This window comes from Vibrio sp. 2-2(8) (assembly GCF_963888495.1).
Taxonomy (GTDB): domain Bacteria; phylum Pseudomonadota; class Gammaproteobacteria; order Enterobacterales; family Vibrionaceae; genus Vibrio; species Vibrio anguillarum.
In genome coordinates this window covers 57,672-115,342 of the sequence record NZ_CAWPJM010000055.1, presented here as the reverse complement: position 1 = coordinate 115,342, position 57,671 = coordinate 57,672, and the positions used below count along the sequence as shown (strand labels likewise).

46 protein-coding genes and 2 tRNA genes (2 of these 48 cut by a window edge) are annotated in these 57,671 nt (G+C 44.7%); 28 read left to right on the top strand and 20 right to left on the bottom strand.

The features are described 5' to 3' along the window. From AACV12_RS17950 to hemL, 12 genes are all read right to left on the bottom strand, one after another. Positions 1 to 371 carry the 5' end (the start) of a beta-N-acetylhexosaminidase gene (locus tag AACV12_RS17950; protein ID WP_019283250.1) on the bottom strand. It extends 1,543 nt beyond the left edge of the window, so only the first 371 of its 1,914 coding nucleotides appear in the window; it begins with the start codon at positions 369 to 371; its stop codon lies off the left edge, out of view. A 9-nt stretch (positions 372 to 380) separates the two neighbouring features. Further along, on the bottom strand, positions 381 to 1,256 hold the full coding sequence (locus AACV12_RS17945; protein WP_170901146.1) for a BadF/BadG/BcrA/BcrD ATPase family protein: 876 nt from the start codon (positions 1,254 to 1,256) through the stop codon (positions 381 to 383). Then, a complete protein-coding gene (locus AACV12_RS17940; protein WP_017049769.1) occupies positions 1,253 to 2,980 on the bottom strand; it encodes a glycoside hydrolase family 9 protein in 1,728 nt (575 codons plus the stop codon). The genes AACV12_RS17945 and AACV12_RS17940 overlap by 4 nt, the downstream gene beginning before the upstream one ends. A gap of 147 nt (positions 2,981 to 3,127) precedes the next feature. Continuing rightward, positions 3,128 to 4,120 carry an ABC transporter ATP-binding protein gene (locus AACV12_RS17935; protein ID WP_170901144.1) on the bottom strand — a complete coding sequence of 331 codons (993 nt, stop codon included), beginning with the start codon at positions 4,118 to 4,120 and terminating at the stop codon, positions 3,128 to 3,130. Positions 4,121 to 4,157: 37 nt separating this feature from the next. After that, positions 4,158 to 5,141, bottom strand: a complete 984-nt coding sequence (locus AACV12_RS17930) for an ABC transporter ATP-binding protein (RefSeq protein ID WP_013857642.1) — start codon at positions 5,139 to 5,141, stop codon at positions 4,158 to 4,160. A gap of 2 nt (positions 5,142 to 5,143) precedes the next feature. After that, complete coding sequence (locus AACV12_RS17925; protein ID WP_013857641.1) at positions 5,144 to 6,169, bottom strand: ABC transporter permease; 1,026 nt, start codon at positions 6,167 to 6,169, stop codon at positions 5,144 to 5,146. Positions 6,170 to 6,171: 2 nt separating this feature from the next. Next, complete coding sequence (locus AACV12_RS17920) at positions 6,172 to 7,158, bottom strand: ABC transporter permease (RefSeq protein WP_013857640.1); 987 nt, start codon at positions 7,156 to 7,158, stop codon at positions 6,172 to 6,174. Between the two features lie 166 nt (positions 7,159 to 7,324). Further along, positions 7,325 to 8,995 carry an ABC transporter substrate-binding protein gene (locus AACV12_RS17915; RefSeq protein WP_013857639.1) on the bottom strand — a complete coding sequence of 557 codons (1,671 nt, stop codon included), beginning with the start codon at positions 8,993 to 8,995 and terminating at the stop codon, positions 7,325 to 7,327. A 744-nt stretch (positions 8,996 to 9,739) separates the two neighbouring features. Then, on the bottom strand, positions 9,740 to 13,132 hold the full coding sequence (locus AACV12_RS17910; protein ID WP_026028236.1) for a response regulator: 3,393 nt from the start codon (positions 13,130 to 13,132) through the stop codon (positions 9,740 to 9,742). A 199-nt stretch (positions 13,133 to 13,331) separates the two neighbouring features. Beyond that, on the bottom strand, positions 13,332 to 14,375 hold the full coding sequence (rsmC, locus tag AACV12_RS17905; RefSeq protein ID WP_170901142.1) for a 16S rRNA (guanine(1207)-N(2))-methyltransferase RsmC: 1,044 nt from the start codon (positions 14,373 to 14,375) through the stop codon (positions 13,332 to 13,334). A gap of 84 nt (positions 14,376 to 14,459) precedes the next feature. Then, positions 14,460 to 15,545, bottom strand: a complete 1,086-nt coding sequence (locus AACV12_RS17900) for an AI-2E family transporter (protein WP_170901140.1) — start codon at positions 15,543 to 15,545, stop codon at positions 14,460 to 14,462. Positions 15,546 to 15,822: 277 nt separating this feature from the next. Then, on the bottom strand, positions 15,823 to 17,118 hold the full coding sequence (gene hemL, locus AACV12_RS17895; RefSeq protein WP_026028237.1) for a glutamate-1-semialdehyde 2,1-aminomutase: 1,296 nt from the start codon (positions 17,116 to 17,118) through the stop codon (positions 15,823 to 15,825). Positions 17,119 to 17,440: 322 nt separating this feature from the next. Between hemL and erpA the strand changes: the two genes are divergently transcribed. The 3 genes from erpA (at position 17,441) to AACV12_RS17880 (ending at position 22,121) form a co-directional block, all read left to right on the top strand. Further along, a complete protein-coding gene (gene erpA / locus AACV12_RS17890) occupies positions 17,441 to 17,782 on the top strand; it encodes an iron-sulfur cluster insertion protein ErpA (protein WP_026027518.1) in 342 nt (113 codons plus the stop codon). A 125-nt stretch (positions 17,783 to 17,907) separates the two neighbouring features. Next, complete coding sequence (locus AACV12_RS17885) at positions 17,908 to 19,014, top strand: efflux RND transporter periplasmic adaptor subunit (RefSeq protein WP_170901138.1); 1,107 nt, start codon at positions 17,908 to 17,910, stop codon at positions 19,012 to 19,014. Between the two features lie 8 nt (positions 19,015 to 19,022). Then, positions 19,023 to 22,121 (top strand): efflux RND transporter permease subunit, encoded by a 3,099-nt coding sequence (locus AACV12_RS17880; RefSeq protein WP_088728621.1) that lies wholly within the window; start codon positions 19,023 to 19,025, stop codon positions 22,119 to 22,121. Between the two features lie 51 nt (positions 22,122 to 22,172). On the opposite strand, the gene AACV12_RS17875 is transcribed toward AACV12_RS17880, so the two are convergent. After that, the gene (locus tag AACV12_RS17875) at positions 22,173 to 23,465 is read right to left on the bottom strand and encodes a peptidoglycan DD-metalloendopeptidase family protein (protein WP_017048386.1); all 1,293 of its coding nucleotides are present in this window, start codon (positions 23,463 to 23,465) and stop codon (positions 22,173 to 22,175) included. Between the two features lie 129 nt (positions 23,466 to 23,594). Here AACV12_RS17875 and tyrS point away from each other — a divergent pair, with 129 nt between their 5' ends. Continuing rightward, entirely contained in the window at positions 23,595 to 24,782 is a 1,188-nt protein-coding gene (tyrS, locus tag AACV12_RS17870; protein WP_013857629.1) for a tyrosine--tRNA ligase, read from the top strand. Positions 24,783 to 25,253: 471 nt separating this feature from the next. Beyond that, on the top strand, positions 25,254 to 26,099 hold the full coding sequence (locus AACV12_RS17865) for a magnesium transporter (protein ID WP_026027515.1): 846 nt from the start codon (positions 25,254 to 25,256) through the stop codon (positions 26,097 to 26,099). Here the strand turns inward: AACV12_RS17865 and dacB are convergent. Together dacB and ompU are read right to left on the bottom strand one after the other, a co-directional pair. Then, positions 26,078 to 27,520: a serine-type D-Ala-D-Ala carboxypeptidase gene (dacB, locus tag AACV12_RS17860; protein WP_170901136.1), complete on the bottom strand. Its 1,443-nt coding sequence runs from the start codon at positions 27,518 to 27,520 to the stop codon at positions 26,078 to 26,080. The genes AACV12_RS17865 and dacB overlap by 22 nt on opposite strands. A gap of 99 nt (positions 27,521 to 27,619) precedes the next feature. Beyond that, complete coding sequence (gene ompU, locus AACV12_RS17855) at positions 27,620 to 28,615, bottom strand: porin OmpU (protein WP_170901134.1); 996 nt, start codon at positions 28,613 to 28,615, stop codon at positions 27,620 to 27,622. Positions 28,616 to 29,168: 553 nt separating this feature from the next. Between ompU and greA the strand changes: the two genes are divergently transcribed. After that, positions 29,169 to 29,642: a transcription elongation factor GreA gene (gene greA / locus AACV12_RS17850; RefSeq protein WP_013857625.1), complete on the top strand. Its 474-nt coding sequence runs from the start codon at positions 29,169 to 29,171 to the stop codon at positions 29,640 to 29,642. An 88-nt stretch (positions 29,643 to 29,730) separates the two neighbouring features. Here the strand turns inward: greA and yhbY are convergent, their stop codons facing one another. Then, positions 29,731 to 30,027 carry a ribosome assembly RNA-binding protein YhbY gene (yhbY, locus tag AACV12_RS17845; RefSeq protein WP_010318529.1) on the bottom strand — a complete coding sequence of 99 codons (297 nt, stop codon included), beginning with the start codon at positions 30,025 to 30,027 and terminating at the stop codon, positions 29,731 to 29,733. A 119-nt stretch (positions 30,028 to 30,146) separates the two neighbouring features. Here yhbY and rlmE point away from each other — a divergent pair, with 119 nt between their 5' ends. The 17 genes from rlmE (at position 30,147) to AACV12_RS17760 (ending at position 48,124) form a co-directional block, all read left to right on the top strand. Beyond that, on the top strand, positions 30,147 to 30,776 hold the full coding sequence (gene rlmE, locus AACV12_RS17840) for a 23S rRNA (uridine(2552)-2'-O)-methyltransferase RlmE (protein WP_010318530.1): 630 nt from the start codon (positions 30,147 to 30,149) through the stop codon (positions 30,774 to 30,776). 98 nt (positions 30,777 to 30,874) lie between these two features. Next, on the top strand, positions 30,875 to 32,824 hold the full coding sequence (gene ftsH, locus AACV12_RS17835) for an ATP-dependent zinc metalloprotease FtsH (RefSeq protein ID WP_017049783.1): 1,950 nt from the start codon (positions 30,875 to 30,877) through the stop codon (positions 32,822 to 32,824). A 58-nt stretch (positions 32,825 to 32,882) separates the two neighbouring features. Continuing rightward, on the top strand, positions 32,883 to 33,713 hold the full coding sequence (gene folP / locus AACV12_RS17830) for a dihydropteroate synthase (RefSeq protein WP_170901132.1): 831 nt from the start codon (positions 32,883 to 32,885) through the stop codon (positions 33,711 to 33,713). Between the two features lie 22 nt (positions 33,714 to 33,735). Further along, positions 33,736 to 35,076 carry a phosphoglucosamine mutase gene (gene glmM, locus AACV12_RS17825; RefSeq protein ID WP_017045391.1) on the top strand — a complete coding sequence of 447 codons (1,341 nt, stop codon included), beginning with the start codon at positions 33,736 to 33,738 and terminating at the stop codon, positions 35,074 to 35,076. A gap of 263 nt (positions 35,077 to 35,339) precedes the next feature. Next, the gene (secG, locus tag AACV12_RS17820; RefSeq protein WP_010318534.1) at positions 35,340 to 35,675 is read left to right on the top strand and encodes a preprotein translocase subunit SecG; all 336 of its coding nucleotides are present in this window, start codon (positions 35,340 to 35,342) and stop codon (positions 35,673 to 35,675) included. Positions 35,676 to 35,701: 26 nt separating this feature from the next. Beyond that, positions 35,702 to 35,785 (top strand) — tRNA-Leu (locus AACV12_RS17815). 54 nt (positions 35,786 to 35,839) lie between these two features. After that, positions 35,840 to 35,916 (top strand) — tRNA-Met (locus tag AACV12_RS17810). Between the two features lie 210 nt (positions 35,917 to 36,126). Beyond that, positions 36,127 to 36,582: a ribosome maturation factor RimP gene (gene rimP / locus AACV12_RS17805; protein WP_013857619.1), complete on the top strand. Its 456-nt coding sequence runs from the start codon at positions 36,127 to 36,129 to the stop codon at positions 36,580 to 36,582. A 36-nt stretch (positions 36,583 to 36,618) separates the two neighbouring features. Next, entirely contained in the window at positions 36,619 to 38,106 is a 1,488-nt protein-coding gene (nusA, locus tag AACV12_RS17800; protein WP_013857618.1) for a transcription termination factor NusA, read from the top strand. A 24-nt stretch (positions 38,107 to 38,130) separates the two neighbouring features. Next, a complete protein-coding gene (infB, locus tag AACV12_RS17795; RefSeq protein ID WP_017043248.1) occupies positions 38,131 to 40,845 on the top strand; it encodes a translation initiation factor IF-2 in 2,715 nt (904 codons plus the stop codon). Between the two features lie 105 nt (positions 40,846 to 40,950). Continuing rightward, a complete protein-coding gene (gene rbfA / locus AACV12_RS17790) occupies positions 40,951 to 41,367 on the top strand; it encodes a 30S ribosome-binding factor RbfA (protein ID WP_026028089.1) in 417 nt (138 codons plus the stop codon). Further along, the gene (gene truB / locus AACV12_RS17785; RefSeq protein ID WP_013857615.1) at positions 41,368 to 42,318 is read left to right on the top strand and encodes a tRNA pseudouridine(55) synthase TruB; all 951 of its coding nucleotides are present in this window, start codon (positions 41,368 to 41,370) and stop codon (positions 42,316 to 42,318) included. It begins immediately after the preceding gene. Between the two features lie 109 nt (positions 42,319 to 42,427). Beyond that, the gene (gene rpsO, locus AACV12_RS17780) at positions 42,428 to 42,697 is read left to right on the top strand and encodes a 30S ribosomal protein S15 (RefSeq protein WP_010318921.1); all 270 of its coding nucleotides are present in this window, start codon (positions 42,428 to 42,430) and stop codon (positions 42,695 to 42,697) included. Positions 42,698 to 43,013: 316 nt separating this feature from the next. Further along, entirely contained in the window at positions 43,014 to 45,140 is a 2,127-nt protein-coding gene (pnp, locus tag AACV12_RS17775) for a polyribonucleotide nucleotidyltransferase (protein WP_010318920.1), read from the top strand. Positions 45,141 to 45,292: 152 nt separating this feature from the next. After that, the gene (gene nlpI, locus AACV12_RS17770; RefSeq protein WP_170901130.1) at positions 45,293 to 46,213 is read left to right on the top strand and encodes a lipoprotein NlpI; all 921 of its coding nucleotides are present in this window, start codon (positions 45,293 to 45,295) and stop codon (positions 46,211 to 46,213) included. A 119-nt stretch (positions 46,214 to 46,332) separates the two neighbouring features. Further along, on the top strand, positions 46,333 to 46,743 hold the full coding sequence (locus AACV12_RS17765) for a MarR family winged helix-turn-helix transcriptional regulator (RefSeq protein ID WP_010318918.1): 411 nt from the start codon (positions 46,333 to 46,335) through the stop codon (positions 46,741 to 46,743). Between the two features lie 40 nt (positions 46,744 to 46,783). After that, positions 46,784 to 48,124, top strand: coding sequence for an MATE family efflux transporter (locus AACV12_RS17760; protein ID WP_170901128.1), 1,341 nt, complete (start codon positions 46,784 to 46,786; stop codon positions 48,122 to 48,124). Between the two features lie 37 nt (positions 48,125 to 48,161). Here AACV12_RS17760 and AACV12_RS17755 read toward each other — a convergent pair whose 3' ends face one another. From AACV12_RS17755 to AACV12_RS17745, 3 genes are all read right to left on the bottom strand, one after another. Next, positions 48,162 to 49,040, bottom strand: a complete 879-nt coding sequence (locus AACV12_RS17755) for a U32 family peptidase (protein WP_170901126.1) — start codon at positions 49,038 to 49,040, stop codon at positions 48,162 to 48,164. A 16-nt stretch (positions 49,041 to 49,056) separates the two neighbouring features. Further along, positions 49,057 to 50,070: a ubiquinone anaerobic biosynthesis protein UbiU gene (ubiU, locus tag AACV12_RS17750; protein ID WP_170901124.1), complete on the bottom strand. Its 1,014-nt coding sequence runs from the start codon at positions 50,068 to 50,070 to the stop codon at positions 49,057 to 49,059. A gap of 101 nt (positions 50,071 to 50,171) precedes the next feature. Next, the gene (locus tag AACV12_RS17745) at positions 50,172 to 52,220 is read right to left on the bottom strand and encodes a bifunctional diguanylate cyclase/phosphodiesterase (RefSeq protein WP_026027438.1); all 2,049 of its coding nucleotides are present in this window, start codon (positions 52,218 to 52,220) and stop codon (positions 50,172 to 50,174) included. Positions 52,221 to 52,416: 196 nt separating this feature from the next. On the opposite strand from AACV12_RS17745, the gene ubiT reads away from it, so the two are divergent. From ubiT to rimI, 4 genes are all read left to right on the top strand, one after another. Next, complete coding sequence (gene ubiT, locus AACV12_RS17740; RefSeq protein WP_010318913.1) at positions 52,417 to 52,944, top strand: ubiquinone anaerobic biosynthesis accessory factor UbiT; 528 nt, start codon at positions 52,417 to 52,419, stop codon at positions 52,942 to 52,944. Then, a complete protein-coding gene (locus tag AACV12_RS17735; protein WP_094132022.1) occupies positions 52,928 to 53,431 on the top strand; it encodes a GNAT family N-acetyltransferase in 504 nt (167 codons plus the stop codon). The genes ubiT and AACV12_RS17735 overlap by 17 nt, the downstream gene beginning before the upstream one ends. Before the next feature lie 261 nt (positions 53,432 to 53,692). After that, positions 53,693 to 54,097: a DNA polymerase III subunit psi gene (locus tag AACV12_RS17730; protein ID WP_017046310.1), complete on the top strand. Its 405-nt coding sequence runs from the start codon at positions 53,693 to 53,695 to the stop codon at positions 54,095 to 54,097. A 4-nt stretch (positions 54,098 to 54,101) separates the two neighbouring features. Further along, positions 54,102 to 54,548: a ribosomal protein S18-alanine N-acetyltransferase gene (rimI, locus tag AACV12_RS17725; protein ID WP_170901122.1), complete on the top strand. Its 447-nt coding sequence runs from the start codon at positions 54,102 to 54,104 to the stop codon at positions 54,546 to 54,548. 63 nt (positions 54,549 to 54,611) lie between these two features. On the opposite strand, the gene AACV12_RS17720 is transcribed toward rimI, so the two are convergent. After that, positions 54,612 to 56,663 (bottom strand): putative bifunctional diguanylate cyclase/phosphodiesterase, encoded by a 2,052-nt coding sequence (locus AACV12_RS17720; protein ID WP_170901120.1) that lies wholly within the window; start codon positions 56,661 to 56,663, stop codon positions 54,612 to 54,614. Between the two features lie 222 nt (positions 56,664 to 56,885). Here AACV12_RS17720 and prfC point away from each other — a divergent pair, with 222 nt between their 5' ends. Next, positions 56,886 to 57,671, top strand: partial view of a peptide chain release factor 3 gene (gene prfC, locus AACV12_RS17715; protein WP_170901117.1) — the 5' portion only. The gene runs 804 nt beyond the window's last position; only the first 786 of its 1,590 coding nucleotides appear in the window; its start codon is at positions 56,886 to 56,888; its stop codon lies off the right edge, out of view.

The following is a 57,671-nucleotide window of genomic DNA, read 5'->3' as shown; positions in this document are numbered from 1 at the left end:
CGATAAGGCGAGGCGAGAGCAATCGGAGTTACGATCACATCATGACGTTCGAGCGGTTGCTCACCATTGCATTGAACAAAAGCGTGCTTTACGCCATCAGTGTAAAAATGGAAAGGGGCGGTTTTGATGCTAAATTCACAGTAAAAATGCGAGTTTGCAGCAAGCACGGTCATATCTGGCGTTAATGAGCAGAAACTGCCTATTTGCACTACGTTGCCATGGGTGATGCTGTCTGGCTGAATGAAGCGATCAATCACAAAATGTAACGACCAGTCTTTTAGGTCTTGATCGCTTAAGTTATGGAACGTTAAACCAAAACGGCAAAATTGCTTCTGTTCTGAGAGTACCGCAAAGTCAATTCGATAGCTCATAGTGATTCCTTAATACAAATTATGCTCGGCTTTGCCGGCAAACATAATCGCGCCTTCGATAGCGTCGAATTGAGGTTGAACAATCCACTGCTGTACCGGTGGAGAAAGCCAATACAAGATACGCTCTGCAATGCTACCCATGAGGCAGATCCGCTTGGCTCCTTTGTTATGAAGAGCGACAAGAAATATTTCGATGTCTGCCGCGGTTTGTTTGAGAAGCTCTATCGCCAGCGCATCACCTTGTTGCGCTAGAGAAAAAATAACGGGAGAGAACTGGCCATAGTCTCGTGGGAGTGCGTTTTTTGACCATTCGACAATCTGATCAACATCGTGGTTAAAATGTTGCATCACATGAGCGCTTAATAATGAAGGCTCGCCGATGCCATCTGCAATGAGCAGCACGCGCTGGATTAGGCGTAAACCCATGATGGCACCACTGCCTTGATCGGATATGGGAAACTCACGTCCACCGACCACATGCTGCTGCCCTGCGTGTAAAAATAGGCCACAAGAGCCCGTTCCCGCGATCATAATTGCGCCATCTTCACCATTATGAGCACCAATACAGGCACCGTAAGCATCTGTGTTGAGCGTTAGTGAAGCAAAAGGATGTGTCTGAGACATAAACGCATGCCATGCGGATTTTTGTTCTGCGCCAGCCAGAGCAAGACCCACGTGCATCTGAGCAAAATTCTCTTTCGTCAGCCCGCTTTGGTGCGCCGCTTGAGTAATTGCATCAATGATTGCCTGCATGGCAAGTTCCACACCCAATAAAATATTGGCGCTACCGCTTTTCGCTTCACCTAACAGCGCGCCTTGCTCGTTGCGGATGCGTGCGCGACATGATGTGCCGCCTCCATCAATACCGACATAATAAAAAGTCATGATTGCCTCTCTAAGTCTGGTGTTGAGAAGTGGCAAAACTGGGTTGTGATGGCCAGCAGATACCAAGCACCATGAGGAATCCATTGCTCAGCCCAACGCCAGTTTTGTAGCATGTCATCCTTCTGTTTCGCTGGGTTAAAAGCGATATCTTCTTCATCTTCAAAACCGCCTGTAATGCCATTACACACTCCCCCTTTGGCATTAAAAAAGCCTAGGTGGGGGAGGTAGTCTGGATTGTTGCGACCGTGCCCATCGAGCATGCACATATCGTATGGATTTAATCCGATAATCCAGTTCAATGCATTTTGTGCAAAGGTGGTTAAAGGGGCATGCAGATCTGCGTTGACGAAGGCTTGGGCGCGATAAGCCATACACGCGAGCGATCCTAAACGCGCATTTTCGCCTTGCCACCAGTAGCCGGATTCATTGTCGTGAGCGACAAAAAATGCGCAGCGTTTGTCGCCATTCACTGGTTTTACATATTGGCGTGGGTAGCCAAATGGGTTACTGACTTGATGAGTGATGGTGAGCTCAAAGCGGCAAGCATTCTCAATCACTTGAACGACCGATTGTTTGCGGTGTTCTTCTGTTTCAATCTCGAGATATTCGCACAGTGCAATCACTGGTAGCCCAGCTTCGGCGGCGTGATAATAAGGACGAGTGGCATCACTATTGGCTGCCCAATAATGAGCGATGTTAGCGTCGCTGTGTTGATAAGCGCATAACCTTTGTGCCCAAAGACGACACTCAACCAGATAATTTGCTTGATGAGTTGAGCGGTAGAGCTCAACCGATGCAAGCAGAGCGCAATAGGCATCAATGATGTTCTCTTGGCCATCGTCGAGATAGCGCGTGTTATTTTCTTTTAAATGCCAGTAACCATGCTCTGCCGCTGTTAAATAGTGTTCTGAGGTGAAATCACCGTGAACATCTAAACGTGCTGCCACCGCAAGAGCGGCAATCGCAATGCCTCCCCCTTGACGAAATCCGGCTTGATAATCGTCAGACTTGTGGCCAGATTGAGTGGCATAGGCGCAGATCTCTCGCTGCTTAATGTCCTTGCTCCATTTGTCAAAGACCGTTGTATAAAAGAACCCCTCGGAGTTTTGCATGCGGATCAGAAAATCAGCACCAAATAACGCCTCTTCCTTAAGGCGAGTGCGAGAAAATGCAGCAAAACTCGAGTGGTGTTCTAGTTGTGCCAATCCCTTTAGCATATTCCAAACCACCATTGGGGTTTGTTGAGGGTTTAAATAGTTGGCGTAAGAAAGGTGACTCAGATACTTACTGACGTCACCGGAAGCGTCGTACCAGCCACCGTGTACATCGGCAGTGGTTGATGTACCAAGCAGTGGTACGAGCTTATCTTGCTGGTCGAAAATGCCACCACAACGTTGTGATTTGAAGTAGTGCAATACATCAGAAAACGTTTTTTTCATCAGTATCCCTTCACCAATTTCAAAAATAGGGGAGTGGGTATTTTCAAAACGCAGGTAATACTGCCCTGAAGTGGTGTATTGAGAAAAGTCGATCGTATAAAAGCTACCTAAATGCCAATGTGCGACTTTAGCTTGTGGTTCAACAACGAAAGTCGACACCGTTTGATGGCTGTTTGCACAAACAAGCAGGGCTATATCGGAAGAAACACGGAGCGTGTTACTCATTAGTATCGCCTGTTTTGGCCCTTGTGGCTCATAACCAATATGGTTAATCAGTAGCAGCATTAAACATCTCCAAGCCAGATCTTTGATTTCTCGCCAGCACTTAACCAGTTGAGGCATGTGCTGACTTTGTTTTATAGGTTTACCTAAGGTATTGAAGCCGATGAGGTTATGTCAGCGGCTTCAATCGCTTAAGGTGTGCGTTAGTGATTATTCAAATAAGTAACAACGAACAAAGTGGTTATCAGACAACTGAGTCACCGCTGGAAGTTGTTCACGACATTTGTCACTTGCCTGCATGCATCGACCAGCAAAAGGGCAGCCTGTTGATACTGGAGTCCAAAGTGGAATTTCGCCTTTGTTCCCTTTGAGCTTCTCGTGTATCGATTTACTAGGATCGGGTACTGCGGAAACCAATAGTTGAGTATATGGGTGCTGAGGATCGTGAATGATCTCTTCGGTATCGCCCCATTCCACCATATGTCCGACGTACATGACGGCTAAGTCTTCGGCGATGTAGCGTGCGGTGGCGATGTCGTGCGTGATATAAAGCAGCGACATCTGCTTTTCAAACTTCATCTCTTCCATCAGGTTGAGAACACCCGCACGAATCGACACATCCAACATGGAGGTTGGTTCATCAGCCAGTACCACTTCGGCACCAACCGCGATATTACGCGCTAAGTTGACACGTTGGCGCTGTCCACCAGACAACTGGTGCGGATATTTCGCGGCTGTTTCTTTTGGTGGAATAAGGCCGACTTGTTCCAGTAAATCGTGAACGCGTTCTTCTAACTCTCTCTTATTACCTGACGTCACTTTTTTATGGATAAGCAGTGGACGAGCAATATGATGAAAAATGGTATGAGTTGGGTTGAGTGAGCCAAACGGATCTTGCCATACCATCTGGACGCCTTCGCGATAGCGCATCAGGTCATTGCGTGAAGTGATGTCTAAAATATCGCGTCCTTTGTATTCAATTACACCGGATGTTGGGGCGTACATTTTGGCAATCATTTTAGCGGTTGTTGATTTGCCAGAGCCTGATTCACCCACGACAGCCAAGCCGCGGCTTTTGAACATTTTGAACGATACGTCGTTGATCGCTCGCATCATAGGTTGTTTTAGGGTGTTACTGTTGATTGGAAAATCTTTAACTAGATTTTTCCCCTCAACCAGTAATTCACCGAAATTTTTGCTCATAATTGTCTCCAGAAATTTTTGTAATACAGCTTGTGCTCTACAGTTTCACTTGAGCAATTGGGTCACCGTAAAGGTGGCAACTGGAGAAGCGTCCAAGCTCTATTTGGCGCAAACTCGTTGGAATTTTGGTGCAAGCTTCATGCACGCGATCGCAACGAGCTTGGAAGCGACAACCTTGAGGTATATCCAATAAGTTCAACGGGTTACCTGGTATTCCAGTTAACTTCGTTTTAGGGCCTGTCAGTGGAGGGAAAGAACTACCCAGCCCTTTGGTATAAGGGTGGAAAGGGCTTTCCAGAATCTGTTTAGAAGGAGCCACTTCAATTAATTCACCGGAATACATGATGCCAATTCGATCGGAGAACTCGACCATCAACGACAAATCATGGGTGATGAACAAGATAGAGAAGCCAAACTCTTCTTTCAGCGCATAGATTTTTTGCAATATTTCACGTTGGACAACCACATCAAGTGCCGTAGTCGGCTCATCCATAATGATCATTTTAGGATTGAGCGCGAGAGCAATTGCAATCACCAAGCGCTGACGCATACCCCCTGAGAATTGGTGTGGGTAATCGTTTAAGCGACTTGGGTGAATATCGACAATTTCTAACAAACCTTCAGCACGGCGTTTAGCTTGTTCACGAGTCATGTTGGTATGGCGCATGATCACGTCACAAAATTGCTCTTCCATCGTCAATACTGGGTTCAAAGCGTTCATCGCACTTTGAAACACCATCGACATTTGGCTCCAGCGAAAGGATTGCATGCGTTCATCGCTGTATTTAATGATATTTTCACCATTAAAAATTACTTCTCCGCCAGTAATAAACGCGGGCGGCTTATGCAGACGCATCAGTGAAAACGCGATAGTTGATTTACCACAGCCAGATTCACCAGCAAGGCCAAATACTTCGCCAGGTGCAATGTCAAAACTGACGTTGCTGCATGCTCGAACATCACCTGCGTCGGTGATGTAGTCAACGCATAGGTTACGGATTGAAATAAGTGGGTTTGTCATGATTATTTATCTCCGCTCCAAAGTGCATTTTGTGGTGGCAGGTCAGGCTGACGCTCTTTCTTGTCTTGCTCTGCGAGTTTTTTCCAACGCTTCATTCCTTTGTGTGAACGCAGTTGTGGGTTGGCAATTTCATCGACCGCAAAGTTCAGTAAAGCCAAACCAGTAACGAGTAGAGTCAAAGCAATACAAGGAGCAAGCAGTTCCCACCAAGCGCCAATCAGCATAGAAGAGGACGTTTGAACGTTGTACAACATGATGCCCCAACTGATGGTGTTTGGATCGCCAAGACCAAGGAAGGAGATAGTGGCTTCCATCATGATGGCGTACATCACTGAACCGATGAAGCTAGCGCCAACGATGGAGATGAGGTTAGGTAGAATCTCAACGAAAATGATGCGCCATGATGATTCACCCAAGACTTCCGCCGCTCTGACAAATTCTTTCTCACGCAGTGCGAGCGTTTGTGAGCGTACGACCCTAGCGCCCCAAGCCCAGGAGGTGCAGCCAATGATGAGTGCAATGGTTAATGGGCCGGCCTCTCCAATAAATGCCGCGACCACGAATAAAAGAGGATATTGCGGTATCACCAGCATGATATTCATAGCGGCGGTTAGAATGTCATCGACCTTACCGCCAAAGTAACCGGCAGAAACACCAATCACAGTCGCAAGAAAACAGACGGTCATTCCTGCGCCAAAACCCACGGCGAGTGAGACTCGTGCGCCATACACCACTTGTGACCAAACATCGCGTCCCATACGAGAGGTGCCTAACACATGGTCTTCACCTTTTGAGAGTAGTAAGGTGCGGCGGTCAGTCGCCAAGTTTTCAGCAATCCAGCCATTCGGATCTGCTTTAGCGGCTTTGACGACGAACGATGGGTACTCGTGTGGATTTCCGGTACGTTTATCTGGCGCATGTTTGGTGATCAGTGGCGCAGCAAGGGCGATGAATAAAAATAGGCCCAAAATAATGACACCGACCATGGCAACGGTATTGCCGCGAATGAGTTTAATGAGATCTTTCATGATTATTTACCTCCCTTGCGTAGGCGAGGGTCTAGTACGACATAAAGCATGTCCGCCAACAGGTTAAAGAACAGCATAAAGAGCGTCATAATCAGTAGCTGCCCTTGCAGAACTTGGTAATCACGAGCGTTGATCGCATTAAATAAAACGGTACCAAGGCCAGGATAGTTAAAGATAATTTCAATGATGAGCTGACCACCGATAGCCATACCCAAAGACATCGATAGAGCGGTGACACTTGGCAATAAAGCATTACGAGCGGCGTACTGGAAAACCACACGGTTTTCGCTGAGCCCTTTCCCTTTCGCCATCGTTATGTAGTCTTCAGCGAGCAGGTTAATCATGTTGTTACGCATGTTGACGAGAAACCCACCGATTTGTACTAGAGACGCACAGACAAGAGGCAAGAAAGCGTGGTAGGCCACATCTTTAATGAATGTCCAACTTGTCCAATCTGGCATCGTACCAGCAGTGTAGGCATAACCCGTAGGGAACCATTGCAAGCCGATAGCAAAAGTAAACATAGCGATCATCGCAATAACCACTTGCGGAACGGCTTGTATAACCAACATCCCTGGAGTAATAAACGTATCGTAACGACTGCCTCGTTTCCATGCGGCAAAAATGCCCAGTAGAGAACCGATTGAGAACGAGATCACAACCGCAGTACCCGCTAGAAATAACGACCAACCAAATGCACTACCCAGTAATTCATTGACACTTAACGGATAGAACTTAATCGACGTGCCTAATTCCCAACTTAGAATGCTTTTTAAATAGGTCAAATATTGTACGGGTAACGGACCATCAACGAAACCGAGAAGCTGTTTCATTGCTTCGATTCGTTCTGGCGTTACTTGCGTTGTTGCGTTTGCGAACATCATGGTCACTGGGTCTCCAGGCATGGCTCGCGGAATGATGAAGTTCAATGTTGCTGCAACCAGCAACGCGATAAAATAAAATGACAAACGTCTTAAAAAATAACCCATAACTCACACCTTACTCACCCAGTTTTATCCTGTACCTGGTTTCAGGTCGCTCCTAGCGAAATTTAGAGCGAAAAATCCCCTAACGACGAGCGTTATACATTTGCTAGGTATTTAGGGGATTTTATTTAGCGGCGCACGAAGTACGCCGCAAGGAATGAACTTCTACTTACTTAACTGGTTTTAGGTCCAGTACGTGTAATAGACGCTCAGGGATACCAGCCCAAATGTTTGGACGACCCTTAGGATTTTCTTCGTTCCACCAGCCGCTAAAGCGTGCTGTGTTGTATTGGTACATGTAAGCACCTGACATTACAGGGATGGTCACTTGGTTTTCAGCAATGATTTTCTGAATTCCGTGAGCGATTTCTAGCTGCTCATTTTTATCCGCTGTTTTGTAGAAGCTGTCTAGCAAAGTATCTAGCTTATCGTTTTTGTAGAAGTGCATAGCAAAACGAGGCATACCTTCACCTTTCTGTAGTGCAGAGTTGTATGCACTGTTCCAGTATAGATGTGGGTCCGCACCGTGGAAGTAGTTGGTGTAAGCGACGTCATAAGTACCTTCAAGCATTGCTTGGTTATAAACCGCAAACTCTGGAGTACGAGCACGTGCTTTGATGCCTACTTCGGCAAGCTGTTCAACAGCAAGTTGTACTGTGTTGTTGAAGTCAGTCCAGCCATTTGGTGATTGAACAAGTAGCTCAAAAGATTTACCTGATGGAGTATCAACAAAACCGTCTTTGTTCACGTCTTTGAAGCCCGCTTTAGCAAGCAGTTTTTTCGCGCCTTCAACGTTGTACGTGTTGTAGCCTTTGTACTTATTGTGGATGTTTTCATCAGACCAAGCTTGGAATGCATAACCTAAGCCTGAAGCGAAGTCATTAACGGTACCGCCGCCATAGAAAGCGATATCGATAATAGTTTGACGGTCAAGAGCCATAGAGAATGCGCGACGGAAATCAACGTTGCTTAGCGCTTCATTTTTTACTGCATCTGGGTTTTTGAAGTTAACCATAAATGCTTGTGTGCCTGATGGCGGATACCAGTAGTGGTGGCTAGGGCTTGCAGCGGCATAAGTACGGTCAATATCCGGAACGAATGAAGAGGTCCAATCGAGTTCAGAGTTAACAATTTTACCTAGCAATTGGTCATTGTTTGCAATTTGAGGTACACGCAAACAGTCAACCTCAAGGTTTGCAGCATCCCAGTAATTCGGGTTACGGCATTGGATGTATAGCTGTGGAGTGAAGGTGTCGATTTCAGTAAACGGACCAGTACCTACAGGGTTCTCGTTGGTGAAAGTCGCTGGATCTTTCACATCTTTCCATACATGCTCAGCAACGATAGGAACTAACGAGATTTCATAAGGTACGTTTGAGTTAGCTTCACTTAAACGGAAACGGATTTGGTAGTCGTTCAGTTTTTCTACGCTCGTTACCCACTTGTTGATACCGCGTTGGTCGAGTTCAGGTTTATTTTTCAATAAGCCATAAGAGAACACGACATCATCCGCTGTAAATGCTTGACCATCTGACCATTTAACACCTTTACGGATATCAAAAGTAACACTCATTAGGTCATCAGACATTTTAAAGCCTTCAGCCAAACGCATTACGGGTGTATTACCATGCATTTCGTTGAATATAACCAGTGGTTCATAGATGAAATCAGTGGTCGTACGTAGGTTTGTTGCTAGATACGGGTTAAAGTTACGTACCATTGTAGGGTAGAAATCAGGTACGATCGTTAGCTCACTGCGTGCGGCTGCTGGAGCTGAAAGGCTCGCTGCGGCGGCGATTACTGCAGCGGCTAGCGCTGTTTTTTTAATATTGGCAAGCATAGCTGTTCCTTACTATTTGCTTTCATTTCACTAATGGATATGAATGTCATCAATTGATAAACACTCTCCAAGGCCTACCTCATTGCGTGTTAACAAACCGGAGGAGTTGGTCAACATGAGTGGCCTGTAGACCTTTGGCAGGAGTAAGAAGACACCTTGGAGAGAAAATTATCAATTTGAATTCCCGTTAAAAACGTCAATTTGTAGAAAGTGATCGTTATAAACGTCAATTTACCATCTTTGGTTTGATTTTTACTCTCATTTAGGTCAGTGATCTGCCTCTCATACTCAATTCGATTAACTTATAGTTGTAAGCGCTCGCTATCTTTTTATCCCTTTATTTTTAATGTTTTTTTGTTTTTTTTGTATCATGAGATCTTGCTCACTTATAGTTTTATCGTTAATTTTTTTACTTAAATTAATTCTGCCGAATTGTTGTGATTCGGTTCGCAATCTGGATCTTTATTCATCTTCAATTGAAAATCTGCTGGTGAAATTGCCTAGAAATCAGTTTTTACTTCCAATTTTCATCATCATTTCTCCTCTTTTTTTCTATTGAGAAGTAAGGTTTATAATACCCAATAAATAAGGCGCACCAGAGTAATGGATGCTTGAGGTTAACATTGATTAAATTTAACTAGTCATAACTCTGGATGCATCAATGGGGTGGTTGTTCCGTTGATGGTCATGGAAATATAGTGATAAAAAAGCCTGCAGAGTGCAGGCTTAATGGTGTTGATGTACTTAGAGTGATGAGGTCAGTAGCTTTTGCAATTTATCGCGCTGCGCTTCGATGTGAGAGCGTTCAGGGCCGTGCTCCTGACAATGATCAAGAATGTAATCTAACGAATTAAGAACGGTACGCCAGCGAGGTGTTTTAGGCAGTGTCTCGATACGTAAGTACTTGTCTAGTGTCCGAGTCTGTAATGTGCTTCTATCGAGATACACTCGCCATAGCCCACTCTGCTCTGCAAAGGTAAACTTGCTTTGGTTACTGACCCGTTCCCAGTAATCTAAAGCACTGGTCATTGCTTCAACCAGTACTTCGCGCATTAAATCTTGCTTAGATTGACTCTCTCCCGATACTTTGTCGGCGATACGAGTGAACTCGCCACCGAGTTCTTTGAGCTGTTGCAGTTTTTCTTTATCGCCTTCAAATGCGTAACTGGATAGCGCTTCAATAGCGGTTTCAAGGTTATTGATGCGCGCTGCATTGATGTTTCCACCTACGTTAAAGATGTACATAGCCTGCAACCCAGAGCCATCCGGTAGTCGTAACACATCAGCAGACATATGTTGACGTGTATCTTCGACATAGATATCGATATTACCGCAGTAATGCTCTTGCTCGACGACTAAGTATTTGGGGGCGATGAGTTCTTCCGCATTTGAGCGCTTTAGTTGTTCTTGGCTGCGCTTAAATAACCGAGCAGCCGCTTCGTTCGCAAAGCGGATTTTATGATCGTCTCGAATGCAAATAATGGCCTCAGGAGCGGATTCAAGCTGCTCTAGTAGACGGCCTTGGGTTTCCAATAAACTGGCCTCTACCATTGCTCTATGCTTCAGCTCTTGTTGCAGTTGGTTGTTCTCAATACGTCTTTGTTCAGCTTTGCTGGCCGTTAAATGCGCCGTAATACGTGCAGCGAGCTCTTGCTTATTAAAAGGTTTCGATAAGTAATCGTTCGCTCCCGCTGCAAAACCACGAACTCTATCGTCAGTTTGATTTAATGCCGTCAACATAATGATAGGTAGCTCGGCATGATCGTATGTTTCTCTTAACTTTTCACAGACTTGGTAGCCGCTTAATCCTGGCATCATAATGTCGAGCAGTAGAAGTTCCGGTTTTTCTTTTTCGACCGCGCTAATGACTTCATTGCCATCTTTAGCGGTGCGGACTTGATAGCCTTCTAAACGTAGGAAGCTGTCTAGGACACGCAGATTGACGGGTTCATCATCTGCTATCAGTAGCACTGGGCCTTCTTTATTTTCAGGTAGTGAATGCATTTCAGGCAGTTCAATGTCTGAAATGGTCGGAGATTGGAAATGGCCAGCTTCCATATAGCTTGTCGATTCAATTTCCGCTTTTGATGCTAATGGTAAGGTAAAGCTGAATGTCGTACCGACCATAGGTTGGCTACTGACATAAAGCGTTCCTTGCATTAATTCGATCAATTGACGGCTGATCGAAAGGCCCAAGCCTGCGCCTTGTCGATAACGACTAGCATCTTGCCCTGCTTGAATCAGTGGCTCGAAGATGTGTTCAAGTTGTTCAGCAGGAATGCCTTGCCCCGTATCGACAACTTGGACACGAATCTTGTCATCAACCACATTGGCTGAAATGACAATTTTCCCTTCAGTCGTATATTTAATGGCGTTTCCTACAAGGTTATAAAGCACTTGCTCTAATCGTTGTGGATCGGCAGAGACCCAAATGCATTCATCAGGGATTTGGTTTATTACGCGAATGGGCTTTTTGTTGAGTAGATGGTTAGACAGCTCTAACACTAAGCGTGTTGCGCCGGATAGATCAACAGCACACTGTTTGATATCCAAGCTGCCATAGCGCATCTTATGGTAATCGAGTAAGTCATCGACCAAGTTTGTCAGCCGTTGTCCACTGCTGATGATTATGCCCAATTGATAACGGTGATCGGCGGTGATAGTTCCACTTGACCCAGAGATCAGTGCTTCTGCAATACCGACCATACCGTGCAGCGGTGTTCTTAATTCATGTGACGTTGTGGCTAGGAATTCATCTTTTAGTTTGTTAGCGAGATGCAACTCATCGTTCTGTTTGCGGATTAATTGAATGTTGCTTTCGAGCTCTTTATTTTGCGCTTTAATCAGCTGCATTTTTTCTCGGATTGAACGCTGCATACGCTCAAAACTCACTGCGAGTCGACCAATCTCATCTTTACGATCGGTATTGATAACATTTTCATCTAAATCCCCAGCTGAGACTTTTTCTGCCGCCCAAGTGAGCTTCAGTAGGGGAGAGGTAATAAAATTAGAGAGATAATGTGAAGCGATGACGACTAAAATAATCGCGGTTAGCATGGCGAAAATAAATAACTTCTCAAGCTGATGAACTCGCGCATAAGCCTCTTTTTCTGGTATCTCTACGACCAAGGCCCAATTGATGTTTTTGTTTGCAACAGGTGCATAGGCGGCAATGGTTTTCTCATTCAATGTATTAGTGTAAGTACCAACGGCACTCAATCCAGAAAGCGCAAGATTGATCACTTTTTGACTAGTCTCGATTTCTTGCTGCGTGTAAGAGAGTATTCGAGAATGATGATCTTGCCCGACGAGTAAAGTTCTTATTTGCGATGTCGCATTGGTGTCAGCAACGAGCTTTGTAATGCCATTGTTTGGTAGGCGGAACATGGCGTAGCTGTGCAGGTAGCCCTGTTGAATAATGGGCGCGCCAAGCCAAGCAACTGATTGCCCTTCTTGTTGTGAAAAATCAGAAATAATGACTGGTGTATATTCTTCATTGATTTTTCGTTGTTCGCCAACTTGCTGCTCTAACTGACGGAATGTTTTACCCAGATTGCTATCTTTGTATTTTCCGGTCAGTAAATTCGTCCCATAGTTGTCGTGCTTATAAACGGAATAAACGACATCACCATCGAGATCCACCAGTAAAATATCGTCAAAATCAGAACGTTTAAGCAGTTCTAAATACGCCCAATGATAGCGTTTGTGCAGTAGGCGATACCGTTCACTGCCTACATAGCTGCTCGATTGTGGCAATATTGACGTTTTTATCTGATCACCAGAACCAGGAATATAACGCTGCTGGGCATGCTCACGAGCTTGATCAATATCCAGACCAAGTCTTTGGAACGCATTGACTAAGCCGTAAAAGCGCCCTCCACTAGCATAAGCTAACTCTGAACGGACAAACCCCATCACTTCTGATTCTTTGGCCGTGAGGTAATCGAGAACTTGCTGTTGCTTAGTGTCTCTGACTGACAATAAGTGAGACGTGCTTTGTTCTTGAAGATCTTTAGTGTGTGATTGCAGAAAAAAAATGGCAGTCACAGTTAAAGGCGTGATGCTCAAAACGAGAAAAGCCAGCATAAGAGTATTTTGCAGGCGCTTAAATTTTTGCTTACGAGAGAACCTAAACATAGAAAAAGGCATTACTTTCCGTGAGTCTTTAACGGCATGAGGTAGTCGTTAAAGTGAATGAAAAAAACAAAGAAAACCTAAAGTGACGAAATTAACGAGTTTTTTTACTTTGACAAGTAAGTCCTGTGGAAAGCGTGGTCACTAACGCAAAATTCGTAAAAATCATCCAGTTTAGTGACCAATTGAGAGTGGATTACACTTATTGTTGCGACTTTTGTAATGTTTTTTTTGCGTGGTAAATGATGAATTTGTTAGTCTTATTTAACACCTCGCAATGACCATAAGCCTGTTCAATCAGCGGGGTATATTTAAGAAAACTGTTGGCCACAATAAAAAGTTCGCCTTTCACGGCTTGATGGCTTGGTGCGTTAGCCAGTAAGGCTTCTGTCGCACTATAGCTGGTCTCTAATCCGGAGTGGAAAGGGGGGTTTGAGACGATAAATTGATAATCTTTAGCGGTATCTGAGTAGACATCAGAGGCAAATACATTCCCTGATATGTTATTTGCTATCAAGGTTGCTTTGGTTGATTCAATCGCAAGCGCGCTGATATCGCACAGTTCAATCTCGATATCTGGGTTTAATGTGGCCATTACTGTACCCAGTACACCAGCACCACAACCAAAGTCGAGAACTTTTCCTCTCAGTTTAGGCAGTGTATCGAGTAACAGTTGGCTGCCGAGGTCAAACTCGCCATGACTAAATACGCCAGGTAAACTTTTTACAATCAGTGCGTGTTGCTGATACTGCACCTGATAAGTTTTGAACCAGCCTGCAATTTGGAAGCTTGGTGGCTGCTGAGTGCATTGCCCCCAATAGAACGAACAGCGTCGAGCTGAATCATACTTTTTAACCACCCCATAAGCTGCAAACATTTTTTCAATGCTTTTTATGCCCGAGCGGTTTTCACCCACGACCACAATCTCAGTCTCTTTGCCCAGTTTGGCCAACAGCATCGCAAGCAGATATTCAGCTTCCTGCTTCGCTTTGGGCCAGTAAAGCAGAATCATGTCAGCATCGGTTTCTTGCTCAAATTGAGCGCCAAAATGACATGTAATTTGCGAATAGGATTCAAGTTGGCGGTAGTAACCATAATGAGTGGTGAACACCGAAACAGAGCGACAATGATTAGCTAACTCTACAGGAAATAAATCCTCCGCTTCTCCAGCCACTAAAAGATGTTTTCCTTCGAAATAAGCAAGCTGACGCTGGGCAATTTGACTTGGTGCGGTGTAACTGGACATAGTGGGCTCTGCGCTAAAAAAAGAGGGGCAGATTCTCGCACAGTCTGCCCCTTGCTTCTAGCTTGATCGTCAGTAAGTCAAAAGTTAGCTATTATCTTGTTGATTGAGAAAACCTTTAAACTCTTCCTCATAAATATTAAACAGCACCATAGTGATGGCAAAAATGAGTGGGCCGTAAATTAACCCAATCAGGCCAAACAGCTGAATACCACCGAGCAGAGAAAAGAAGATCATTAAGGTGTTCATGCCCGCGCTCCCTTGCATTAAAAAGGGCCGCAATAAATTATCAATTGAGCCAACAACTATAACGCTCCAGAGGGCCAAGAATATGCCCCATGTGCTATCTCCGGTTAGAAAGAGATAAATAGTGGCTGGAATCCATATCAGAGCAGTGCCGACAACCGGAATAAACGAAGCAAACCCCATCATAGTGCCCCAAAATAACCCAGGAAAACCGGCGAGCCACATACCAAACCCGCCCGCAAAGCCTTGCGCTATTGCGGTTAAAAATGACCCCATGACAGCCGATTTGGAGACTTGCTCAATTTCGCAGAGCAACCTGTCTTCTTGACTACGCGACAACGGCAAGATGTGCCTAAGAGCGCTGATGAGCTTATCGTGATCACGGAGTAGGAAAAACAACACGAACAGCATTAAGAAGAAATCCATCAAAAAACTGGTCGCATCACCCAGCACTTTTGCGCTAATACTGACCAAGTTGGTACCAAATGAACTGGCAAATTGCCCCACTTTTTGTGCGACTTGTTGTGGCTGAATTTCATCAAAGGGCAAATATTGATTCGCAATGGCGAGTCCTTTGACAATCCAAGGATGAGCAAAGGCGGTTTGAATGCCACCATGAGTGACCCATTGGTACATGTTCTGAGAAAATACCGACCCTTGCTGCACAATAGCAGCAAAGACAAACAGCAGTGGAATCACAATAATAAACGTCAAAATAATACACGAGAGAAACGAGGCGGTATTTTTGTATTTGGGGATTTTTCGTTCGAGCCATTCATGAATGGGAAACATCAATAACGAGATGATGAAAGCCATGACAATCGAGTTGATATAAGGTGCAATCAACAGATAACAAGCAATAGCCGCAGCGACAAGTGCCGCAATGAGCACCCAGTGGCTAGAGGTGATTTTCACTTTTTCTGACACGTTGTTAATCCAACCTTGTAAAGTAATAGGGTTATAATGACTGCAAATCAGCGTGTTATCAATGAGGAACTGATGAGATGGGATGTTGTGATAATGAAAAAGGGTGTCAAAACCAGCATAAAAAAAAGTTGAAGCTACCGTGGTTTGCCATCAGCATGATGGCGTTGGTCGTTTTAGTGATTTATTACTGGCAATGATAGCTTGCTTATTGAGTCTGAAATGAATAAAGGGCTGATTTACAGCCCTTTATAATTATGATGAGTCAGCCTAATGGTACTTATTCCGCTTGAGCTGCCATCATCGCAAAGCAGCGATCGGCCGCTTCTAATGTCGCTTCAATTTCTTTGGAGCCGTGCGCCAAAGAAGTAAAACTTGCTTCAAAAGCTGAAGGCGCTAAATAGACACCATGATCGAGCATCAAATGGAAGAAGCGCTTGAAACGTTCAACATCACATTTTGCGACTTCTTCATAACAGGTGACGCGTTCTTGATCGGTAAAAAAGAAGCCGAACATGCCACCAACTTGGCTGACCAGCAAAGGAATACCGTGTTTGTCTGCGAGTTCTTTGAATCCATCAGCCAATTGCTTTGTTTTGGCCGCGAGACGTTTTTCATTGCCTTCTTCTTTTAGAAGCGTCAAGCAGGCATAACCCGCAGCCATAGCCACAGGGTTACCTGATAGCGTACCAGCTTGGTACACCGGGCCCGTTGGAGCGATGTATTGCATCACATCACGGCGTCCACCAAAAGCGCCAACAGGCATACCACCGCCAATCACTTTCCCTAGCGTTGTTAAGTCTGGTTTGATGTTGTAGTAAGCCTGTGCACCACCTAGTGCAACACGAAAACCTGTCATTACTTCATCAAAGATCAGCAGAGCGCCTTCTTGGTCACAAATCTCACGTAAGCCTTCATGGAACCCTTCTACTGGTGGAATGCAGTTCATATTGCCCGCGACTGGTTCGACGATAATGCAGGCTATTTGGTCTTTATTGGCCGCGAACAATTCACGTACAGATTCTAAATCATTAAAAGTGGCGGTCAGTGTATGTTTAGCAAAATCAGCAGGCACACCAGGAGAGCTTGGTTGGCCTAATGTTAAGGCGCCAGAGCCTGCTTTTACTAGCAAACTGTCCGCATGACCGTGATAGCAGCCTTCAAATTTTAAAATTTTATCGCGTCCAGTGAATCCACGAGCTAAACGAATGGCGCTCATCGTCGCTTCGGTACCGGAACTGACCATACGCAACTGTTCCATCGATGGAACCAGCTCAGAAACTAATTCTGCCATATCGATTTCCATCTCGGTCGGCGCACCAAAACTGAGACCGCGCTGCGCTGCGCCTATCACGGCTTCACGAATGACCGCATGGTTGTGGCCTAGTATCATTGGCCCCCAAGAGCCGACATAATCAATATAAGCTTTGCCATCAGCATCAAAAATCAACGGGCCGTCTGCGCGGTCGATAAAAATCGGCGAGCCACCAACTCCGTTAAAAGCACGTACAGGAGAGTTAACTCCACCGGGGATTGCACGTTGTGCCTTTTGATAAAGCTCTGCTGATTTGGTCATGGATTTATCCTCTTCTGCTTGTTCGGACCAGTTGGTGTCGCATTGTATACCCAAACTCACCAAAGACACTTTTTTTCACTCATTTTCTGAGCTCATTCACAGCCAAATAAGCGCCGTATAGTGTACAACTCACGCGACAGTGAGTGTTTTTTCAGTGCATAATGCCTCGATAGTTGGAGTTTTAGCTTAAGTGACGGTGAATACTTGAACGAATAGGTCAGGTATTAGATAATCATTGCATTATTAAAAAAGAATCACCTTTACAGGCATAAGTTAAGCATAATAAGTCTGACAGGTATTAACACGAGTGAGAGAGGCCATCGTGAGTGAAGTAAATGTACCATTGTCATTTTCTGATACTGCAGCACAACGCGTAAAAATGTTGATTGCTGAAGAAGAGAATCCAGCGCTAAAACTGCGCGTTTATATTACTGGTGGTGGTTGTAGCGGTTTTCAATATGGGTTTACCTTTGATGAAAATGTAAACGATGGCGATACCACAATAGTTAATAGTGGCGTGACATTAGTGGTTGACCCGATGAGCTTACAATATTTGATAGGTGGCATTGTCGATTACACAGAAGGCCTAGAAGGCTCTCGTTTTTTTGTCAATAATCCTAATGCAACAACAACATGCGGTTGTGGTGCATCATTTAGTGTTTAACTAAAAAAGTTCGATGCACAATTAATCTACTGTAGCTAATTAAGCTTAATAGCCCTACGTATTTGGATGTTATGTAGGGCTTTGCCTTAACCTTAAGAAGGCAAGAACATAATAAAGGATTATTTATGCCTGATACCAAAATCAGCCGTTCATCTATTGGCCGCTTTTTTTCGCAACGACCTTGGCTACTCTCGACGATTTTTATTTTACTTCTCTGTTTTTGGTTAGGTTTTGGGGCATTGAAAGCGGAAGAGCCCCGGCAAACTGCCAATGACACCATTCCTCTTGCGAAAGTTATTTACCAATCTTTTGAGGCTGAATCGACCGATAAGCATATCGATCTTTACGGTCGGACCGCACCTAATCGTCAAGCTAAAATTGGTGCTGAAATCGCAGGGAAAATTACTCAGATATCGATAGCAAAAGGACAGCCTGTCAATAAAGGACAACAGATCGTCTTAATCGATCAAGCTGATCTAGCAGCTCAATTAGAGAGTGCGCAAGCCTTGTTCAAACTCAAACAAAAAGAATTCAGTGCCGCTGAGTCGTTAAAAAATCGAGGCTTACAAGGCGAAGTGGCCTTTGCTTCGGCGCAAGCCGCTTTGGCGGAAGCCAGCGCTGTGCAAAGTCGTGCTCAATTGGCTTTGCGTAATACATCAGTTGTGGCTCCCTTCGATGGCATTGTTGAAGACATCTTGATAGAAAAAGGCGATTTTGTCGGAGTAGGTGACCCGATGGTCACCTTTATTGATCTCAGCAAATTAGTGATAGAAGCGGATGTCAGCGAACGACACATCCAAAAAATCAAACAAAACCAAACCGCTCGTGTACGTTTTATCGATGGTTCTACTGTCGATGGCAAGGTTCGTTATATTTCTCGCGTCTCATCGCCTACCACCAACACGTTTGCTATCGAAGTGGAATTAGACAATCCCAATCAAACGATCCCCGCGGGTGTGAGCGCTGAAGTGGAGATGAGTTTGGAAACACAACTGGCGGTGAAAATCACGCCTGCCATGCTTGCGCTGGATGATCAAGGAAATTTAGGTGTTAAAACTCTGCAGCAAGATCGTGTTCGCTTCATCCCCATTCAATTGGTAAAAGCGGAGCAAGATGGTGTGTGGCTAACTGGGCTAGGGGAGACGGTGGATATTATCACCGTTGGGCAAGGTTTTGTTCGAGATGGTGATCAAGTGATTGCGGTCAAGAAACCTAACCACTCAGCGCAGTAGGGGGCGCCATGTTTTCTATTATTGATGCGGCGCTCTCTCGCTCGCGCACTATGTTATCGCTGCTGATTTTTATCTTGATCGCTGGCGTGGCGACCTATTTTTCGATCCCTAAAGAATCGAGCCCTGACATTACTATTCCTATTATTTATGTCTCCGTAAGTCATCAAGGCATATCACCGAGTGATGCTGAGCGCCTTATCGTGCGGCCCCTAGAGCAAGAAATGCGCTCTATTGAAGGCGTAAAAGAGATGACGTCGAATGCTTCCGAAGGGCATGCTTCTGTAGTTTTGGAATTTAACGTTGGCGTTAACCTTGATAAAGCGATGGCGGATGTGAGAGATGCGGTCAATTTGGCCGAGCCGAAGCTACCAGCAGACAGCGATGAGCCGACCGTGAACGAAGTAACATTGGCATCAGAGCAACCGGTATTATCAGTGGTGCTTTATGGCACTTTACCAGAGCGAGCTATCGTACAAATTGCAAGGCAGTTGAGAGACAAATTAGAAAGCTACCGACAAGTATTAGAAGTTGATATCGCTGGCGATCGCGAAGATATTGTTGAGATCATTGTCGATCCCCTATTGATGGAAAGTTACGGACTCGATCAAGGCGATATCTATAACTTAATCGCACTGAATAATAAAGTCGTTGCGGCGGGTTTCGTCGATACGGGCTACGGACGTTTTTCCGTAAAGGTTCCTTCAGTTTTTGAATCCTTGAAAGATGTGTTAGAGCTTCCGGTGAAGGTTGATGGTAAGCAAGTAATCACCTTTGGCGATATCGCGACCGTCAGACGAGCATTTCGGGACCCCGAAAGCTTTGCTCGTTTAGATGGCAAATCGGCGGTGGTGTTGGACGTTAAAAAGCGTGCTGGTGAAAATATCATCGAAACCGTTGAGCTGGTAAAAACGGTAATGGGAGAGGCGCAAAAACGGGAAGATTGGCCAAGTAATTTGTTGGTGAAATACACGTGGGATGAGTCGAAAGACGTTGAAATCATGCTCAACGATCTACAAAACAATATTCTGTCGGCCATTATTTTAGTCGTGATCGTGATTATCGCTATTTTGGGAATGAGGACGGCGCTGCTGGTTGGTATCTCAATACCAGGCTCATTTTTGACCGGATTATTAGTCTTGTCGGTGTTTGGACTAACCGTCAATATTGTCGTGTTATTTGCATTAATTATGGCGGTTGGCATGCTGGTTGATGGAGCCATAGTGGTAACTGAGTTTGCTGATCGGCGCATGCAAGAAGGTGTGCCGCGTAAAGAAGCGTATCGAGATGCCGCAAAACGGATGGCATGGCCGATTACCGCATCAACTGCTACTACTTTAGCCGCTTTTGCCCCTCTGCTTTTTTGGCCAGATATCACGGGTGAGTTCATGAAATACTTGCCTCTCACGCTTATCGCTACACTGGCTGCTTCATTGATTATGGCACTGCTTTTTGTTCCTGTGCTGGGAGGCTTAATTGGCCGACCGCAACATGCTTCGGCTGCCAGTCAAGCACGGATGATTGCTTTACATGAAGGTGATTTTGCCCAAGCGACGGGCATCACCAAGCTCTATTATCACACGTTGGCCATTGCGATTCGTCACCCACTTAAAATACTGTTCAGTGCGATAGTGCTCGCGATTGTGATTGGTTTTGCTTATGCCAAAGCAGGGCTCGGTGCCGAATTCTTCCCAGAGGTGGATCCGCCTTATTTCACCGTTAAAGTTCGTTCTTATGGCGATCTTTCCATCCAAGAAAAAGACACCTTAATGCGAGAAATTGAGCAGGTGATGCTTGGCCATGAGGAATTTGAGAGCGTCTATACTCGAACGGGGGGAGAGGATGAAATTGGCCAGATTCAAATTACCCCTGTTGATTGGCAATATCGCCGCACCGTCAAAGCGATTATTGAAGAGCTCAAAAGCACCACGGATCAGTTTTCAGGGGTGGAAATCGAGTATAAATTTCCAGATGCAGGGCCACCCGTTGAGCATGATCTGGTGATTGAAATGTCGGCGCGTACTCCTGAAAATCTTAATGAGGCCGCTAAAATGGTCAGAAAGTGGGCTGATAACAATCCCGCGTTGACTAATATCAGTGACACCTCAAATAAAGAAGGGATTGACTGGCGAATTGATATTCGACGTGATGATGCTTCTCGATTTTCAGCCGATGCGACATTGGTAGGTAACACAGTGCAATTTGTGACTAATGGACTAAAAATTGGTGACTACTTGCCTGATGATGCAAACGAAGAGGTCGATATTCTGGTTCGGTACCCAGAGGATAAACGAGATATTGGTCGATTTGATCAGTTGCGGGTCAACACACCCGCAGGTCTGGTGCCGATAACCAATTTTGCGCAGATAAAACCGGATCACAAACAAGATACGATCAAACGGATTGATGGCCGACGGGTTATCGATATTATGGCGGATCTAAAGGAAGGGTATAATCTGGCCCTTGAATTGCCGAAAGTTACTCAAGCATTGTCGGAACTGAATTTACCTAATGGGGTGGAGTTTAAATTACGAGGGCAAAATGAAGAGCAGGAACATTCCTCAGAATTTCTAAAAAATGCATTTTTGATTGCGCTGGTGGTTATGGGGTTAATTCTGGTTACGCAATTTAATAGTTTTTACCAAGCATTCCTCATTTTAAGTGCAGTACTGTTTTCAACGGTCGGAGTATTTGCGGGTCTGCTGATTTTCCAAAAACCTTTCGGCATTATTATGTCAGGTATTGGGGTCATCGCCTTGGCCGGCATCGTGGTGAATAACAATATCGTATTGATAGATACTTATAACCAACTGATACGCAGAGGCTTGTCAAAACAAGAGGCAATTTTACGCACTGGTGTTCAGCGTTTAAGGCCCGTTTTATTGACCACAGTGACGACTATTTTAGGGTTATTGCCAATGGTACTGGAGATGAACATCGACTTGATTAACCAGAAAATTGAGTTTGGTGCTCCCAGCACGCAATGGTGGTCACAACTCGCCACGGCCGTTGCGGGAGGCCTTGCTTTTGCCACTGTCTTAACGTTAGTACTGACGCCTTGCTTGTTGATGTTGGGGCGTAAGGAACCACCACCTACTCTCGAAGAGTAACCTGCTCAATCTTACACAATGAGGCCCACATTATTGGTGGGCCTTTTCTTATTATTTATTGGCATAGAGTAATTGGCTATAGCGTTCTAGCTTCCCAAGCCTAATTTGAGCATTGGCGATAAAGGTGGTTTTTGCTTGGCCCGTTAGGGATTTAGATTGCGGTAAAGAGACTGTTCTTGGGTTTTTGTGTACACCGTTGACCAAAAATTCATAGTGGAGATGAGGGCCGGTGACTCTTCCTGTCCCTCCTAAAGTACCAATCGTTTGTCCTTGCTTGACTCGTTGACCCGTTTTGACCATACGTCGTTGTAAGTGTAGGTATTTGGTAATGTAGGTGTTGCTGTGACGAATAAACACATAATTACCATTAAATTGGTTGTAACTTGATTTCTCAACCACACCATCGCCGGCGGCCCAAATTGGGGTACCAACTGGCGCGGCATAATCGGTTCCTCTGTGTGCGGTGACTTTTCCTGTGACGGGGTGGCGACGCACAGGATTGAAATTCGATGTCACGCGACGAAAATCGATCGGCGAGCGTAAAAAGGCCTTTTTCATGGCCCGGCCATTTTCGTCATAGTAATTGCCTGTTGCATCGTCCAATATTGCTGTGAACGTCGTACCTTGGTTGGTAAAGGCGGCGGCAATGATATTTCCGCGGCCAATTACCTCACCTTCCACCACCTTTTCTTGGAATAGCAGCTTAAATTGGTCACCTTCACGAATATCTAACGCAAAATCCACATCCCAACCAAATATACCCGCTAACTCCATGATTTGGTTTGCTGTTAAACCCGCGCTTATCCCCGCATTCCAAAAATTTGAAGTAATGATCGCTTCGGCATAGTTGTACTGGAACATCAGCTCTTTTTTATCAAACTCAGAAGTAAAGCCATCGCCCGATTTAGTGATACGAAAGGTTTCAAAGGCGCTAATAATGCGATTGAGTTGAACAAGTTCATTATTTTCATCAAAGCCAAATTGCAGCTCATCTCCTGGCTTAAGTCGTGAAAGCTGGCTGTCAATATCACGATTTGTTGCCGTGAGTTGATAGAGTAAGCGAGCCGAAAGCCCAATTCGCTGAAATAATACGGCGGCACTTTCACCCGATTTAACTTGATAAGTTTCCCAACGCAGCATGGTGGAAGGCGAGATAGATATTCCCGGAGAGAGTGCTTCTGCGTTAATGGTTAATGGATAATGGCGACCAATTTCTAGACGATTTGGATCCTGAGCGAGATCTTCAGGGTTTGGTAGAAATAGCAGCGCGAAAACCATGAGTGCGCTTAAAAAGGCGATGAGGATTCGATGCACCCAAGGGAGACGAGCGAAAATTGAAAGCATATTTAGGTTCGTTTAGTAAATTATAAAGAAATTAGCCGGTTCGTTAGTCTAACTGGTTTCAAAAAGCATCGCTATTCAAGTAAGATGTTCAACTATTAAATTTTGCCAAATCTGTAGGAGTGAACAAGAATGGCGAGTATTGAAGCGGCTTTAGCTGAAATTAAACGCGGCGTTGAAGAGCTAATCCCAGAAGATGAATTGATCGCGAAACTGAAAGAAAACCGTCCACTGCGCATTAAATTAGGTGCTGATCCAACGGCTCCAGATATCCATCTTGGACATACGGTGATCCTCAATAAATTACGTGCATTTCAAGATTTGGGCCATGAAGTCACCTTTTTGATTGGTGATTTCACGGGTATGGTTGGTGACCCAAGCGGTAAAAATACCACGCGTCCACCGCTCACTCGTGACGATGTTTTGCGTAATGCTGAAACCTATAAGACACAAGTGTTTAAGATTCTTGATCCGGCTAAAACGAAAATTCAGTTTAACTCTGAATGGTTGTCTCTATTGGGTGCGGAAGGCATGATCCGTCTTGCATCGAACCAAACAGTGGCACGCATGCTAGAGCGCGATGATTTCAAAAAGCGCTACGCTAATGGTCAGCCTATTGCCATTCATGAATTCATGTATCCACTCCTACAGGGTTATGATTCAGTCGCAATGGAGACAGATGTTGAGCTTGGCGGTACTGACCAAAAATTCAACCTATTGATGGGCCGTGAACTGCAAAAAGCACATGGTCAAAAACCACAAGTTGTCTTGATGATGCCACTGCTTGTTGGTTTGGATGGCGAGAAAAAAATGTCCAAATCAGCGCACAACTACATTGGTGTCAGTGAATCGCCAAGTGAAATGTTTGGCAAAATCATGTCGATCTCTGACACATTAATGTGGAGCTACTACGAGCTGCTTTCTTTCCGTCCATTGGAAGAAGTCGCACAGTTCAAAGCTGATGTTGAAAATGGCACGAACCCACGCGATCTTAAAATCTTGTTGGCGAAAGAGATCATTGCACGTTTTCACTCTAAAGAAGAGGCGGATGCGGCTGAGCAAGAGTTCATCAACCGCTTCCAAAAAGGTGCGATGCCAGAAGAGATGCCAGAATTTGAATTTGCAGCGGGTATTGCTATCACTAACCTGCTCAAAGAGGCGGGTTTAGTGGCTTCAACGTCTGATGCGATGCGAATGATCAAGCAAGGCGGTGCCAAACAAGATGGCGAAAAAATCGACGACAGCAAAAATGTACCAGCCGCGGGGACTTATGTTTACCAAGTCGGCAAGCGTAAGTTCGCACGAGTTACTGTAAAGTAAAAATCACAGTAAAGTGAACCGTCTATTCATCAAAGCGCCTAAGGGCGCTTTTTTGCTGGGCCTGATCTTGGCATATTAAAATCTTCAATCTGAATGGTATGGTTGGGTATGTGTGAAATTGGAACGCATTGGATGCAAAGATCAGAGTGTATTTCGCCAAAGGCTTTGGTACAATTTGCGCACTGCTAATTGAGCAGTACTTTCGGAGATTTTTATGAACAATACCGACCATCCCCCTAGTATGAAGGGAGAAAAATAACCGCTTTCGGTATTGGCGATCTTCGCTCCTACCTTCAGTGGTAGGGCTTATCTTTTCTGATTTACACCTCTCGATTTTTCTCCTGCTCTCTAGTTTGAGATGAAAACTTATCTGTGAATTACATTGATGAACAATGACGTCATTGCTCACCAATATATTGCATTTGGGTATCATTTCGATGGTCGTTACCTTTGCCAATCGGGAGATTCGCCATGACGGTAATGAGCAACATTTATATTGAAAATTCACCTAACTTTTCTTTGGAAGAGATTGGTGCGGCTCGTAATGCATTTTTGCAGTACGAACAGCAAAAACAGGTACATTTATTGGCAGTGATGCCTATCGAAGAGGCAGTAGCGATTTTACGTCACTGTACTATTGGTTATGTTCAGCAACTACTCAGTGAATTAGATAAAGGGGGCTATGACATTCGCGCTCGCCATTACGCTAACCAATTGGGGTTTATTTACTCAGAAGTTGAAACGGCACAAAGCTATTTAACCACTAGCGTGATTGAACATGTGAAGCAGCGTATTGGCTGGATTATTGTATTGGCACTACTTGGTATCGTATCCGGGCTGATTATTACCCAGTATGAAGATACATTGAGTCAGCTTGTGCTCTTAGCTGTGTATATGCCTGTTATTGCCGCTGCAGGTGGGAATACTGGCTCGCAAGCTGCGACGTTAGTCGTGCGCGCGTTGGCGGTTGGTGAATTACGCAAACGTCAATGGTTGCGTGTATTGTGGAAGGAGTGCCGTGTTGCGGTTTGCCTTGCGTTGGCTATCTCTGCGGTGATGGTGGCTCGCATTATGTTGTTTAGTGATGCCAACTCAACCGGAGGCTTTCCACTAGAAAACATTGCGTTTGCAATTGCGGTTGCGCTCTTTATCCAAGTCACCATTTCAACGACGATTGGCGGTTTATTACCCATTGCTGCGCGCGTTTTTAACTTAGATCCTGCGGTATTAGTTAGCCCTGTACTGGCTTCTATCGTCGATATTTCGGGTATGTGGATCTACTTTAACGTGGTGAACTATTCATTAGGACTGAGCTGACTGAACTTAACGACATCTTCAAAGAAGAGCGTCTCAAATTGAGCAATCGGGGCGGTAACACTAGTGTTATCGCCTTGATCTTGCGGATAATAATCAGTGATGAATTGAACAAATAACGTACTCGGTTTTCCTTGTTTATCTAAACCGAAGCCCGCCATGTTATGCGTTCCATAAAGCGAACCACTTTTGGCAATCAGCTGCCCTTGTATAGCTTGGCCACGCATACTACGTCGGTACTGTAAGGTACCGGATTCACCTGCTTTAGGCATGATATCAATAAGCTTAAGGGTTTGATTATTAATCCAAATGTAATTCAGCACATCCACCATATTTTGTACTGACAGGCGGTTGTTACGTGATAAACCCGAACCATCAGCCAACTGAGCTTGTGCCAAGTTGATGCCTGTTCGAGAAAAAAGGATCTGCTTGATCGCCTCGGTGCCATTACTAAAACTGCCGGGTTGAATAAAAAAATGCTGGCCAAGTGTTTTGGTTAAACTGTCAGCAATCAAATTGTCAGACTCTTTAAGCATCATTTCTAACAACGGGTACAGTGGCATAGATTGATGTGTTGCTATCAATGAATCCTTTTCTATGCTCAGTTCATCTTGCTTTACACCCAGCTTAACCTCGCCTAGCAATTCAATGCCCACTTGTTTGAGTTGCTTATAAATCATACGTGTGGCGTATAAGTTTGGGTCTTGCACGGCAAACTTTAGTGGCAGAGGTTGTGCTCGCTCGGCCAAACAGCCGTCGAGCTGGTAATGGTTCTGCTCTGAAGTACGCAGTTCTAAATCACAGCGAGCGCTCTCTTGTTCAGTCTTAGTAACACTTCTTGCGTAGCTGGTCACGTGAATGGGATAGTGATCAGGCACATAAACCCGAGTTTTCCCGTTCGGCTGCGTATAAATAGAGGCTTGCACACAATTACCATCCAGAGTGATTGCACTTGATGGGGCGCTATAGCATACCCCCAGAATATCCCAAGGTGATCCAACCGCGCGGTCGTAACCTGAAAAGGCTGAATTATCTAACCAAAGGTTGCCTTTTATTTGTGAGATGCCCTGTTTTTTTAGCTCGCTGAGTAGCTGCTTCATATCTTGGCTGGTTAACGTAGGGTCGCCAGAGAAGTGAATAACAATGTCATCGCCATGTTGAGTTAGCTGAGTCGTGAAGCGAAATTGTTCGCCAAGCTCTAGCGTGGCGGCAAGCGCGGTGAGCATTTTTAAAGTGCTGGCAGGAGGGAAAAGCGCTTGCATGTTATTAGTATCTTGAAAAACCTGTTCAGTGGCTAAAGAGTGAACGAATAAACCCACCCGAGTACCTTGTGGCAGTGTTTGCAAAGGCGTATACGCCAAAGTCGATAAAGGAAAGAAGAACGAGAGGATGAATAAAAAAGCACTGCGGTTTAATAAGAGCATAACACGGCATTTCAGGGCGGAGTGTGCATACAGTATAGCGAGATAAAAAAACGCCTGCTAGCAAGCAGGCGTTTTAAATCTATGACATTAAGCCAAGAATTAGAAGTCGTAACGTAGACCTAGTGCTAGTTCGTCTTCAGATTTAGCTTTACCTACTTTGTCTGAATCAAGTAGGTTGAAGTTGTAAGAGATGTACGAACGGAAGTTAGGTTTGAAGAAGTAAGTTGCATCAACTGCAAAGTTATCAGCTTCATCTTTTTTAGCGCCAGAATTTTTAGACTCTAGGTAGTTGTAAGTAGAAGTGAATACAGCTTGACCCATAGTGTATTTTGCTGCTAGCTCATAACCAGTTTTATCTGTTTTGCTATTTGCTGCTTTGTCTTGACCATCAACAAAAGTACCAGCGAAGTAGAAATCAGAGATAGCGTAAGACGCTGCTAGCATATATTGATCAGAAGACGCATTCGCTGCTGTATCTTGATCTGCGTAACCCGCACCTAGCTTAACGCCAGTGTCGCCGATTGCGTAGATAGCTGATAGAGAGTAGCCATCTGCATTGTTGTCTGTGATTGCAGACGTGCTTTCTTGACGGTCAGCAAAACGGTAGCTTGCTTTAACGCCTAGATCAGCAAATTGACCTTTATAAGCAACCATGTTGTCTACGCGGTCTGCTACAGCGATTTTATACGCTGCTGAGTTGCCGTGGTAAGACATGATATCAGTAAAGTCAGTGATAACACCTAGCGCGCCGTCATTTTTACCGTAAGTTACTTCACCGAAGTTACCGCCGATACCAGCATAAGTATAACGGTTGTCTAGGCTGTCGTTAGTTTTGTTTGTGCCTTGGTCGTTAGTAGTGAATTCACCTTCGTAGAAACCAACACCGTATAGGCTGTCGTTGATCGCTACTTTACCTAGAAAGTTTAGACGCACGCGTGATTCATCTTTCGCTTTGCCATCTTTAAGAGAAAGACGTGCTTCTGCGCGGCCGCCCATTTCTAGAGATGTACCGTCTTGGTTGTATAGCTCACCAGCATTTACACCAGTTACTACTGCAGCAGCTGATACTGCTAAAGCAATCAGAGTTTTGTTCATCTTATTAGTCCTAATTTACTGTCCATAAATATTTTTATTTGCGACGTCTATATCGTCCTTCGAGTGCTTTTGAACATTGAGTTGCATAGGTTGGGTTTTGTAAACCTTCACTAACGTACAACCAAACGTTACTAGCATTTCGTGTTCTACTTTTTACTCTTAAGTTCCGAAATTAGTTAGTAAAATGATATAAAACAGGTTTATGAACACCGTTTTATTTCGTATAAATAAATATCAAGTCTTTGTTTTTTATTTGTTTTATTGGTTTTTATCAACTGGTCCGAATAGTTTGTTTTTTATTTTTTTTTAGTGAGGTGGGTCGGTTTTTTGTGCGAAAACATTCGTGAAAATGAGCTTTGTGTCTGTTTTTTATCACTTTCCCCTAAACTCATTCACAGAAACCTGACAGGGGTCACGTGTGATTTAAGATGATTTAGTCACGAAGTTTGATTACACTGATTAGCAACTATGTTAATCCATGTACTACCTAACCTTTGTTGTGTTGGGTAGTTTTGTTTTGCCCAAATACGAATTTTGGCATTAGAGGTATAAAATGGAAAAAGTTCCAATGACAGTTCGTGGTGAACAATTGCTGCGCGAAGAGTTAGATAGGCTGCTAAAATTACGTCCACAAATTACCCAAGCTATTGCAACCGCACGTGAACTTGGCGACCTAAAAGAAAATGCGGAATATCACGCTGCTCGAGAAGAGCAAGGTATTTGTGAGGCTCAAATTCGTGATATTGAATATAAGCTATCTGTTGCTCAGGTGATCGATATCACTAAAATGGAAAATACAGGCAAAGTGATTTTTGGTTCAACAGTAACATTGATTGACAGTGATACTGATGAAGTGAAACGCTACCAGATTGTGGGTGAAGATGAAGCTGAGATTAAATCTGGGCGCATTTCTGTCAGCTCACCGATTGCCCGCGGTTTGATCGGTAAAATGGAAGGTGATGAGGTGATTATCGCCACTCCTGGTGGTGATAAAGATTTCGAAATCGATAAAGTTGAATACCTCTAATTCATTTCAACAACAATCAAAAAGGTCGCAGTGTGCGACCTTTTTTTGTCTGTATCCATCAGAGTCAGAGCGTCGATAACGCGACTGATTACTTACGAGGGATCTCGATTTTACGTTGCTCGGTTTGACGAAATAGTACGAGAATCTTACCAATGGTTTGTACTTTTTCTGCGCCAGTCTCACGCACGATAGCATCGATAATCAACTGCTTAGTTTCGCGATCTTCTGATGCTACTTTCACTTTGATCAGTTCGTGGTGGTTGAGGGCAATCTCGATTTCCGCTAGAACAGCCTCAGTGAGTCCATTCGCGCCCATCAGTACAACAGGTTTCAAACTGTGTGCTAGGCCTTTAAGGTGCTGCTTTTGTTTGGTGCTTAGGTTCATTATGCGGCCAATTTTATTTAATATAAGGGTTGAAAAAAGCTATTTTAACGCCATCTATCCCTGAAGACTATATTTTCTACCATACTTTCTTGGATGGAAACATTTCAGTTAGGAATCGAATGAGTAAACAGAAGCATTCGGCCAGCTCTAGTCGCTGGTTGAAAGAACATTTTGATGATAAATACGTGAATGAAGCCAAAAAGAGAGGTTATCGTTCGCGTGCTATTTTCAAAATAGAAGAGATTCAAAATAAAGATAAACTGCTTAGGCCAGGAATGACTGTTGTGGATTTAGGGGCGGCTCCCGGTGGGTGGTCTCAATATTCAGCGGGTATCGTCGGTGATAAAGGCCGAGTGATCGCGTGTGATATTTTGCCGATGGATCCTATTGTTGGCGTTGCTTTCTTACAAGGCGATTTTCGTGAAGAGGCCGTACTGGAAGCACTATTAGATCGTATACAGCCTGATATGGTTGATGTAGTGATGTCAGACATGGCACCTAACATCGCCGGAAATAATTCGGTTGATCAGCCAAGGGCAATGTATTTGGTTGAACTAGCTCTAGATATGTGTCGACAAGTTCTTACTCCAAATGGTAGTTTTGTGGTCAAGGTTTTTCAGGGAGAAGGCTTTGATGATTATGTCAAAGAAGTTCGAAACCTGTTTAAAGTCGTGAAAATAAGAAAACCAGACTCTTCGCGAGCTCGCTCAAGAGAAGTCTTTGTTGTAGCCACTGGTTACAAAGGTTAACGTTTTTGCTGTACAAGGCATAAGTTAACATATGGCTACAGGTTACAAACTGTAGTACCCTACCTTTAATTACAATTAGTTATCGCGAGGCTTACACCTTGAGTGATATGGCAAAAAATTTAATTCTGTGGCTAGTTATAGCTGTCGTTTTAATGTCGGTATTCCAGAGCTTTGGCCCTGGTGATAGTAACGGCAAAGCAGTGGATTACACCACGTTCGTACAGGAAGTTGGCCAAGGCCAGATTCAAGAAGCTCAATTTAACAATAGTGAAATTTCCTTTACTCGTAGAGGCGGTGGTACTCGCTATGTAACTTACATGCCCGTGTACGATCAAAAACTGCTTGATGATTTGATTAATCAAAACGTTAAAGTACAAGGTACACCACCAGAAGAGCAAAGTTTGCTCGGGACCATTTTTATCTCTTGGTTCCCCATGATCCTACTGATCGGTGTTTGGATATTCTTCATGCGTCAAATGCAAGGTGGCGGTGGCAAAGGTGCCATGTCATTTGGTAAGAGCAAAGCTCGTATGATGAGTGAAGAGCAAATCAAAACCACGTTCGGTGATGTGGCTGGTTGTGACGAAGCGAAAGAAGATGTGAAAGAGCTTGTGGATTACTTGCGTGATCCGAGTCGCTTCCAAAAACTGGGTGGGAAAATTCCAACGGGTGTTTTGATGGTTGGTCCTCCTGGTACAGGTAAAACATTACTGGCAAAAGCAATTGCTGGTGAGGCAAAAGTACCGTTCTTCACTATATCTGGTTCTGATTTCGTTGAAATGTTTGTCGGTGTCGGTGCATCTCGTGTACGTGACATGTTCGAGCAAGCGAAAAAGGCTTCACCTTGTATCATCTTTATTGATGAGATTGATGCGGTAGGTCGCCAACGTGGTGCGGGTGTCGGCGGCGGTCACGATGAACGTGAGCAGACTTTAAACCAAATGTTGGTTGAAATGGATGGTTTTGAAGGCAATGAAGGCGTTATCGTCATTGCGGCAACTAACCGTCCAGACGTTTTAGACCCAGCACTGCTGCGTCCGGGGCGTTTTGACCGTCAAGTGGTGGTCGGTTTACCTGATGTTCGCGGTCGTGAACAGATCTTGAAAGTTCATATGCGTAAAGTACCTTTAGCTGGTGATGTTGAACCTTCATTGATTGCTCGCGGAACACCGGGTTTCTCTGGTGCCGATTTGGCGAACTTAGTGAACGAGGCCGCGTTATTCTCTGCTCGCGGTAACAAACGCAATGTTTCAATGGTTGAGTTTGAGTTAGCAAAAGACAAAATCATGATGGGTGCTGAACGTCGTTCGATGGTGATGTCTGAAGAAACTAAAGCATCAACAGCTTATCATGAAGCAGGACACGCCATTGTTGGTCGTTTGGTGCCTGAACATGACCCTGTTTATAAAGTATCGATTATTCCACGTGGTCGAGCTTTAGGTGTAACGATGTACTTGCCTGAACAAGACAGAGTTAGCATGTCGAAGCTGCATCTTGAGTCTATGATTTCAAGCTTGTATGGCGGTCGTTTAGCGGAAGAGTTAATTTACGGCCCAGAAAACGTTTCAACTGGTGCATCAAACGATATCGAACGCGCGACAGCCATTGCTCGTAAAATGGTTACGCAATGGGGCTTTTCGGAAAAACTTGGCCCATTGTTGTATGCAGAAGATGAAGGTGAAGTCTTCTTAGGGCGCAGCGTGACTCAAACTAAGCATGTGTCTGAAGATACTGCTAAGTTGATTGATGACGAAGTTCGTAAAATTATTGACCGCAACTATGATCGTGCGCGTAAAATCCTTGAAGAAAATATGGATATTATGCATGCAATGAAAGATGCGTTGATGAAATACGAAACGATTGATGCAGGCCAAATTGATGACTTAATGGAGCGTAAAACCGAGATTCGCGAACCTGCAGGTTGGGCTGATCAAGCCAAAGCTCAAGCAGAAAAAGCGGAAGCGGAAAAAGCTCAAGAGCCAAAAGTAGAGCCAGCAGCAGAAGACGAAGTAGCCACTGAGTCCTCAGAAAAGAAAGATGCTGAGTAATCGTTAATATTCAAATTAAACCCCGAGCTTTCTCGGGGTTTTTGTGTTTTAGAGCAAAATGAAGATTCAAACCCCAACAAAGACACTTATCCTCGATCGTCCTCATGTCATGGGTATCTTGAACATGACTCCGGATTCATTTTCCGATGGTGGAAAATTTAACGCGCTAGATTTGGCACTAGAGCATGCCGATACAATGATTACCGCAGGTGTCAGCATTATTGATATTGGAGGGGAGTCAACTCGGCCGGGGGCTCCAGAAGTGACTCTCGATGACGAATTATCTCGTGTTATTCCTATTATTAAAGCTATTCGTGCAAAGTATGACGTCTGGATTTCAATTGACACCAGTAAAGCTGAAGTGATGCGTCAGGCGGTTGAGGCTGGTGCTGACTTGATTAATGATGTTCGTGCACTGCAAGAGCCGGGGGCATTAGAGGTTGCGGCTAAAGCACAAGTGCCTGTCTGTATCATGCATATGCAAGGCCAGCCACGAACGATGCAAACCAGCCCACATTATCAAGATGTGTTAGCGGATGTTAAGCTCTTTCTAGAAGATCGAGTCGCAGCGTGCGAGCGCGCAGGGATCGCGCGTGCAAATATTATCCTCGACCCCGGTTTTGGATTTGGCAAAACCATTGAGCATAATTATTATCTGCTTGCACATCTAGACGTATTTCATCAACTAGGTTTGCCGATATTGGCTGGGATGTCCCGTAAGTCAATGATTTTTAAACTACTCAATAAAAAACCAGCTGAATGTATGGTGGCGAGCGTTACCTGTGCAGCTGTAGCTGCAATGAAAGGTGCACAGATTATTCGTGTCCATGATGTGAACGAAACCATTGAAGCAATGAAAATAGTACAAACCATTATTCAAAATAGTTAACAATAATAATTAAGGAAAAATCATGTCTGACAAAAGACGTTACTTTGGTACAGATGGTGTCCGCGGTAAAGTTGGACAGTATCCTATCACTCCCGATTTCGTATTAAAACTTGGCTGGGCGGCTGGACGTGTATTGGCAAAACAAGGCACGAAAAAAGTCATTATTGGTAAAGATACGCGTATTTCAGGTTACATGCTTGAGTCGGCTCTAGAAGCGGGCTTAGCCGCTGCAGGATTAAAGGCGATTTTTACCGGACCTATGCCGACGCCAGCTGTTGCTTACCTGACTCAAACCTTTCGTGCAGAAGCGGGGATCGTTATCTCAGCGTCGCATAACCCTTATTACGATAACGGCATCAAATTCTTCTCATCCGAAGGGACTAAATTACCTGATGAAATTGAATTGGAGATCGAAGCTGAATTGGATAAACCGATTGAGTGTGTCGAGTCTGCCGAACTTGGTAAGGCTTCACGTATGGTCGACGCTGCAGGGCGGTATATCGAGTTTTGTAAAAGTACCTTTCCATCGCAATGGAATTTATCAAAGCTGAAAATCGTCGTTGACTGTGCTCATGGTGCCACCTATCACATCGCTCCTAATGTCTTTAAGGAACTTGGCGCTGAAGTGATAGCAATGGGGGTTGAGCCAGATGGTCTGAATATTAATGACGAAGTTGGAGCAACGGATGTCCGTGCGTTGCAACAGCGCGTTGTGGCAGAAAAAGCAGATTTAGGGCTGGCATTTGATGGTGATGGCGATCGCTTAATTATGGTTGATGAGCTTGGCAATAAAGTGGATGGAGATCAAATTGCCTATATCATCGCCCGTGATGCCCTGAGACGTGGAGAATTAAAAGGTGGTGTTGTTGGAACGCTAATGACAAACCTTGGTATGGAAAACGGCTTAAAGCAGTTAGGTATCCCTTTTGTGCGAGCGGCGGTTGGTGACCGTTATGTGATGGAAAAATTGCTGGCAAAAGGTTGGAAAATTGGCGCAGAAAATTCAGGGCACATCATACTGCTAGACAAAGTGACTACGGGTGATGCGATTGTTGCGGCGTTGCAAGTTCTTGCTTCCGTTGTGGGCAGTGAAATGTCGCTCAATGAACTGGCTAAAGGCATGACGCTTTACCCGCAGGTTTTAGAAAACGTACGTTTTAGTGGTGATTCCAACCCATTAGAAGCCGAAGCGGTAAAAGCGGCAGTAGCTGCCGTAGAAGCGGAACTTGGTAGCCAAGGTCGAGTGCTCTTGCGTAAATCAGGTACTGAACCTTTATTGCGCGTGATGGTGGAAGGGGAAGATGCTGAGCTAGTAAAAAATTCAGCATTAAAGATAGCGCAAGCGGTTAAAGATAATTGCTAACCAGACAAATAATATGAGTTAACCTAGGATTTCATGACCGTAATTTGGCTTGAAATCTTATGGTTAGCTGTACACATAGGGTGTTGTTGCCCTTTTTTTAACCGCTTGAAGCATAAACTCCATTTTTTTATAAAATACTCCTTGTCAGCATGGGATGCATTCGTTAGTATTGCGTCCGCCTTCGTTGAGGAGGTCGCTAGCCTTGTTCAAGTCAGTTGATAAGAACGGCGCTGGCTCAACTATTTGGAACATAGGTGGAAGTAATGTTTACAGTTCTACTTGTGATTTACCTGTTGGCAGCGCTTGGTATCATTGGCCTAGTGTTAATTCAACAAGGTAAAGGCGCAGATATGGGAGCCTCTTTCGGTGCTGGCGCGTCAAACACTGTGTTTGGTGCTAGTGGCTCAGGAAATTTCCTAACCCGAATGACTGCAATTTTTGCAACCGTATTCTTCATTCTTAGTTTGGCATTGGGCAATTTGTCTACGCATAAAACTGAATCACAATGGATTGACCCAACTAAAGGTCAAGTGATTGAGCAAACTACGGATACAGCGAGTGACGTTCCAGTAAAATCTGGTGACGAAATCCCGCAATAACTTATCTTAGATAAGTACAAATAATTGCCGAGATGGTGAAATTGGTAGACACACTAGCATGAGGTGCTAGCGCCTTAGGTGTGAGGGTTCGAGTCCCTCTCTCGGCACCATTATTTACAAACTTGTAAATCACTTGATAGAGCGTATAATGCTCGCAAGTCGGACGCGGGGTGGAGCAGCTTGGTAGCTCGTCGGGCTCATAACCCGAAGGTCGTCGGTTCAAATCCGGCCCCCGCAACCAATTCTTTTTGGGTTTTGGATGCAAGTTTGTGCAGTGTCAACCTCACTGCAATTGAGAATTTAGATTCTCAATCATCAGGGTCCAGCAACAAAAAACCCCGACTAATCGGGGTTTTTTGTTATCTGAGTTTCTCAAGTATGAGATTTTCAGATAGTTGCTTGGAATTTAAATTGGGCTCTGTGCCCTTTTTTTGTTTCTGGAGTGGTTTAAATGACTGGTTTAGAAAGACAACTTACTGAAATGCTTGACGCTCCAGTAGCTGCATCAGGTTATGAGTTAGTTGGATTAGAATTTATTCGTGCCGGAGAGCACTCAACATTACGCATCTATATTGATCATGAAAACGGTATTAACGTTGATGATTGCGCAGAAGTGAGCCATCAAGTGAGTGCTGTGCTCGATGTTGAAGATCCAATTTCTGTGGCTTACAACCTAGAAGTTTCTTCACCAGGTTTAGAGAGACCACTTTTTAAAGCAGCGCATTATGAACAGTTTATTGGTCACGAAGTCAGCATCGTTTTGAAAATGGGTGTCGGCAACCGTCGCAAATGGAAAGGAATTATCCATTCTATTGATGGCGAAACCGTTGCAATTAGCGTTGATGGGAAAGAAGAACTATTTGCGCTAAGCAATATTTCTAAAGCTAACCTGATCCCTAAATTTTAGTTCTCCTAGAGAAAAGAGCTTAAGAGGCTAGATTAAATGAGTAAAGAAATTTTAGCGGTAGTTGAGGCGGTTTCGAACGAGAAGGCCGTACCTCGTGAGCGTATTTTTGAGGCGCTTGAAACTGCGCTTGCCACATCAACAAAGAAGAAACATGAAATTGAAGTCGATGTACGTGTTGCTATCGACCGTAAAACGGGTGAGTTTGAAACTTTTCGCCGTTGGTTAATCGTTGAAAATGTTGAACATCCAACAAAAGAAATTTCATACGATGCAGCTAAATACGACGACGAAACAGCTGAACTTGGTCAATATATTGAAGATCAAATTGAATCAGTGACCTTTGACCGTATTACAACACAAACAGCAAAACAAGTTATCGTACAAAAAGTGCGTGAAGCTGAACGTGCGCAAATCGTCGAACAGTTTATTGATAACGAAGGTGAGTTGGTTACTGGCGTTGTTAAGAAAGTAAACCGTGATTCGGTTATTCTGGATTTAGGTAATAACGCTGAAGCGGTTATTTTACGTGATGACCAGCTACCGCGTGAAAACTTTCGTCCAGGTGACCGAGTTCGTGGTCTGCTATATGCTGTACGCCCTGAAGCGCGCGGATTCCAACTCTTCATTACTCGTTCAAAACCAGAAATGCTCGCTGAGCTATTCCGTGTAGAAGTGCCAGAAATCGGTGAAGAGCTGATTGAATTGAAAGCCGCGGCTCGTGATCCGGGTTCGCGTGCGAAAATTGCAGTCAAAACCAATGACAAACGCATTGACCCTGTGGGCGCGTGTGTCGGTATGCGTGGAGCACGTGTTCAAGCCGTATCGAGTGAGCTCGGCGGTGAGCGCATTGATATCGTTCTTTGGGATGATAACCCAGCTCAATTTGTTATCAATGCAATGGCACCAGCAGATGTTGCATCGATCATCATGGATGAAGATACGCACTCAATTGATATTGCTGTTGAAGCGGATAACCTAGCGCAAGCAATTGGTCGTAATGGTCAAAACGTACGTCTCGCTTCTCAACTGACTGGTTGGGAATTGAATGTTATGACGGTTGCTGATCTACAGAAAAAACATCAAGAAGAATCGATGGCTTCTATTGAAAACTTCATGAAGTACCTCGATATCGAGCAAGACTTCGCTGAGTTATTGGTTGAAGAAGGCTTCTCAACGCTTGAAGAAGTGGCTTATGTGCCAGTTGCTGAGCTACTTGAAGTTGACGGCCTAGATGAAGATATCATCGAAGCATTGCGTACTCGCGCGAAGAATGCGTTGACCACGATTGCGCTAGCACAAGAAGAGTCTTTTGAAGGGCTAGAGCCAGCAGAAGATCTGCTCGCACTAGAAGGTTTAGAGCGTGAAATGGCCTTTAAACTCGCAGCGAAAGGCATAGTCACATTAGAAGATCTTGCTGACCAAGGTATTGATGACCTCGAAAATATTGAAGGTCTAACAGAAGAGCGTGCCGGTCAATTGATCATGGCAGCGCGCAATATTTGTTGGTTTAGCGAAGAAGAATAATTCTCAGCAAGGGGAGAGAGCGGCATGACACAACTTACAGTTAAAGCACTGAGTGAAGAAATTGGTACGCCAGTTGACCGCTTGTTAGAACAACTTGCTGATGCAGGCATGAACAAAACGAGTTCTGATAACGTTTCTGATGATGAAAAGCATAAGCTACTGTCACATCTTAGAAAAGAGCACGGTGATACCACTGGTGACTCAGAGCCGACTCGTTTGACGTTGCAGCGAAAAACACGCAGCACATTGAGCGTCAATGCCGGCGGCGGCAAAAGTAAGAATGTTCAAGTTGAAGTGCGTAAAAAACGTACCTACGTTAAGCGCAGTGCAGTAGACGATGAAGCAACACGTGAAGCGGAAGAAGCCGCGCAACGTGAAGCACAAGAATTAGCAGCGCGTGAAGCACAAGCAAAAGCAGAGCGCGAAGCCGAAGAAAAAGCAAAGCGTGAAGCCGAAGAAAAAGCGAAGCGTGAGGCACAAGAGAAAGCGAAGGTTGAAGCACAAACGAATGCAACAGCTAACGCGGATGAGAAAGCAAAACGTTCTGCAGTGAAACCAGAACTTTCTGCTGAAAATAAAATGAAGCAAGAAGCAGCGCGAAAAGAAGCCGAAGAGCTTAAACGTCGTCAAGAAGCCGAAGCATTACGTAAAGCTGAAGAGGAAAGTCAGCGCCAGCTAGAAATAGCACGTGAATTGGCTGAGAAGAATAAAGAGCGTTGGTCTGCTGAAGAAGAGAAAAAGGGTAGTATGGAAGAAAATACAGATTACCATGTTACGACTTCAACGTATGCACGTGAAGCCGAAGATGAAGCAGATCGCCGTGAAGAAGGTGCTAGCCGTAAATCTACGAAAGCTAATAAGAGCAAAATCTCATCTCAGGATGATAAGCAAGAGCGCGGTACGCGCCGAGGCAAAGCTCGTAAAGGTCGTATGGCTAAACCTGCATCGATGCAACATGGTTTTGATAAAACAGCGGTTGTCGCTAAGCAAGATGTTGTGATCGGTGAAACGATTGTTCTTTCTGAACTGGCAAACAAAATGTCAGTGAAAGCAACTGAAGTTATCAAAGTGATGATGAAGATGGGCGCAATGGCAACCATCAACCAAGTGATCGACCAAGAAACCGCGCAATTAGTCGCTGAAGAAATGGGTCATAAAGTTCTCATCCGCAAAGAGAATGAACTGGAAGAAGCGATCCTTTCTGACCGTGATAACAAGTTTGAAGCAGTGCCTCGTGCGCCAGTTGTGACCATCATGGGTCACGTTGACCACGGTAAGACATCAACACTTGATTACATCCGTCGCACACACGTTGCATCAGGCGAGGCCGGTGGTATTACTCAGCACATTGGTGCTTACCACGTTGAAACACCAAACGGTATGATCACCTTCCTTGATACTCCTGGACACGCTGCGTTTACTTCAATGCGTGCTCGTGGTGCTCAAGCGACAGATATCGTTGTATTGGTTGTTGCAGCAGATGATGGCGTGATGCCACAAACGGTTGAAGCGATTCAACATGCGAAAGCGGCGAATGTGCCACTTATCGTTGCAGTGAACAAAATCGATAAAGATGGTGCGAACCCAGATGGCGTGAAAAATGAGCTTGCTCAACACAACATCATTCCTGAAGAGTGGGGCGGTGAGAACATGTTTGTTCACATCTCTGCGAAACAGGGAACTAATATTGATGGCCTACTAGAAGCTATCCTACTTCAAGCTGAAGTTCTTGAGCTTCATGCTGTTAAAGATGGTATGGCGTCTGGTGTGGTGGTTGAATCTCGTCTTGATAAAGGCCGTGGCCCTGTAGCAACCGTTCTTGTTCAATCAGGAACACTACGCAAAGGCGACATCGTACTGTGTGGTCAAGAATATGGCCGTGTTCGTGCGATGCGCGACGAAACTGGTAACGAAGTTACGGAAGCGGGCCCATCAATTCCTGTTGAAATTCTAGGTTTGTCTGGTGTTCCAGCTGCCGGTGATGAAGCAACAGTAGTTCGTGATGAGCGTAAAGCACGTGAAGTGGCAAATTATCGTCAAGGTAAATTCCGTGATGTGAAGCTTGCACGTCAGCAGAAATCTAAGCTTGAAAACATGTTCTCTAACATGACAGCGGGCGAAGTGGCTGAATTGAACGTGGTACTAAAAGCAGACGTTCAAGGTTCGGTTGAAGCCATTGCTGATTCACTGCGTAACCTTTCAACTGATGAAGTGAAAGTGAACATCGTGGGTTCTGGTGTGGGTGGTATCACAGAAACTGACGCAGTACTTGCAGCAGCTTCTAACGCTATCGTGCTTGGCTTTAACGTTCGAGCTGATGCATCAGCTCGTCGTACTATCGAATCTGAAAACTTAGACCTACGTTACTACTCAATCATTTACCAATTGATTGATGAAGTAAAAGCGGCCATGAGCGGCATGCTAGCACCAGAGTTTAAGCAAGAGATCATTGGTCTTGCTCAGGTTCGTGAAGTATTCAAATCACCTAAACTAGGCGCAGTTGCTGGTTGTATGGTGACTGAAGGCGTTATAAAACGTAATAGCCCTATCCGTGTTCTACGTGATAACGTGGTTATCTACGAAGGTGAGCTTGAGTCGCTACGTCGCTTTAAAGATGACGTGCAAGAAGTGAAGAATGGCTATGAATGTGGTATCGGCGTTAAGAACTACAATGATGTTCGCGTTGGTGACCAAATTGAAGTCTTCGAAACAGTGGAAATTAAACGTACACTGGATTAATTGACTGACGTTGCTGTATTGAAATAGACAGTAATCGGTTGTTGAATACACCATGGGGGGCTGGGTTGAACCATCCCCCCATTCTTTCTATATGTGAGAAAAGATATGTCAAAAGAATTTAGCCGCACGCAGCGCGTATCCCAACAGCTGCAAAAAGAACTCGCCATGATCATACAACGTGAAGTCCGCGACTCACGCTTAGGTATGGTGACTATTTCAGAAGTCGAAGTGTCACGTGACCTTGCTTATGCAAAAGTGTTTGTGACGTTTCTATGCGTTGGTGAGCAGACCCCAGAAAGCTGCTTAGCTGCGTTAAAAGAGCATGAAGTTCATATCCGCATGATGCTTGGCAAACGTATTCGCTTACGTTTGACACCAGAAATTCGCTTCACTTATGACAATACTTTGGTTGAAGGTATGCGCATGTCCAACTTGGTGACTGAAGTGGTCAGCAATGATAAGCGCAGACAGAAAGATGCAGGACGTGAAGATGAAGCGTCTGCAGAAGAAGGGAATGAATAGATGGCTCGTCGTCGTAAAGGTCGCCCAATCAACGGGGTAATTTTACTGGATAAGCCAACGGGTATCTCCTCGAATGATGCCTTACAAAAAGTAAAACGTATTTATTTTGCAGAAAAAGCCGGACACACTGGCGCGCTCGATCCCTTGGCAACAGGAATGTTGCCTATTTGCCTTGGTGAAGCGACAAAATTCTCTCAGTTTTTACTTGATTCAGATAAGCGTTATCGAGTCATTGCAAAACTGGGTGAGCGAACCAATACCTCTGATTCAGACGGAGAGGTAGTGGAAACACGCCCTGTCAATGTGCAATTAAATACCCTGCGAGAGTGCATCGAGCGTTTTCGTGGTGAAACCGACCAAATTCCGTCAATGTTTTCTGCACTGAAATATCAAGGCCGTCCTCTATATGAATACGCTCGTGAAGGCATTGATATTCCGCGCGAATCTCGAAAAATCACTGTCTATGATATTGAATTGATTCGTTTCGAAGGTGATGAAGTTGAAATGGATGTGCACTGTTCGAAAGGCACGTATATCCGCACTATCGTGGATGACTTAGGTGAAATGCTTGGTTGTGGCGCACATGTGACCATGCTGCGTCGTACTGCGGTCGCGAAGTACCCATATGAGAAGATGGTGACTTTAGAGCAACTTGATGCATTGCTGCAACAGGCGCTGCGTGATGATGTCGCACCGAAAAATGTGTTGGACTCGTTATTGATGCCAATGGACAGTGCGGTGCAAGATTTGCCGGAAGTTAACCTTATTCCTGAGTTGGCAGACATGGTACAACATGGCCAACCAGTGCAAGTGTTGGGTGTGCCACTTGATGGCACAGTGCGCATGACCATGGGTGAAGAGAAACTCTTTATCGGTGTGGGTGAAATTGACCAAGATGGTCGTGTTGCGCCTAAGCGATTGGTCGTTTTTAGAGACGAAGAGTCGCTTTAAATAGCTATTGCTTAACGTTGGGGATTTCCCTATAATCCCGGCTTCGCGTAGCGGCTGAATCAGAGATTGGCTGCTACACCTTTAAACTTACTCTTATTAGGAGAGCATTATGTCTCTGAATGCAGAAACTAAAGCGGCAATCGTTGCTGAATACGCACGTGGCGAAGGCGACACTGGTTCACCAGAAGTACAAGTAGCACTACTAACTGCTTCTATCAACCACCTACAAGGTCACTTCAAAACTCACAAAGGCGATCACCACAGCCGTCGTGGTCTACTACGTATGGTTTCAAGCCGTCGTAAGCTTCTAGACTACCTAAAAGGTAAAGATTTAGGTCGTTACCAAGACCTAATCAAACGTCTTGAGCTACGTCGCTAAGATCAGTTTGTTCAGAAAAGGGGCTTTTAGCCCCTTTTTTGTTATCTAAATTTGGCACAATCTCTCCTAAGTCGCTATACTACCCGCCGTTAAAGTCTGTTGTATGTACTTTAACGCTTCATACTCATAGCATTACAGTCACCGAAGTCGGCCAGCAGGTCGCGGCTATTAAAAGTAGCGTTCAGATACCAGTGGGAGCGGCAAGCCCAACGCTTTGTTTCCCGTGATATAGAGCCTATTTTTACTAGTCGCGATTCGTAATGTCTTGAGTGTTATTTCATTCAATCTAGAGGCAACTCTAGAGCAAGGATAAACAATGTTTGATAAACCAGTAGTGAAATCATTCCAATACGGTAATCATACCGTCACTCTAGAAACCGGCGTTATCGCACGCCAAGCTACATCGGCCGTTATGGTCACTATGAACGATACCGCGGTATTCGTTTCTGTTGTTGGTAAAAAAGAAGCAGTAGAAGGTCAAGACTTCTTCCCTCTTACTGTTAACTACCAAGAGCGTACTTACGCAGCGGGTAAAATTCCAGGTGGCTTCTTCAAGCGTGAAGGTCGTCCATCAGAAGGCGAAACTTTGACTGCGCGTCTGATTGACCGCCCAATTCGTCCTCTTTTCCCTAATGCATTTAAAAATGAAGTTCAAGTCATCGCGACAGTGATGTCTGTAAACCCAGACGTTCAACCTGACATCGTAACTATGATTGGTACTTCAGCAGCACTTGCTATCTCTGGTATTCCATTCAATGGTCCTATTGGCGCGGCGCGCGTGGGTCACATTGATGGTCAATTAGTGCTTAACCCAAGCATGACCGAGCTTGCTGTATCTCGTCTTGATCTTGTGGTTGCAGGTACAGACAACGCGGTACTGATGGTTGAGTCAGAAGCGGATAACCTAACTGAAGAAGAAATGCTAGCAGCGGTTGTTTACGGCCACGACCAACAACAAGCTGTGATTAAAGCGATCAATGAATTTGCTGCTGAAGTTGCCACTCCAGCTTGGGATTGGGTTGCTCCTCAAGAGAACACAGTACTTAACAGCAAGATCGCTGAACTAGCAGAAGCTAAGCTTGTTGAAGCTTACAAAATCACTGAAAAAATGGCTCGTTACGACCGTATTCATGAAATTGCTGCTGAAGTAAACAAAGTAATTCTTGCTGAAGATCCTGAAGCAAATGCGAAAGAAATCCACACTATCTTCCACGATCTAGAGAAGACGGTTGTACGTCGTAGCATTATTGCTGGCAACCCACGTATTGACGGTCGTGAAAAAGACATGGTTCGTGCGCTAGACGTACGCACTGGTATTCTTCCTCGTACTCACGGTTCTGCACTATTTACTCGTGGTGAAACTCAGGCAATCGTAACCGCTACTCTTGGTACTCAGCGTGATGCTCAAATCATCGATGAGCTAACAGGTGAGCGTAAAGATAACTTCCTACTACACTACAACTTCCCTCCATACTGTGTGGGCGAAACTGGTTTTGTAGGCTCTCCTAAGCGTCGTGAAATCGGCCACGGTAAACTGGCTAAGCGTGGTATCGCTGCCGTTATGCCTTCAGTGGAAGAGTTCCCATACACAGTTCGTGTAGTATCAGAAATCACAGAATCTAACGGTTCATCTTCAATGGCTTCGGTATGTGGTACTTCTCTTGCTCTGATGGATGCAGGTGTACCTATCAAGTCTTCAGTTGCAGGTATTGCAATGGGTCTTGTTAAAGAAGGCGATGATTTCGTTGTTCTTTCTGACATTCTTGGTGATGAAGATCACCTAGGTGACATGGACTTTAAAGTAGCGGGTACTAACCAAGGTATCACTGCACTGCAAATGGACATTAAGATCGAAGGTATCACCAAAGAGATCATGCAAATTGCGCTAAACCAAGCACAAGGTGCACGTAAGCATATCCTTTCTGTGATGGATCAAGCGATCTCTGGTGCTCGTGCTGAGATTTCTGAATTTGCACCACGCATTTACACCATGAAGATCAGCTCTGAGAAAATCAAAGACGTGATCGGTAAAGGTGGTGCTGTGATCCGTGCTCTAACTGAAGAGACGGGCACAACCATCGAAATCGAAGATGACGGCACAATCAAGATTGCAGCAACCGATAGCGCTCAAGCTAAAGAAGCGATTCGTCGCATTGAAGAGATCACGGCTGAAGTTGAAGTCGGCGCTATCTATACTGGTAAGGTCGCTCGTCTGGCTGATTTTGGCGCGTTCGTTAACATTCTTCCTGGTAAAGATGGTCTGGTACACATTTCTCAAATCGCGGATCAACGCATCGAGAAAGTGTCTGATTACTTGAAAGAAGGCCAAGAAGTTCAAGTTAAAGTACTTGAAATCGACCGCCAAGGCCGTGTTCGTCTAAGCATGAAAGAAGCGGTAGAGAAACCAGCTGAAGAAGTTGTTGCAGCACCAACGGCTGAATAAGGCCACTTTAAGCTTGAGAAGCACGGCGCTTTAGTCGCCTTTTCAACATAAAGCATGATATAAAGGGAGCGTTATTCGCTCCCTTTTTCATGCCTAGATTAATGCGATACACCCACTTATCTTGAGCTTTGGGGTACACAGGAGTTTTATTTGTGAAATGGTTTCCAACGGCCGCATTGAGTGCTTTGATACTGATAATGTCGGGCTGCGCGTCAACTCAAAATGACAATCAAAGTCAATGGGTATACCCTCCGATGGCAGTGCCATTGCAGTCTTCATTACAGCAACAAGTTCAGATAGCGCGTTTGACGCAACTGTTACAACGTACTGATCTGCCTGATGATGTGCGGGCCAAAATGTTTTATGAGCGTGGTAACAACTACGACAGTGTTGGGCTACGCACTTTAGCACGTTTAGATTTTGAGCAGTCGCTCGCGCTTAACCCGGCGCAGCCTGATATCTTTAATTTATTAGGCGTGTATTACACGCAAGTTGCAGAGTTTGATGCCGCTTATGAGGCATTTGATTCGACATTAGAACTTGAACCTGACAATTTTTACGCTGAGCGTAACAGAGCCATCGCACTTTATTACGGCGACCGTACAGAACTTGCGTTAGAAGAGATTCGCGCACATTATCAACATGATCCTAGCGATCCCTTCCGTGCATTGTGGCTATATATTATTCAAAGTGAAAGCGAGCCTTTGCAGGCACGTGTGGATCTCTTCAATCGCTATCAAGTTCGAGATGATCAATGGGGATGGCTCTTGGTTGCGTTAACGCTTAAAGAGATATCGGAAGAGCAAGCTTTTAAGATGATCTTAGAAGAAGGCAGCGGTAATGCGATACAAGCACAGCGTTTAACTGAAGTCTATTTTTATCTCGCTAAGCGTTACCAACAAGAGGGAAATTACGCGCACGCGATCGCCTTGTACAAGCTTGCGTTGTCATTTAACGTCTACGAATATGTTGAGCATCGATACGCTTATCTTGAATTGGGGAAAATTTTCCAGCAAGTAAGAGCCGACTATTTAGCTAAGGCGAAAGCAGAACAGCCAGAGTCTCAGCAATAAATACCTTGCTATATCCTTTCCCTTAAAGCCGCTGACTTTTTCAGCGGCTTTTTTGTTGCTTAACGATCTAAAGATCCATAAAATAGTTAGTCTTGATAACCATTTTGATTTGAAAAACAGTGAAACTAGAAGCTAACTTAGAAAAATTAGAGCGTTTTAGTGCCAAAATCTGGCGTCGGTATAGCAAAGCTGATCCCATTTCACAATTGAGCTTTAATGAATATGATTACCTTAAAGTGATTCAAAGCTCTTCTTTGCCACTGCGCTTAACTGATTTAGCTAATGAGATGGAAGTGAGTAAACCATCGGTATCAAATATGGTTAAAAGGCTTAAAAATAAAGGGTTAGTTCAGACGGCACAATGCCAAGATGATGCGCGTTCTTACCGAGTTTCTCTCACCGATACTGCGCGTGAGCATTTAGCGGATGAAGCGAAAGTGTACGCTGTTGTCGCAGAGCAAGTGACTAAGCATCTCTCGGAAGAAGAAGCACTGTGTTTTAATATGTTGTTATCCAAAGTATTACTTTAATTTACTTATATAGTTAGCTTTGCTAACTATGGTGTCTGTTATGAAAAATTCAATTTACCGCCAATTTTGGCGCTATACCATTCCGACCGTGGCAGCTATGTTAGTCAATGGCTTGTATCAAGTGGTGGATGGTATTTTTATTGGTCATTATGTTGGTGCTGAGGGATTGGCGGGCATTAACGTTGCGTGGCCTATTATTGGCTTTATTTTAGGGCTTGGCATGTTGGTGGGCGTAGGAACTGGTGCTCTGGCTTCGATCAAGCAAGGTGAAGGGAACATGGCGGCAGCCAAGCAAGTGCTTGCTACTGGCCTATTGTTGCTTGTGATGCTAGCTCCCGTGGTGGCGACAATTCTATGGTTTCTTGCGGACGATTTCATTGCGTGGCAAGGCGTTGAAGGACGAGTCTACGAACTTGGCTTGCAATATTTGCAGGTATTAGTGATCGCTTGTGTCTTTACGCTTGGCTCTATTGCGATGCCTTTCTTGTTACGAAACGACGACAGCCCTAATTTAGCCACATTGCTGATGGTGAGTGGTGCGATAATCAATATTCTCTTTGATTATCTGTTTATTGCCGTTTTACATTGGGAACTTACTGGTGCCGCCATAGCAACGGCACTCGCACAATTAAGTGTGACTGTATTGGGCATAGGCTATTTCTTTTCGACGCGAGCCAAGTTGCAGCTGTCACTCTCGGTGATGAGGGTGCAATGGTCGTTGTTACCTAAGGTTGTTGCGATTGGTACTTCAAGCTTTTTTATGTATGCCTACGGTTCGATGATGGTGGCGGTGCACAACAGTCTATTTGCTCACTATGGCAGCGCAGTACTTGTTGGGGCATACGCGATATTAGGCTATATCGTCACGGTTTATTACTTAACGGCAGAGGGCATCGCGAATGGTATGCAGCCGTTAGTTAGCTTCAATTATGGTGCCAAAAACTATCTTCATATTAGAAAACTGCTCAAAATTGCAATGAGCATTGCTGTGCTTGGCGGGCTGGGTTTTGTGGTGCTGCTGAACTTGTTTTCCACTCAGGTTGTTGCGGTCTTCAATTCAACTGACCCGCAATTGATGGCAAGCGCTGTACTGGGCTTAAAACTGCATATGTTCGCGCTGTTTTTGGATGGATTTTTAGTTGTCGCCGCCGCCTTTTATCAAGCGACCAATCGCGGCAGTAAGGCGATGTTTGTCACCATTGGTAATATGGCGATCCAACTACCGTTCTTGTATTTGTTACCTAAGTTATATGGTGTGACTGGTGTGTGGATTGCCTTCCCCATTTCCAATATTGCGTTAAGTTTGGTGGTGGGGTTGATGTTGTGGCGAGATTTGCGTGCACTACCTTGTGATAACTCGAAGCAAACCGTGTTCGCTTAACAAGAGCCTCCCCCTTGTCTCTAGGGGGAGGCTACGCTCAGCTTTGTTGAATCGCTAGGCCCGGTAATTGGTGCCAATAGCCGTTACACTGGTGATTGGTTAAAGGGGAGGGATGCTCTCCTTTTTCATTGGCCTTGAACTGCGACAGATGCTCGAATGTCTCAAGACCTAGTGGGCTTAAACGAACGACATCGACTAATCCCGCCATACTTGGTAAATCATTAGCAAGGTTATAGCAATAGCCCGACTGGGTTTGGATACCGTTGAGGTTAAATACCGCTTGGCCTTCTTGGCTGTGAACCTGAATTCCGGTTGGATACTTGATACAGCAAGTATCACATTCATCCTTTGCGCGGTTTTCGGCCCGTGCGGTAAAGCAGCGTGCGGAGTAAGCCAGTGGCAGGTATCCGTGGCTAAAAACTTCTACTTCAAACTGGTTTTTGATACCAAGCTCATCACATTGTTGCAATACATTGATTAGCCAATCACGGGAGAGTTCAACAGGCATGCACCAACGGATCATCCCTTGCTTTAGGAACAGTTGCAGTGTGCGCGCGTTGTAAGCATTCACGGCGGGCCCAACCACAAAAGGAAGGCGTTTTTCACTGGCGAGTTGAATCGCCGAAACGTCATTTGCTTCAATCGCAAAATCGCCATTCTCAATATACTTTTTCATCACATTGATTTCGCTCGGCGCTTCCAGTAGCGCCATGGTTGAGATCACAACCTGTTTGCCCGCTTGTGAAAGCGCTTTGGCGATCTCAAACCAGTGTTGTGGTTTTATCTCACGTCGCTTGGAGCAGACTGATTCACCCAAATAGATCACATCAGCAGGGCTATTGATTGCCTGTTGATAAAAATTTTCTACCTCTTGTTTGGGCCAGAAATAGAGTAAAGGACCCAGCGCATATTTCATTCTCTTCTCCATTCTCTTATTGCCATTGGCGATGGTACGCGCCGAGTGTCGTTTGCGTGCCTTCAGAAACGTTGGCTAAGGCGGTGTTCCAAGCTGTTTCTACTTGGTAGGCTTGTGGATTTGCTTGGTAGCGATCAATCGCCGCTCGCCACGTTTTAGTCACTTGCTCCACATATGCAGGGCTACGTTGGCGACCTTCAATTTTGACGGAGGCAACGTTGGCTGCAAACAGTTCTGGTAATAGTGATAACGTATTTAAACTGGTTGGTTCTTCCAGTGCGTGGTAGCGTTTAGGTTGCCCATCGATCTGCGCTTCAAAACGACCTTTGCACAAGGTTGGGTAGCCTGCATTTTCTCCGGCTGCGTATTTATCAATCAAAATTTCGTTTAAGCGAGATTCCAAACCTGAGTCCGTTTCTTGCCAGCGGACATACTTCGCGGGCGAACAGGCTCCGACAGTATTGGGTGATTCTCCCGTCATATAGGAAGAGAGATAACAGCGCCCTTCAGACATAATACATAAGCTGCCAAAGGCAAATACTTCAAGCTCGACGTCACTCATCATATTACGTGAGAGCTGTTTGACTTGATGGATTGATAGCACTCGCGGTAACACCACCCGCTTAATATTGAAATTCTGCTTATAAAACTCGATAGCGGCGACGTTGGTGGCGGAGGCTTGCACAGAAAGATGCAGTTCCAGATCTGGATATCGGTTAGCGGCATAATCCAATACCGCGATATCGGCGATGATCAACGCATCCACGCCTAAACTGGCGGCATTATCGACGGCGTGAATCCAACGCTCGAAGCCATTAGGGTGGGCGAAGGTATTTAACGCGACATGAATTTTTTTATGGTGATCATGAACATATTGCACCGCTTTATCTAACTTCTTACCTGCGAAATTAAGGCCAGCAAAGTGGCGAGCATTGGTATCATCTTTGAAGCCGATATAAACCGCATCTGCACCACAATCGATCGCTGTTTTTAGAGCAGGCAGGTTACCTGCAGGACATAAAAGTTCCATTGATCCGTACGATATCTAAGGGAAAGTAGTGGTATTTTATGAAGCATTATGAATGGCAAATTTGATGTAAGGCAGGTTTGGGGCGAATAAACGAGATTTACTTATTTGGGAGTAGAACGATGACGACGATTTTGAACGAATAACTCTTCTACTTCCTGCCTTGGTTGTGGCCGATAAAAATGGAAGCCTTGAATTGAGTTACAGTTGAGATTAGAGAGTAGCGTGGCTTGTTGTTGGGTTTCCACACCTTCGGCAACGACCGTTAAGTTGAGTGATTTACCTAAATTGATGATGTTTTCAATGACGGTGATTTGTTTAGGAAGTGTATCGATATCCGTTATAAAAGCGCGGTCAATTTTAAGTTCATCAATCGGGAAGCGAGCGAGGTAAGAGAGCGAGGAATACCCCGTACCAAAGTCGTCAATGGACAGAGAAAAGCCCAGTTTTTTGATCGCGTTCAACATTTGCAAGGTGTGTTCGCTGTCGCTCATGACGGCACTTTCGGTCAGTTCAAATGTGATGCAGTTTGGATCAAGCTCCGTGGTGCGAAGCAGTTTTTCCATATAATCAATCAACTTCGGGTTACAAAACTGTTCTGGCGATAAATTGATCGCCACGCGACCTGGTAAAATGCCTTGCAGCTTCCAGCGTTTTACGGTCGAGAAGACATCACGCATCACCACTCGGCCTAAATGTTCAATCAGCCCAGCTTTTTCCGCGACAGGGATAAAAGCGCCCGGGTTGATATACCCTTCCACAGGGTGTTTCCAGCGCACCAAAGCTTCCGCACCATTGATGCTGAAGTCGCGAGCATTTACTTTCGGTTGATACCACACTTCAAGGCCATTTTGTTGCAGCGCTTTTTGCAGTTCAATTTCAAGCCATAAGCGCATGCGCGCTTCTTTGTTCATTTGATCGTTGAACTTAATCAGACGGTTTCTACCACGATCTTTGGCTTCATACATCGCCGTATCGGCATTTTGCAACAATACGCGTGCATCGCTACCGTCACCAGGGTAGGCGACACTACCTATGGAGCAGGCTAAGCGTTTACTGAAATGGTGCAGATCAAACGGTTGGTTAATCAAAGAAATGATGCGTTCAGCCAACATTTCAGCGGCGCGACTATTTTCAGGATCAGGCAGTATTAGCCCAAATTCATCGCCGCCAAGGTGGCCCACAATCGCTTGTTGCGGTAGTAAACGTTTCAGCCGTGCTGAGACCTCTTTAATGACTTTATCGCCAATATGATGGCCTAAAGAGTCATTGATGTTTTTGAAGTTATCAATGTCTAAATAGAGCATCACAAGGGGGGTTTCATTTTGAATGAACTGTTCTAAACGTTTAGTGAAACCAAAACGGTTATACAAGTTAGTCAGCGAGTCAATGTGGATATCGGCATGCATAGTCGAAGACAACTGCTTAGGTGCATCTTCTGCATCTTGAATCAAAATCAGTTGTGAGCTGTTGCCCAGCACGACGGTGGCTCCAGCGTGCAGTTGAACTTTACGTTCAAAGCCACACTTTGGCCCAGTGAGGCAGACCAATGGTGCCCCTGCGAGTAATAAACTAAGTGGAGAGCTGAATACGGTTTTACTTTTTTCATCGACAAACAAGCGCGATAACTCTTCACCAAGAAGCTCTGAGGTATTTTCAAAACCGAGTAAACGAGCCGATGCGGGGTTAGCAGAGATAATGCAGTCGTCATCGACCAGCAACAATCCATCGGGAAGCAAGCTAGTCAAGGTTGAAAACTTATTTTCCGACTCTTCTAATGAGCGAATGAGGATCTGTTTTTCGGAGGTGTCGATCGCGTGAAACACAATATTTTCGACTTTTTTATCACCCATGATAGGTGATAAAGAGAAATGCAAACTCGTTTCTAAATCGATCTCGTGAAGAGTCAGTTCGGTCTCAAGCGTTTCTCCTTGAAATGCCCGTTCATAATAAGGTTTGAGATGGCGGTAGAAATGCTCACCCAGAATTTGTGAGTCATTCATTCCAACCAATTCGGTTGTGCTCAGCCCTGCAATATCACAATAACGTTCATTGACCATCACATAGTTATGTTGGTCGTTCAAGATGGCAAAAAAGAACGGACTGTTCGACGTGATTTTTGCAAACCAATGTTGTAAATGTTGCGAAGGCATCAAGCTACTACCACTCTCCAGAGCACTTATATTCATGAGGATGTTACAACGTAAGTAACACATTAACTATAACTTTGATTACTAAGCTAGAAAAGGTTCTCAAACAATGTACGTTTTTTGATGCATCACAGGAATTTGCACCCCCACATCCATTATGATTAGGTACTATTGCATTACAAAGTAACGGATAACGCTCGTGATTCACAAGATTCGTACTCAACTAGTTCAAAACGCCGCTTCAATTTTGCGATCCCCAGTCCACTTCTTACCGCAAGTTGTACAAAAAAAAGCCTTGCTAGAAGGGTTGAAAACTATATTTCATGAGGCTTTGCAAGAAGGTGACTTTGAATTTCTTGATGGGAAATGGTTAAAGGTTTCAATTCGCGATTTGAATTTGAATTGGTATATCAGCTATCAAGCGGAACAACTTGTTGTGTCTGATAAGACGGAAGTGGAAGATGTCAGCTTTAGCGGTAACCTAAATGATATGGTGTTGATTGCTGGTCGAAAAGAAGATCCTGATACGCTGTTCTTTCAACGTCGACTCTCCATTGAAGGGGATACCGAACTGGGGTTAGAGGTGAAGAACCTGATGGACAGTGTTGACCTAGAGCTTTTACCAAAACCGTTCCAGATGTTAATAAATCAGCTAGCAGATTTTGTGCATAAGGGCGTACAATCGCCAGTGACACAAAATGAGGTAATGAATGCTTATTCGAACTGAAGCGCCAGCGGATATCTTAGCGATTGACCGCTTATTAAAATCAGCCTTTGAGACAGATGCTGAAGCTAATTTGGTCATGACATTAAGGGAAAACAGCCATTTGACGCTCTCTTTAGTGGCCTGTGATGATGACGGCGAAGTCGTTGGTCATGTGATGTTTAGCCCAGTATTACTCAATGGTGAAGACTTAAATTGGCAAGGGCTTGCACCGTTGGCCGTGAAAAAAGAGTGGCGAAATCAAGGTGTCGCCGCCTCGTTGGTAAAAGAGGGGTTAATCTGTTTGGCTGAGTTCGATTATCCAGCTTGTGTGGTTTTGGGTGACCCGGATTATTATCAACGCTTTGGCTTTAAAGAGGCGGCGAAATCTGATTTTCGTTGTCGTTGGGATGTTCCAGTTGGCGCGTTTCAGATCGTTGCATTAGTCGACGGCGAATTGAGCGGGCGAGCGGGTTTAATTGAGTATTGCCCAGAGTTCAACGATCTTTAATCACCGTATTTCTATTCTTAACAGGGAGCCCAGAGCTCCCTGTTTACTTTTATGCCCTTCTCATTTGAAGCTACCGTAGTATTGGCTACGTTCGCTCACCCCAATCACATCGTTTATCTAGGCTCATGGGGATGAATTCACTTGCCACCTACCTGCAACTTCAAGTTGTTTGGGCATAACTCTTGAGTCATTGGATGATTAACGGTTTCTGTCTTGGCGCTGATTTGTTAGGATTGCGATGTTCAATGAGGTCATAAACAGATGTCACATCACGAAAATCAATATTTACAAGAAATGGGCATCCAGCGTTGGGAGCTTATCCATCCACAGCGGCTGGCTGGCTATCAACCTGATCCGGTGACGCTGCCGAGCACGTGCCGATTATTACTCGTTTCCCCCCAATACCCGCAACAAGGTGCTCTATTGCTGTTTTCAAGAGTATTGAAGAGTATGGGGCTCGAAATCAGTCAGGCGTGTCATCTTGAGCCTCACTCTCTTAGCCAACTAACAGGCTCCAGCATTGAATGGTTGTGGTTTTCAGGCTGTGAAAAGAGAGAAAGCCCGTTGGCTCAGAAAGTGTTAACGTCACCGCCGCTAGTTGAGATAGATGGCAATACCGAGCTGCGTCGGGCGTTGTGGCAGCAAATTTGTTCTTATGAGTCATAAAACTATGAATATTGATGTTGTGCCTTTATCACTTCCTTATCTTGATGCTATTTGGTCCATTGAGCAGCAAGCTCACAGTTACCCTTGGGCTGAATCACTCGTACGCGACTTGGCGAGTCGTGGTGCATGCCACCATGCTATGTTGGTTGATGGCAAAGTTGTCGGTTATTTCTATGCACAGAATATTGTTGGAGAGGTGACCTTGTTGAATATCGCTGTCGATCCGCAGCAGCAAGGTAAGGGTTACGGAAAATTGTTGATGGAGTTTTTCTTAACTTACTGTGAAAAAGCGCAAGCTGAAAGTGCGTGGCTTGAAGTTCGCGAAAGCAACATCTGCGCTTATAGCTTGTACGAATCGCTGGGTTTTAATGAGCTCGATCGTCGAGTGAACTACTATCCCACTCCGAAAGGATCAGAAGATGCGATCATCATGAGCTACTATTTTTTGTAGCTTATTTTCCATCAGCAGATCGTTTGCAAACTCAGGTTTTTTTCATGGTCATGCGTCTCGGAACTATTTCTGGTGCGCCTTATCTTTTTGATGTTCATTGAGTTGATAACATGGGCTTGCAAAACGCTTGACGACTTCCTTAGCGGTTAACGGCTTATCAAATAAGTAACCTTGGAACTGATCACAACCCAATTGTTTGAGAGTTTCGAGTTCTTGGCACTCTTCCACACCTTCGGCTATTACCTCCAAATTTAAACGTTTCGCAATCATAATAATCGTATCCACAATTGCTTGGTCACTCTCATCTAGATGCAATTGAGTGACAAAAGAACGATCGATTTTGAGCACATCCACCGATAAAAGTTTGAGGTAACGCAGTGATGAATAACCAGTGCCAAAATCATCAATCGAGATGCTCAGCTTACTTTTTTTAAGTTGCACCATTTTTTGAATCGCACTTTCTACATTTTCCAGCAATAGCCCTTCAGTAATCTCCAATTCAAGATGTTCACCAGTAATACCTGCTTGTTGCATTGCATGGTTAATGTGTTCAACAAAAGAATCTTGAGAAAACTGCAACGGACTGATGTTGATGGCTAAACGGCGAAAATGGGGCGGTAATACTCCTTGGCGCTTCCAAGCGGCGTATTGATAGCACGCTTGCTCTAATATCCAGTTTCCAATCGGAATAATTTGCCCCGTTTCTTCTGCGATGGTCATAAACACACCCGGTGGCAATACACCTTTGGTTGGGTGGTTCCAGCGGATCAAGGCTTCCACACCGACAATATTGTGCCGCTCATCGACTTGAGGTTGGTAATAGAGTTCTAACTGTTGGGTATTGAGGGCTTCATGGAGGCCTTTTTCAATTTCCAGAAACGATTCGACTTGAGCCTGCATTTCTGGCTCATAAAACATGTATTTATTGCGTCCATTCGCTTTTGCGCGGTAAAGCGCTGTATCGGCTTGTCTAAGGACATCGATATTGGTTTTGCCCACTGACGGAAAAATCGAGATACCAATACTCACAGTGCAATAAAGCTGGTGGTCATCAATCGAGTAAGGGTTGGAAATCAGAGCCAGAAGCTGCTGAGCTACCTTCTCTGCTTGTTGGCGAGAGAGATGAGGAATCAACACCGCAAACTCATCGCCACCGATGCGTGCGGCGGTGTAATCGTGTTTAAGCCAGCCATCCATACGCATGGCGATAGCTTTGATTAAATGATCCCCCGTTGTGTGTCCAAGTGAATCATTGATCGTTTTGAAACGGTCGAGATCAAGGTAAAACAACACACCAGAAGTGTGGGTGCGAATACTGTTATCAATGGCATCAGTGAGCAGTTGTAGCAGCAAGCTGCGATTAGCAAGGCCAGTTAACGTGTCGTAGTAGGCTAATTGGTTAAGTTTAGCATCCGCGAGCTCTCGCTCTTTCCATAAAGTATAGAAAGTACCGGCTAACTCACTGAGCTCATTTTTTTGCTGTTGTAATGGCGGCTGTGTTGGACGTTGATTGTTTTGCAATGAGCGAACCCACGAAATTAACGTGGTGATGGGTTTTGACAGCTTGTAGTAAAAAAAGACTAACAGGATCGAAGTCAGCAACACATTTCGAAAGAGATCAAACAGCAATACTCGTGTGGTTTTTGCAATAAATTCTTTGGCAATGGAAGAGCCGTTGACGGAAAAACTTAAGCTACCTACCACCACACTCGAATTGGGTTGATGCAAGTCAGTTTTAAAGATGGGTATTTCAGGCGTCAGATAATTTGATAAGAGCCGAATAAAAGCCGTCTGTGCTGGAACTTCTCTGCTTTTTTTTGCCAGTGTATCGCCAAAATCATCAATAATTTCAACATGATAAATGGCATTATCAACCATTAGACTAGAGACGACTTGATTGGCTAATAAGTTGTTGAGGTGATAAGCAGCCTGGCTGGCATTTGAATAATTTTGCAGCAGTTTAAAACGGTAGTGATCTTCAATGCGAGCTTGCTCATGGTGCAGGTCGAGCAAAGTATGATACAAACTAAAGCCTATCCCAAGGATCACCGAGACTAGGAACACTGTTTTGGCTTGTTTAAATGCCAGAGAATTTCTTTGTTTGGTTATCAGCATAATACTCGCTTATTCCCTTCGCCCTTTTTAGTTATAGCTCATATTTATTGATAATTTAATTACAAATAGAAAGGTCGTCATTCTCTTGTTGATTTGTATAGCGACGAAAGTTGCTCCCAGATCAAATATAGGGGAGAATACCGCGCAAATTTGAATCGAACTGCTGATCAGCGTAAGCGCTTCGGCTCTCCCTTATATCAGCATATTGAGAAGACCTGTTTCATGTCAAATACTCCTTTTTTGAGTGAAGTTTCTAAACGTAGAACCTTCGCTATTATTTCGCACCCGGATGCGGGTAAAACCACCATTACTGAAAAAGTTCTACTATTCGGGAATGCCATTCAAAAAGCGGGAACGGTAAAAGGGCGCGGCTCTAACCAGCATGCTAAATCAGATTGGATGGAAATGGAAAAAGAGCGTGGTATTTCGGTCACGACCTCTGTGATGCAATTTCCTTACAATCATTGTTTGGTTAACTTGCTCGATACTCCAGGGCACGAAGACTTCTCGGAAGATACTTACCGCACATTGACGGCGGTTGACTCGTGCTTAATGGTGATTGATGCAGCAAAAGGTGTTGAAGATCGTACTCGTAAGCTGATGGAAGTGACTCGCTTACGTGATACACCGATTGTAACCTTCATGAACAAATTGGACCGTGAGATCCGCGACCCAATGGAATTGCTTGATGAAGTGGAGAATGAGCTGAAGATTGCCTGCGCCCCGATTTCATGGCCAGTGGGTTGTGGTAAAGAGTTTAAAGGCGTGTACCACATTCACCGTGATGAGACAATTCTGTACGCGACCGGCCAAGGCCACACTATTCAAGAAGAACGCATTGTTAAGGGCCTCAACAACCCTGATCTGGATAAGGCCGTGGGTGATGACCTTGCCGCTCAGCTGCGTGATGAGCTTGAATTGGTATTGGGTGCTTCTCATGAATTTGATCAAGAGCTGTTTTTAAAAGGTGAGTTGACCCCTGTTTTCTTCGGAACGGCATTAGGTAAC

What these genes read in the sequence shown, in the direction of transcription:
- AACV12_RS17915 (WP_013857639.1), bottom strand. Translation starts at nt 8,995, where the DNA reads ATGCTTGCCAATATTAAAAAAACAGCGCTAGCCGCTGCAGTAATCGCC.
- AACV12_RS17875 (WP_017048386.1), bottom strand. Translation starts at nt 23,465, where the DNA reads ATGCTTTCAATTTTCGCTCGTCTCCCTTGGGTGCATCGAATCCTCATC.
- rimI (WP_170901122.1), top strand. Translation starts at nt 54,102, where the DNA reads ATGAATATTGATGTTGTGCCTTTATCACTTCCTTATCTTGATGCTATT.
- AACV12_RS17885 (WP_170901138.1), top strand. Translation starts at nt 17,908, where the DNA reads ATGCCTGATACCAAAATCAGCCGTTCATCTATTGGCCGCTTTTTTTCG.
- AACV12_RS17935 (WP_170901144.1), bottom strand. Translation starts at nt 4,120, where the DNA reads ATGAGCAAAAATTTCGGTGAATTACTGGTTGAGGGGAAAAATCTAGTT.
- greA (WP_013857625.1), top strand. Translation starts at nt 29,169, where the DNA reads ATGGAAAAAGTTCCAATGACAGTTCGTGGTGAACAATTGCTGCGCGAA.
- nusA (WP_013857618.1), top strand. Translation starts at nt 36,619, where the DNA reads ATGAGTAAAGAAATTTTAGCGGTAGTTGAGGCGGTTTCGAACGAGAAG.
- rimP (WP_013857619.1), top strand. Translation starts at nt 36,127, where the DNA reads ATGACTGGTTTAGAAAGACAACTTACTGAAATGCTTGACGCTCCAGTA.
- rlmE (WP_010318530.1), top strand. Translation starts at nt 30,147, where the DNA reads ATGAGTAAACAGAAGCATTCGGCCAGCTCTAGTCGCTGGTTGAAAGAA.
- infB (WP_017043248.1), top strand. Translation starts at nt 38,131, where the DNA reads ATGACACAACTTACAGTTAAAGCACTGAGTGAAGAAATTGGTACGCCA.
- folP (WP_170901132.1), top strand. Translation starts at nt 32,883, where the DNA reads ATGAAGATTCAAACCCCAACAAAGACACTTATCCTCGATCGTCCTCAT.
- secG (WP_010318534.1), top strand. Translation starts at nt 35,340, where the DNA reads ATGTTTACAGTTCTACTTGTGATTTACCTGTTGGCAGCGCTTGGTATC.
- AACV12_RS17760 (WP_170901128.1), top strand. Translation starts at nt 46,784, where the DNA reads ATGAAAAATTCAATTTACCGCCAATTTTGGCGCTATACCATTCCGACC.
- rpsO (WP_010318921.1), top strand. Translation starts at nt 42,428, where the DNA reads ATGTCTCTGAATGCAGAAACTAAAGCGGCAATCGTTGCTGAATACGCA.
- tyrS (WP_013857629.1), top strand. Translation starts at nt 23,595, where the DNA reads ATGGCGAGTATTGAAGCGGCTTTAGCTGAAATTAAACGCGGCGTTGAA.
- AACV12_RS17910 (WP_026028236.1), bottom strand. Translation starts at nt 13,132, where the DNA reads ATGTTTAGGTTCTCTCGTAAGCAAAAATTTAAGCGCCTGCAAAATACT.
- ompU (WP_170901134.1), bottom strand. Translation starts at nt 28,615, where the DNA reads ATGAACAAAACTCTGATTGCTTTAGCAGTATCAGCTGCTGCAGTAGTA.
- dacB (WP_170901136.1), bottom strand. Translation starts at nt 27,520, where the DNA reads ATGCTCTTATTAAACCGCAGTGCTTTTTTATTCATCCTCTCGTTCTTC.
- yhbY (WP_010318529.1), bottom strand. Translation starts at nt 30,027, where the DNA reads ATGAACCTAAGCACCAAACAAAAGCAGCACCTTAAAGGCCTAGCACAC.
- ubiU (WP_170901124.1), bottom strand. Translation starts at nt 50,070, where the DNA reads ATGGAACTTTTATGTCCTGCAGGTAACCTGCCTGCTCTAAAAACAGCG.
- hemL (WP_026028237.1), bottom strand. Translation starts at nt 17,118, where the DNA reads ATGACCAAATCAGCAGAGCTTTATCAAAAGGCACAACGTGCAATCCCC.
- AACV12_RS17865 (WP_026027515.1), top strand. Translation starts at nt 25,254, where the DNA reads ATGACGGTAATGAGCAACATTTATATTGAAAATTCACCTAACTTTTCT.
- AACV12_RS17920 (WP_013857640.1), bottom strand. Translation starts at nt 7,158, where the DNA reads ATGGGTTATTTTTTAAGACGTTTGTCATTTTATTTTATCGCGTTGCTG.
- AACV12_RS17745 (WP_026027438.1), bottom strand. Translation starts at nt 52,220, where the DNA reads ATGCCTTCGCAACATTTACAACATTGGTTTGCAAAAATCACGTCGAAC.
- AACV12_RS17755 (WP_170901126.1), bottom strand. Translation starts at nt 49,040, where the DNA reads ATGAAATATGCGCTGGGTCCTTTACTCTATTTCTGGCCCAAACAAGAG.
- pnp (WP_010318920.1), top strand. Translation starts at nt 43,014, where the DNA reads ATGTTTGATAAACCAGTAGTGAAATCATTCCAATACGGTAATCATACC.
- AACV12_RS17880 (WP_088728621.1), top strand. Translation starts at nt 19,023, where the DNA reads ATGTTTTCTATTATTGATGCGGCGCTCTCTCGCTCGCGCACTATGTTA.
- AACV12_RS17940 (WP_017049769.1), bottom strand. Translation starts at nt 2,980, where the DNA reads ATGCTGCTACTGATTAACCATATTGGTTATGAGCCACAAGGGCCAAAA.
- AACV12_RS17730 (WP_017046310.1), top strand. Translation starts at nt 53,693, where the DNA reads ATGTCACATCACGAAAATCAATATTTACAAGAAATGGGCATCCAGCGT.
- truB (WP_013857615.1), top strand. Translation starts at nt 41,368, where the DNA reads ATGGCTCGTCGTCGTAAAGGTCGCCCAATCAACGGGGTAATTTTACTG.
- AACV12_RS17945 (WP_170901146.1), bottom strand. Translation starts at nt 1,256, where the DNA reads ATGACTTTTTATTATGTCGGTATTGATGGAGGCGGCACATCATGTCGC.
- AACV12_RS17735 (WP_094132022.1), top strand. Translation starts at nt 52,928, where the DNA reads ATGCTTATTCGAACTGAAGCGCCAGCGGATATCTTAGCGATTGACCGC.
- rsmC (WP_170901142.1), bottom strand. Translation starts at nt 14,375, where the DNA reads ATGTCCAGTTACACCGCACCAAGTCAAATTGCCCAGCGTCAGCTTGCT.
- AACV12_RS17930 (WP_013857642.1), bottom strand. Translation starts at nt 5,141, where the DNA reads ATGACAAACCCACTTATTTCAATCCGTAACCTATGCGTTGACTACATC.
- AACV12_RS17720 (WP_170901120.1), bottom strand. Translation starts at nt 56,663, where the DNA reads ATGCTGATAACCAAACAAAGAAATTCTCTGGCATTTAAACAAGCCAAA.
- glmM (WP_017045391.1), top strand. Translation starts at nt 33,736, where the DNA reads ATGTCTGACAAAAGACGTTACTTTGGTACAGATGGTGTCCGCGGTAAA.
- AACV12_RS17925 (WP_013857641.1), bottom strand. Translation starts at nt 6,169, where the DNA reads ATGAAAGATCTCATTAAACTCATTCGCGGCAATACCGTTGCCATGGTC.
- rbfA (WP_026028089.1), top strand. Translation starts at nt 40,951, where the DNA reads ATGTCAAAAGAATTTAGCCGCACGCAGCGCGTATCCCAACAGCTGCAA.